A 50,519-nucleotide genomic window follows, 5' to 3' on the forward strand; every position below is an offset into this window, starting at 1 on the left:
GGAAACAGGTTCTCATCAGTGCCTTGCGGATAGGTGTGAGCAGTCCCCGTGTAGTTCGGCTGGGTGTAGAACTCCACCTCGGAGTCGAGCATCGCGACGCCTTCCTGATCGGGCCCGGACCGGTCGGGCCAACATCAGGCGCTCTACCCGCCACCGCATCACCGTCAACGACATTGACCCGAACGAGCGACGGGTACGAACGTTCAGGTCGGCCGGCGTCAACGGCTCGATCCGGTCCCACATCGCATCAGTGATCACTGACCGGGCAGGCCTGTCCGATCAGCTGACAACCCAGCAACTCAGGAGCGTCCGGTGCCGGGTCCCGGGACAATGATCGGCATGACGTCTCTCCACTCCAACCCGCTTTTCACTCGGCTCGACGGTGCCGAACGGATTCTCGTCGCGGGCGCGGGCGGCGGCTTCGACATCTACTCCGGCCTGCCGTTGGCTCTTTCGCTCCTGCATCAAGGCAAGCAGGTGTATCTCGCGAACCTCTCCTTCAGCGCGCTCGAGGGTCTTCCGATCGATGACTGGGTCGCCCCCGACCTGGCCGCTGTCACTCCCGACTCCGCTCCCCACCAGAGCTACTTCCCCGAGCGCACCCTCGCTCAGTGGCTGCACCAGCACGGCTACCCGTTCACCGTCTACGCTTTTCCACAGACAGGGGTACGTCCGCTGCGCGCCGCCTACCGAGCACTGGTCGACCTGCACCGTGTCGACGCCGTCGTGCTGGTCGACGGCGGTACGGACATCCTGATGCGCGGTGACGAAGCCGGGCTCGGCACTCCGGAGGAGGACCTGGCCAGCGTGGCGGCGCTGGCCGCGCTGGACGGTGTACCGACCCGCCTCGTCGTCTCGGTCGGCTTCGGGGTGGACGCGTATCACGGCGTGAACCATGTACAGGTGTTGGAGAACATCGCAGCGCTGGAGCGCGACGGCGCGTACCTCGGTGCTTTCTCGATACCGCGTGCCACCCGTGAGGGCGCCCTCTACCTCGACGCGGTGACGCACGCTCAGCATCACACCCCGGAGCACCCCAGCATCGTGAACGGTTCAATCGCGGCAGCCGTGCGCGGCTCGTTCGGCGATGTCCGGTTCACTGACCGCACCCGAGGCAGCGAGCTGTTCGTGAACCCGTTGATGTCCCTGTACTTCGCCTTCGACCTCCCGGGCCTGGCAGCGCGCTGCCTGTACCTGGACCGGATCGAGGACACGCATCTGATGCGCCAAGTCCATGCGCGGATCGCCGAGTTCCGCGATTCCGTAGTGACTCGCCCGCCCCGCCGCTTCCCGCACTGATCACCAGTCCGACGGTGCGCCGCCCGGTGCCGATACGCACCGGAGCAGGGTCCTGCCGGTGTGCTCACCCCGTCCCTGCGGCCGACGACGCGGACGCCGCCGGCCATGTGCAGCGGCTCTGCTGCCTGCCGCACCCGGCAGGTGGTCCTCAACGGCGCGCGCAGGTGGCAGGACCGTGCGGCCAGCTACAGCCGAGCGTGCACGCCGACCAGTGATCGACCGGACAGTTCCTAGCCGGGCGGCGCCGTGAGGGCCACGTTGTCGCCGCCCGTCACGGCGAAGGTGGCGGACGCGCCCGCCGCCACCGTGGCGGTGTGGACGACGGCGCCGGCCGGTGTCTTCTCCGTCAGGGTGAGGGTCTTGTTCGTCAGGTTCGTGACCGCGAACTGGGCGGCCCCGGCCTGCACCCCGTCGTCCTGCTCGGTGATGCCCGGCAGGAACAGGAAGGTCTGCAGCGTCACCAGGTTGCCCGCGGCGTCCTTCTGCACGATCAGCACGTCACCGGTGGCCGCTGCCGCCGGTGCCGCCGTACCCGCCACACCGGCCGCCCCTGCCAGCAGTGCCACGGCGGCCGCGGCCACGAGGCGGCGTCTTCCGGTTCTCTCTCTCATGCTTCTTCCCCTCCATGGGACCGGGCCCGCCCGAACGGGGCGGGAGTGCCGCCAGAGCCTCGCGGTGCGGCCCCCGCCGCCGGAAGAGGCACAAGGGGGCGCACGAGCGCACGCCCGCCCCGACCCGCTTACCGCAGGCTCGCGCCTGCCCGGGGACCGGCGCGGGGCGCGGGCGGTCATCAGCAGCCGTGCCAGGTGCTCGCGGGTGGCGGCCGGCAGGCACGGGACCGGGGGAGGCGTCCACGTCCGTGCCCCTCGTACTCCCAGCACAGCCGGCCGTGTGGCCCTACGTTCCGGCGCGCGGACGAATACCTGCGCAGGATCCAGCTGGAGAGCATGGCCATCGCCTTCGCCGCAGTCCTCGTGGGGCTGCAGGTGGCCACTCTGCTCGACGCCGCAGGCATCATCCGGCTCCATCAGCTCGCGCAAGTCATCCTCCTTGGCGGCGTGGCCGTCTGGATGACGATCGCCGACCTGCGTACCCGACTGAACCGGTGACGGCACATCATGAAGAACCGACTTCGCGAACTGCGGGCAGCCCGCCGGTGGAGCCAGGCCGACCTGGCCGACCGGTGCCAAGTCTCCCGGCAGGCCATCAACGCCATCGAGACCGAGCGGCACGATCCCAGCCTGCCTCTGGCGTTCACGATCGCCGACGTCTTCGGCCTGACCATCGAGGAGATCTTCCGTCCCGACCGGACGGAGACACCGGGCGACCCGGCCTGACGGTGGGTGATTCCGCCGACGGGGGTCGTATGTCCGCAGGGCGGCGGGCAACGGGCTGGTGTGTCAGACGCACCCGCTCCACCCCCCGCGAGAGGGCCACCAGGTGGAGTCCATACGCGCCTGAGTACGCGTACTCAGACGACCGGCGCTCCTTCACTCTGCCGGCGCGTGCTCACCGGGCCCATGATCGGGAGCTCCTGCACCGAAAGGGGTTCCGATGGGCCTGGTCCCGCTCCAGCTTCGCACCGCGACGCCGGACGACCTTGAGTGGATCTTCGAGTTGCGTCACCGGGTGTACGCGGAGGAGCTCGGGCAGCACGCGGTGGACCCGGCGGGGCGCCTTCGTGACGGGCTCGACGGGGACAACGTCCATCTCGTCGCGGCCAGGGGGGCCGACCGCGTCGGCTTCGTGAGCGTCACCCCGCCGTGGCTGGGACGGTACGCGCTGGACAAGTACCTGACCCGTGACGAGCTGCCCCTCCTGGACGAGCACGACCTGTTCGAGGTGCGGGTCCTCACCGTCGAACCGCGCTGGCGGGCCACGCTGGCGGCCCCGCTCCTGATGCACGCGGCGCTCCGCTGGATCGCCTCCCGGGGCGGCCGCGAGGTCGTGGTGATGGGCCGCAGCGACCTGCTGGGCATGTACCGGGCCGTCGGCCTGCGCCCGGCCGGCCGTACCGTCCGCAGCGGGGCCGTGTCGTTCGAGGTCCTGACCGGTCGCGTGACGGAGCTGGCGCGGCATGCCATGAGCCGGTACGGCGCCACGCTGGAGCGCCTGCGGTCCGTGGTGGACTGGCGGCTCGACATGACGTTCGCGCCCCGGGCGGACGGCTGCGAGCACGGCGGTGCCTCGTTCGCCGCCGTCGGCACGGATTTCCGCACCCTGCACCGGCGCCGCCGGGTGGTGGCCGCCGATGTGCTGGACGCCTGGTTCCCACCGGCCCCCGGGGTGCGGGCGGCGCTCGCGGAGGACCCGGCCTGGATGGCCCGGACCTCGCCGCCCGCCGGTGCCGAGGGCCTGCTGTCGGAGATCGCCTCGGCGCGGGCACTGCCCGTGGAGACGCTCGCGGCCGGCGCCGGTTCGTCCGACTTGATCTTCAGAGCGTTCGGACGCCGGCTGACTCCGCGGAGCAGGGTGCTGCTCACCGATCCCTGCTACGGCGAGTACGCCCACGTGACAGAGACGGTGATCGGCTGCCGGGTGGACCGGTTCCGGCTGCGCCGTGAGGAGGGCTGGCGCATCGATCCGGACCGGCTGTCCGCCGCCGTCGGGTCCGGCCGGTACGACCTCGTGGTCCTGGTCAATCCGAACAACCCCACGGGAGTCCATCTCCGCGCCGCGGAGCTGCGTGCGGTGATCGAGGCCGCGCCCAGCCGCACCCGATGGTGGATCGACGAGGCGTACCTGGGATACGCGGGTCCGGGCGAGTCGCTCGCCGGCCTGGCCGCCACCAGTGAGCGCGTGGTCGTCTGCACCTCACTGTCCAAGATGTACGCGCTGTCGGGCATGCGTGCCGCCTATCTGGTGGCCGGTGCGGACGTGGCGGCCGGGATACGCCGGTGGACGCCGCCCTGGCCGGTCGGTCTCCCCGCCCAGTTGGCAGCCGTGGCCGCCCTGCGCGACCCGGCGTACTACGAGGACTGCTGGGCACGGACCCATGTGCTGCGCGGTGAGCTCGCCGCCGCCCTGGCCCAGCTCGATCCGGAGGTGGAGGTCGAGGAGGCCGTGGCCAACTTCCTCACCCTCGTGCTACCGCCGGGCGGCCCCAGTGCCGCGCGCCTGGTGGCCGAGTGCCGCCGCCACGACGTCCACCTGCGGGACCTGTCGCCGCTGTCGCCGCTGTACGAGGGGCGTGCCGTGCGCATCGCGGTGAAGGACGCCGCCGAGAACGCGCGGATCGTCGCCGCGTGCCGGGCCGCCCTGTCGGTCCTGCGGCCGGGCGCGACGGTCCTGCGGCCGGGCCCCGCCGTGCGCGGGATCGTGCCGGGGAGCGTGGGCGCCCCATGACGACGGTGCCCGCTCTGGTCCCCTTCCTCGGGGGCACGCTGCTGCTGAGCGGTGTCGCGGTGCTGGCGTCCCGGCGTCGCGAACTGCTGACGCGGTGGTGTGCGTGGGCGATCGGCGTGCCCCTGGTGACCGCGGCGTTCTGGTGGGGACGCCCGGGCACCGCTGCGGTCGCCCTCGTCGTCGGGGTGGTGACGGTGCTGGAGTACGGCGTGCTGGCACGGCTGGAGCGGTCCGACCGTGTGGCGCTGGCCGCCGGGGTGGTGGGCGTGGTGCTGGCGGCCTGGCTGGCACCGGGGCAGGCGCTGCGGGTGCTCGGCGTCGCGGCGCTCGCGCTGGCCGTGGGGCCGCTGCTGTCCGGCGACACGGAACACGGCGGGCGACGCCTGGGCGCCGGGCTGCTCGGGCTCGCCTGGCTGAGTGTGCCGGCCGCACTCGTGCGCCTGGGGGCGGCCGGGCTGGCGCTGTTCGCGGCGGTGTCGGTCGCCGACGTCGTGGCGTACTTCGCCGGCCGCAGGATCGGCGGACCCCGGCTGTCCGTCCTGTCACCGGCCAAGCGGTGGAGCGGGACCCTGGCCGGAGCCGCCGCCGGACTGGCCGTACTCACCGTGCTGTCCGCCCTGACCTGGCCGATGGCGGCCGCGGTGGCGGTCGGTGGCCCGCTCGGCGACCTCCTCGAATCCATGATCAAGAGAGGTGCGCGGGTGAAGGACTCGGGCCGGTGGCTCGCCGGGTCCGGAGGTCTGCTGGACCGTGTCGACTCGCTGCTCATGGCACTGGCCGTCGTGCTGGTCCTGGGCTGAGCCGCCGGCCGCCGCACGCGGTGGTGGGCCGCGCCCTGCCGAACCGGCTGCGGTGATCCGGCCGAGCGACGGCACGCGCCCTGTGGACGCCTGCAACCGGCCTTCTCGTGCCGCGGGTCGCGCGTCGCGCAACGGTGAGCCCCCCGTGCCGCAGGAGCACTCCCGAAGGTGGTGTAGGCGTCCCCTGGGGGTGACGACGCTCGCGGGCGGTGCCAGGTCGAGGTCCCGGCTGGTGAACTCGAGGCAGTGAGGTGGGTGTTCAGCCGTGCCTCATGACCTGCAACGGTGACCGACCGCAACGGTGTGGTCACGAACGGCGAAGGGACGACGATGGGCACTGCTCGAACGGCAGCCACCGGTGACGAGGACTCCGCTCCTTCGATCCGCACGGTCGCCGGCACCGGCGCTGCGGCGTTCTCCGGGGACAACGGGCCGGCGGTCTCCGGTCAGTTGAACCGTCCGTACGGGATGGCGGTGGACAGCACCGGCACGCTCTACGTCTGCGACTACACCAACCACCGGGTACGCAGAATCACGACCGACGGGAGGATCAGCACGGTCGCCGGTACGGGCACCGCCGGGTTCAGCGGGGACAACGGCCCGGCCGTCTCTGCCCAGTTGAGCTGGCCGCGTGAGGTCGCGGTGGACGGCGCGGACGCCGTCTACATCGCCGACGCGGGCAACCACCGGGTACGGAGGATCACCAAGGACGGGAAGATCAGCACCGTCGCCGGCACGGGCACCGCGGGATTCGGCGGGGATGGCGGGCCCGCCACCGCCGCCCGGTTGAACGGTCCGTTCGGAGTGGCGGTGGACAGCGCCGGCACCCTGTACATCTCCGACTACAGCAACCACCGGGTCCGCAAGGTCACCGGCGACGGGACCATCAGCACGATCACCGGGAACGGGACCGCAGCATTCAAGGGAGACGGTGGTCCAGCGGCGTCGGCCCAGCTGAACGGCCCGCACGCCGTGGCCACCGGCAGCGCGGGCGACCTCTACATCGTCGACTACGGCAACCACCGGGTCCGCAGGGTGGCCGCCGACGGGACGATCAGCACGGTCGCCGGGACCGGCGCCGCGGGCTACGGCGGCGACGGCGGTCCGGCGGCCTCGGCCATGCTGAAGTCTCCGGTGGGGGCGGTGGTGGACAGCGCCGGCACCCTCTACATCGCCGACTACGGCAACCACCGCGTCCGGAAGGTGGCGGCCGACGGGACGATCAGCACGGTCGCCGGCACCGGCGCCGCGGGCTACGGCGGCGACGACGGCCCGGCCGCTTCGGCCCAGCTGAACAGCCCCATCGCGCTGGCCGTGGACTGCGTCGACACCCTCTACATCGCCGACTTCGTCAACAACCGGGTCCGCAGGGTCGCCTCGGCGAAGCTGGCCGGGCTACCCGAGTCGGGTGCGGTGGTCTCGTGGGCCAACGTCCGCAGCAGGCTGCGGATGGGGGTCGCGCGTGAGTCCGCCAGGGATGGCGTGGAGATCCACCAGCTGCTCGCCGTCCCGAGGGACCACCAGCGCTGGCGGCTGGTCCCTGCGGGCCAGGACAACGGCGACGTGCTGTACCGGATCGAGAACGTGCGCAGCGGAAAGGTCCTGGAGGTCGTCGGAGCGCAGGAGAGGCCGGGGGCGGTCGTCGCGCAACGTGTCTACGAGGGCCCTGACGCACGTCATCAGCAGTGGAGGCTGATCCCCGTGGGCTCGGCGAACGGCAGTCCGCCGGTGTACGAGATCGCGAACGGGCACAGCGGCCTGCTCCTGCGCGTCGACACCAACGCCCCCGCGGCGATCACGCAGGACGGGGCGGACGGCGACCATCACGGCCGGCAGTGGCAGCTGCTTCCCGGGTGACGCGCGCCGAGGGGCCGGGGCACTCGCCTCCGTCCCCTCGGCAGCTGTGCCCGGCGGACGTGCCCTATGCGGGCCCGGGGTCCTCGGCAGTCGATGTGCGTGTCGCGGGTGTCCTGGGAGGCTCGGGTTCCTCCGCAGTCGGCTTGGTCGCCGAGGGGGGCTCCGGTGCCTTGGGGGGCTTGGTGAAGTCGCTTTTCTTCGGCTTGTGCTCCAGGTCCTCGTCCTTCTGGAGGTCACTGCGCTGCGTCACCGTCGCGCTCGACTCCCGCATCCCGGAGGAGGCCGCCTGCGACACCGAGCCGGGATCCTGGGCGTACTGGGCCTGTGCGTCGGCCGATGCCTGGGTGGTCCGGACGAAGGAGCCGAGGAAGCCCAGGATGGCCCGCGCTTCGGGCGACTGCTCCTGCACGATCTTCGCGCGGGAGGTGGCGCCGTGGATGGAGTGGTTGAACAGGCTCGTGCTTGTGTCCTCGTACGTGTCGTCGTCGGCGTCCTCGAAGTCGACGCCGGCACCCGGCTGCGGCTTGTCGCCGTCGGTGGTCACGGAGAAGAGTCCCGCGCTCCTGCCTGCGGAGCCGAAGATGTTGTCGAACACCATGGTCGTCATCCCTGGTCGTCGTCATGGCGGCGCCGGCAGCCGGTCACGGCTGCTTGTACAGCGCCCGTGGGCTGTAGGTCAGGCTCTCGCCGTCGAACATCGTGTGGTGGACCTCGAGGGCGGAGACGACCTCGGCCAGTCCCTTCATCCGGAAGTCGCCGCCGCCCGGCAGGTCGATGTCACCGATGTCCCGGGCGACCACCCGGTCGTCGGCGAGGGTCCCCGGTTGCGGCGGAGACAGGACGGCCACCGGTACGTCGTACCGCACCGCGATCAGACCGGAGAACGTCACCGGGATCTCGTAGAGGTACTGCTTGCGGGTACGCCGCTGCGTCACGACGGTCTCCACGCGGGAGCCCGGCGGGACCTGGCCCGAGATCTGCGACTTCGAGGCCCAGCTCGTGGTCAGCGAGCCGCCGACCGAACCCGAGATGCCCAGCAGCAACGAGGCGTTGAGCGACGCGGCACCGGTGGCGCTGCCCGTCGTCGTGAACCCCACGGAGTTGGTCACCGTGTTCGTCGAGGAACTGCCCGCCGAGTTCGTCGTCGCCGTCTCGGTGGCGTTGGCGTTGTCCACCCCGACGCTGTCCTTGCTGTTCTTGTTCGTCACGGTGGTCACGTTCTTGTTGGCCATGTCGTTCCGCGCCTGCGTCCCGAGCTGCGACTGCAGGTCCAGCCGGAGCTGGTTCTGCAACTGCAACTGCAGCTGCGCGCTGACGCTGCCGCCGAAGGTGAGCTTGGCCTCGCCGTGGAGCGACCACGTGATCCCGTTCGACACGGTGAAATCGACCGAGTCGGTGAAGGTCATGGTGGACGTCTGGCTGCGGTTGACGTAGGAACGCGAGGAGAACGTGTCGGGCGGCGGCTGGCCGACATCGCCCCGTTCCTCGATCAGCGGTTCCCCGAGGTTCATGTACGCGAGCCAGCCCAACTCGAACGCGGAGCCGGGAAAGGTGCCGAAGCTCGACTTGTTCACGGAGAACCCGACGGGCTTGTGTCGCACTCCGCTGTTGTCGACGTAGACCAGTCCGGGGTGGTTCAGAATGGACTGCCAGGTCTGCTCGATGTCGAGTTCCCGCAGATTCTTCTTCGTCAACGGCCGGCGCTTGGACCGTTCCAGGATGTACGCGGTGGAAGGCATTCCCCGTCCTCGACTGATGCTCGTCAAACAGTGCCAGGTGAAACGGAAACCACAATGCGGCGCTATCCGGAAATTCGAAGCTAACACGCGTTCCGTAATCGGGGAAGAGCGTCTCCGTGTATCACGCTCAATCGGGTGAAGAAGGGTTCTCATTCGCTCAACTCCCTGAATGGGACGCTACTTTGAGGAACTGCTGCTCACTCGGTCTCACTCGGTCCGCAATTCCGGATACTTGTGTCGGGGAAAGGGGGGATCGGGCCTTTCGGTGATCCTGTGAGCCAGTGATCCCGCAATTGCGCGCGCCAGGTGCGGCGCCGAACGTCCGAGGCATTCTTCTCCGCGCATTCATGACAGGTGAGGTTTCGCGATGTACACCCAAGAACGCACGACGATGACGAATCTGGTGGTCGGCGGCCCGGTCGCGGTGAACAGCTACGACAACGCGATCGTCGCCGCGCTGGTCGAGAATCGGCCGGTCATGCTCGTGCACGCCTTCAACGGCGGCTATCTGAGGCCGGTCGAACTGGCGGAGGCGAACCACGACAAGGGAGTGAAGCTGGCCACCGCGCTCGACTCGGCCACGAAGGAGGCCAAGGGCCACCTCTGGTACGTGACCCCTGCAGGCTTCTTCGGGCAGCGACCGCTGTACGTCATCGAGAGCGCCGCCGGCCAGGTGTCGCCGAAGCCCGTCACCGCGGGCGCGGCCGACGCCGGCCGCGGTGACGACGGTGCGCCGAAGCCGCAGCGCAGGCGCATCACCGTCCACCAGGAGGCCCCCAAGAGCACGGCAGACACCGTCCAGGTCGGCCTGCCCGACAAGGTCGGCGACAAGTGGCGCGGAAAGAACGGGGCGCCCGAGGACACCCAGCTCTGGGTCGTGACCGTGACCCCGTGGGGCGGGATCACGTTCGTGCCGATCACCCATCCCGACGCCATCCTCGGCTTCAAGGACCACGCGGTGACGGCCGACAGTGAAGTACGCGTCACCTACAACTGGGGCGGTGACTTCACCGGAACGGTCATCAACACGTTCTATCCGCGGCTGCCCAACGAGTGGGACGTCCCCTACCACCACGTCTTCACCTGAGCGCCCCCGGCGCAGTGACCCACCCGTCCCGAGCCACCGCCCGCACCGCCTGGAAGAGGCAGCCCGATGCACGTGCCCACGGAAGAACTGAAGCTGGAGATCGTCAACGCCGCCACCGGGAAACCCCTCGTCGCCAGGAGCGCCCCGGGCGCGGACGGGCCAGTCGTCGTCCGGGAAGCGCCGGGCGGCGGCCCGGGCCCGCAGCAGTGGCAGCTCGCCCCGGTGCAGGCCGCGCAGGGACAGCAGGCCTATGTGATCCGCGCCGCGGGCAGCGGCAAGGTGCTCGACAACCCCGCCGCCGCCGACCGCGGTGTCCGCCAGGGGAATGCCACAACCGGCAAGAGGGGCCAGCAGTGGTGCATCATCCCCGTCCAGGGCGAGGCGGGCCTGTACTTCATCGAGACCGTGACCGACGCCGCCGTCCTCGACCTCGCCGACCCCGGCCAGGACGACACCCTGGTCGTCCTGCGCGAGTACGACGAGAACGCGGAGAGCCAGCGGTGGCGCTTCGTGACCGCCGCACCCGAGCGCACCAGCGACCCCGCGCTGCGCTGGTCACCCCTCAGTCACTGGAACGGCCGCCGGTCCTGGAGACTGGCCCGCTCGACCGCGCTGCGCCCGGCAGCCGGGGCGACGCCCTCCTTCAGCGACCTGCTGCTCGTGCTCACGCGGTTCGGCGGCGACCAGGACGCCGGCGGCTGGAACGGCGACGGTCCCAGCCCTTCTCCCAGCGGGCAGCCGGGCTGGTGGGCCGGGCTCGGTGCGCGCCTGCTCGCCGACACCACGGGTTCGGGACGGGCGGACGTCGTAGGCCTCAAACCCGGGAAGGGGGCCGTGACGTCGTCCGGCGTGGGCGACGGCACGTTCGCCGACGAGGAGCGCGTCCTGCACCCGTCCGCGCCCTCCTCGGCCCCCGCGGACTTGTGGACGCTCACGGACATGACGGGCGACGGCAGGCCGGATGTCGTCGTGCTCGCCGCCGACGGTGTCCGGGTGTCCGTCCAGGACGGGCGCGGGGCGTTCGCGCCCGCAGGGGGCAAGCTGGTGCTCCGGGCGTTCGGGCACAGCGCGCAAGCCGGCGGGTGGGTCGCCGGCAAGCACCCCCGGTTCCTCGTCGACACCACCGGTGACGGGCGCCTCGACATCGTCGGCTGTCACGACGACGGCGTCCGGCTGTCGTTGCAGGACCAGGAAGGCACGTTCGCGCCGACCGCCGACGAGCCGGTCCTCCGGGCGTTCGGCCACGGCGAGAAGGCGGGCGGGTGGCGCACCGGCAAGCATCCCCGGTTCCTCGTGGACACCACCGGTGACGGACGGGTCGACATCGTCGGCTGTCACGACGACGGCGTCTGGGTGTCACTCCAGGACGAGGACGGCACCTTCCCCGAACCCCTGTACGTCCTCGACGACTTCGGAGCCGACCAGGGATGGAGTTCTGTCGCGGAGCACCCCCGGTTCCTGGTGGCTACCACCGCTGGCGGGGCGGCGGACGTCGTCGGGTTCGGCCGGCAGGGAGTGGTCGTCTCCCGCGGGCGCGGCGACGGAACGTTCGAGCCCTCCAAGCTCCTCCTGAACGACTTCGGACGCGCCCAGGGATGGACGGGCGGCAAGCACCTTCGGTTCCTGGCCGACGTCACCGGCGACGGCATCCCGGACATCGTCGGCTTCGGTGACGACGGGGTCTGGGTGGCGCACAACCGCGGTGACGGCACGTTCCGGCAGGCCCAGCTGGTGTGCCGCGGCTTCGGACACGACGACGACGCCGGCGCCTGGAGGGTCGACCGACACCCCCGCTTCCTCGCCGACGTCACGGGCGACGGACGACCGGACATCGTCGGCTTCGGCGGCCCGGGGGTGTACGTGGCGCGTAACCTCCACCGCCGGTTCCGGACCCGATAGCGCGGTGACCGGCGCGCCATCCCGGTCAGGTGTCGCTGTCGCCGGCCGGGCGGTCCGTGAGCTTCCGCAGCAGGGCCAGGAGGGCCGCCCGCTCCGGGTCCGTCAGCGTGTCGAAGCACTGCGCGAGCGTGGAGTCCGCCACCTCGTTCCCCGCGCGGAGCACCTGTCTGCCCGCGGTCGTGAGGTGGTGTTCGATGCGTCGGCCATGGCCCTTGCGCCGGTCCACCAGGCCCTGTGCGACCAGCCGTCCCGCGAGGGTGCCGAACGCCTGCTCGCTCTGGAAGGTCGTCGCGGCCAGTTCCCGTGCGCTGGCCCCCGGCGCGGCGTCGATCGCGCGCAGGGCGTCCCACTGGGCCAGGGTGCTGCCGACGGCCGCGAGGCGAGTGTCGAGGGAGCGGTGCTGCCGGTACTGGGCGGCCTTCACGGCCTTGCCGAGGGTCTGCAGGTCAACAGCCATGCCGGCAGGCTACCACAGTGACTAACCTTGTTTAATTAAGCATCCTTAGTTACGGTCGCGGCATGACTTCCGACCTCACGCTCACCGTGTCCGGACCGGCTGCCGGCCGTCCCGTCCTCGTCCTGCACGGTGGCGGCGGGCCTGCCACCGTCGCCACCGTCGCCGATCACGTCGCCGCGACCGGTCACACCCTGCTGCCCACCCACCCGGGCTGGAACGGCACCCCGCGCCCCGATGACGTCACCCGCGTGGCCGACCTCGCCGCCGGATACCTCCGTCTCCTTCGCGCACGGCGACTGTCCGACGTGCTGGTCGTGGGGTCCTCGCTCGGCGGCTGGATCGGTGCGGAGATGGCGGCCGCCGACACCGAGGGGCTGATCGGCGGCCTCGCGCTGATGAACGCGGTCGGCATCGAGGTCGAGGAGGAACCGGCGCGTGACTTCTTCGCACTCGACGCCCGGGGTGTCGCCGCGTACGCCTACTATGACTCGGAGCGCTTCTACGTCGCTCCGGAGACGCTGCCCGCCGAGCGGCGTGCGGCGATGGCGGCCAACATGGCGGCCCTCCGCCTCTTCTCCGGCGGCCCCGCGATGGCGGACCCCACCCTGCGGGCGCGGCTCGCCCAGGTCGGCGTACCGACACTCGTGCTCTGGGGAGAGGCCGACCGCATCGTCACCCCGGCCTACGGGCGGGCGTACGCCGCCGCCTTCGGCAACGCCCGCTTCGTGACGGTGCCGCGGGCCGGACACCTGCCCCACCTGGAACAGCCGGAGCACACGTTCGCCCTGCTGGACTCCTTCGCCGACGAAACCCACGCCGCACGGCGAGGCTGAAGGAGCACGGCGCCGACCAGGAGCGTCGCCCTCGCGGGGCGATCGCCTCGAGCGACGGCCGCGAGTTCGCGGGCGGCGCGCGAAGTCCCTCCGACGGGCGATCGCGGCGCCTCTCGGGCGGGGAATCATCCGTATGAAGGCGCCACACGGCATTCGAACGACAACGGTGGGAACTCGCACTCCATGACGAAGTCCAACGACGAAACGCGCACGCCCCACGCATCCGGATCCCAGCCGAGCGTCCGCCCCGGTTCCGACGAACCGCAGACGATCACGGCGCCGACACCCCCCGTCGCCTGGAACAGCGGCCCTCCGGACGACACCGACCTGGCCGACGAGGAGGACCAGCCGGAACGGTCCCATACGGACGAAGCACCGGGGACGACGCCTCAGGGCGAGTGAGCCGCACCCGCTCACGCCGACGCGCCGGCAGGCCCCCCGGAGAACCGGCGGGACGGCGCCCCACCGCCGGGCCCCGAGGCCCCCGCTCGAGAGCGGGGGCCTCTCTTCTGGGGTTCAGCTGCGGACGGTCACGGTGACGGGCTGGGTGGTGCTCAGGGCGGGGGTGGTGAGCGTGGCGGTGTGGGTGGCGGAGTCGTAGGAGGCGGTGACCACCGTGCCGTTGACGGTGACCGAGCCGGGGGCCGCGTTCTGGCCGTGCAGGCGGACGGTCCAGGTCCGGGTGGCGAGGGCGCCGGTGTAGGTGCCGGAACGCGCGGCGATGGTGAGGGTGCGGGAGGCGTCGGCCCAGGCGATCCTCGTGGTGGCGGACTGACCGCTCTGGTAGGCGGTGTCGGTGCCGTCGTCCTCGTAGAGGGTGAGACTGCCGCTGGTGCCGGGGGCGACGTCGAGCGCCACCTTGGTGAGCGGGTTCTGGACGTCGTTGGTGACGTTGCCGGCCCGGGTGGCGAGGATGCCGCCGGACCTGAGGAACACGGGCATGGTGTCCAGGGTGGTGGCGACGTCCGCGGAGGTGCCGCCCTGGTAGGTGGCGCCGGTGAAGTAGTCGGTCCAGGTGTTGCCGGGCGGGAACGTCACGTGCGTGGTGGTGCTGGTGCCCGGACCGGTGACGGGGGCGACCAGGACGTCGGGACCGTACAGGTACTCGCTGCCCGCCGAGCCGTAGGCGTCCTGCCACTCCGGGTACTGCAGATACAGCGGCCGTACGACGGGGACGCCGGTGGTCTGGGCCTGCCGGGCGAGGGTGTAGGTGTAGGGGACGAGGTTCTCGCGCAGGTTGAGGAACTTCTCGGCCGAGGCCTTGGCGGCGCTGCCGTACTGCCAGGGCAGCCGGTCGCTGTGGTTGCCGTGCAGGCGGTCGATGGGCTGGAAGGTGCCCAGCTGCACCCAGCGGGCGTAGAGGTCGTCGGCTGCCTTCGTGGAGCCGGCTTCCGCACCCGTGGCCTGGGTGCCGTCGTTGTTGAAGCCGCCGATGTCGTGGCTGACGGCGGACAGCCCCGTCGAGGCGGACTCGCCCGGGGTGTAGCCGACCTCCATGGCCAGCGTCGCCCAGGTGGACGTGGTGTCGCCGGTGAAGTGGACGGTGGTGCGCTTGTCGGCCCACGGCCCGGTGGGCAGCCCGGCCTGGCCGCTGTAGCCGCCCGCCTGCAGGGAGCCGTAGGCGCGGGAGAAGGCGAAGCCGCGGCCGACGGTCTTGTCGGCGTCGGAGGCGTACTGCTGGTTGATCCACGCGTCGGGAGTCACGCCCGGCAGCGAGGACCGTGAGTTGTCGCAGCACCAGTCCAGCCACCAGAAGTCGGCGCCCTGCTGCTCCATGCTCTGGTGCAGGTCCAGATAGGCCTTCAGCTGCGCCGGGTCGCCCCAGTCGAAGGTGTAGTGGCCGCCGTCGGCGGTGAGCTTGTTGTTCGCGGTGGCCTGGGCGGCGGCGTACTGCGGGTCGGCGCTGTCGATGCTCGGGTGGATGTTGAAGGTGTTGTGCAGGCCCTGCGCCGCCGACCAGTCCAGGAACCCCTCGAAGTCGGGGAACTTGGTGGTGTCCGGCTCCCAGCCGTTCCAGGTATTCCTGGCCTTGAAGTCGGTGTCGGTGACCAGGACGTCCAGCGGTACGCCGTCGGAGCGGAAGCGCGGCAGGATCGTGTTCTGGTAACTCGCCGCGGTGCGGTCGTAGTACTCCGAGTACCACACGCCGTACGCCCAGCGCGGCAGCAGCTGTGAGGCCCCGGTCAGCTGCGCCAGGTCGCCCAGCGCGCCGCCGTAGTCGTGGCCGTACCCGAAGACGTAGCCGTCCTGGTAGGGCGCGCCGCCGTGCCCGGGCCGCTGGCTGACGGTCTTGCTGCCGGGGGTCCACACTGCCGAGAGCGTGTCGTCCAGCAGGCTCCAGCCGTCCTGGTACAGCAGGCCGGGCGTGGTCACCGCCGAGCCGTTGACGCCGTCCAGGCCGCGGCGGTATCCGCCCAGCGGCGCGTGCGGCGACAGCACGGGCGAGCCGGTGGTGGTGACGGCCGTGGTGTCGAGGTTGACGTGGCAGCTCGTGGCGTCGGGGCAGGTGACGGCCACATCGCTGGAGCCGGCCGGCAGGGTGACGGGGACGACGGCTGTCCGCCAGTTGTCCCAGCCGCTCGTCACCGGCAGCGTGGCGGTGGTGGTGGAGCCGCCCGCGAAGATGCCGATCGTGCGCGGGACGGCCTTGCCGTCGCCGCCCGTCGCGTTGGCATAGCGCAGTTGCAGGGTGTACGACCCGGCCTTCGGGACTCCGGTGACGTGCAGCGTGTCGCTCGCCCCGGCCCGCTCCAGGCCGGCGACGAACCCCTGGCCCGCGTAGCCGTTGTGGTCCACGGCGAGGGCGGCGCCTCCGGCCGGCGTGCCGGTCTCGGCGTCGCACACGGTGCCGTACGCGCAGTCCTGCGCGGCCGTGGCGGCGGTGGGGAAGGCCGCGCCGGGAGGGACGAGGGCGAGGCTGTCCGCGTTGACGTTGCCCGAGTCGGCGCCGGTGCGGGCGAGCGTGAGGGTGTGGGAGCCGGCCGTCAGGCTCACCGCGGCGGTGGCGACCGTCCAGGTGTTCCAGTCGGCGGTGGTCGGCAGGCTGATCCGCTGGGGGGCACCGCCGTCCGCGGACAGGCTCAGCGTACGGGTGGTGGCCTGGCCGTCGCCGCCGGTGCTGTTGGCATAGCGCAGGTCGAACTGGTAGGTGCCGTCGGCCGGTACCGTCACCGCCGTGCTGAGCGTGCTTCCGGTGGCGGTGAAGCCGGCGGCGAAACCGGTGCCGGTGTAGCCGCTGTGATCACTGGCCGTGGCCACACCGGCCAGCGTCTGCTGCTCCGCCTCGCAGCGTGCCGAGAAGGCGCACGTGGCCGTGGGCTGCCAGGGGGCTGCGGTGACGCTCTGCCCGCCCGCCGTGAGCGCCACGGACAGGTTCTGTCCGGTGAACGGTCCCGATCCCACCTTGTAGGACAGGGTCACCTTGGACGTGGTGATGCGCAGCCAGCCGCCGGCGGTGGAGGTCGTGAAGGAGGTCGAGGGGAAGCCGTCGCGTCCGCTGACGTTGAACGTCCCGGCGTCCAGGAAGCGGGAGTCCCCGGCGTACTCGGTGCGGATCAGCGTGGGTGAGAGGACCTCGAACCGGGCCTGTCCGGAAACCACCGCCTGGCTCGCGGCCGGGACCGGCGCGGCCGGTGCCGCGTGCGCGGCGACGGGTGCGGCCAGGGCGCTCGCCAGCAGGACCGCTGCGGCGCACAGCGCGTGCCGGGCCGGGGTCGTGCGGGCGGGCGACAACGATGTCCTGGCACGTGACAACGATGTTCTGGCACGTGATAACGATGTCCTGCGGTGTCTCATACCCGTCTCCTCGAGGTGGGGGCTGGGGTGGGACGAGGCGGGCGGGCGCGCGTGGCCGTGCGGTTGGGGTGTGCGCGGCCCACCGGGGGGCTCGGGTGCCTGCGTGCTTGGTGCTGCACGGTAGGTTCCCACCGGCCGCGGCGTGGCGAGCCGGTGGGAAACAGCCATTCGCGAAACGGGACCGGCCCGCGGGATCAGGAGGCCGGCGGGCGATGACTTTCCGGCGGGTGCGCGGTCTACCCGTCGACGAAGGGAGCGCACCATGCGCGAGATCACCGTTTGCACGTTCCTGACGCTGGACGGCGTCATGCAGGCCCCGGGCGGCCCGGACGAGGATGCCGAGAGCGGCTTCCAGCACGGCGGCTGGCAGAAGAGGGCGTCCGACGACGAGGTCGGCACGGCCATCGCCGGATGGTACGAGCACTCCGACGCGATGCTGCTCGGCCGCAAGACGTACGAGATCTTCGCGTCCTACTGGCCGACCGCCGATCCCGGCAACCCGTTCACCAGCCGGATGAACACCATGCACAAGTACGTGGCGTCCCGGACCCTGTCGTCCGTCGAGTGGCAGAACTCCACGCTGCTGGAGGGCGACGTCGTCGACGCCGTACGTCGGCTGAAGGAATCCGACGGCGGCAGGATCAACGTCGTCGGCAGCGGCGACCTCGCCCAGACCCTCATGAAGCACGGCCTCGTCGACGAGTACCGGCTCACCGTCCATCCGGTGATCATCGGCACCGGCAAGCGGCTGTTCGCCGACGGCGCGATCCCCACCGCTCTGGAGCCGGTCAGCGTCTCGACGACGAAGGGCGGCACCATGGTCGGCGTCTACCGGCCCAGCGGCACGCCCACCTACGACAGCTACTGACGCCGACGGGCATGGACAGCCGGCCTGCGTCGGCCGGGTGGCGAATCGGCGGGTGCCAACGGGCCCGGGTTGAGCTAACGCTCCGTTCACGCCCGCCCGTGCGACGCGTCCGGCGTCCCGGAGGTGCCGGAGGTGCCGGAGGCGTGCGTGAACTGCCTTATGTGGGAGGCGAGTTCTCCAGGCTTGTCCAAGGGGATGAGGGTGTAGCTGTCGTCCACCTCGACGAGCCGGGCCTGGGGAAGGAGTTCGACGAGGCGTCGTCCGTGCTCGGGCGGCATCACCCGGTCCTCGCTCGCCCAGACCACGAGGGTGGGGTGGGTGAAGTCCCGCAGGTGCTCGGCGGCCGAGAGCAGGAAGCGGGTGTCGGCCGCCGCCGCCCGCAGCATCCGTACGGTGTCGCGGCGGACCCGGGCCTGCCGCATGACCGGTCTCGTCCACCGGGCGGTGACGGCGTCACCCCGTTTGGTCAACCAGCCGAACGCGATCGGTAGCCGGCGCAGGGCACGCACCCGCATCTGCTGCATGAACAGCCCGAACAACGACGGCGGAAGCCTCCCGGCGAGGACGAGCGCCTTCCCGGTCAGCCCGGGCGGGAAGTTGTCGAACGCGTCGCAGGAAACGAGCACCGCACGCCCGATCCGGGTGGTGCCGTCACACATGAGGAGCTGCAGGAGCGCCCCACCGGTGTCGTTGCCCACCACTGTGGCGCCCTGGAGGTCGAGGCGGTCGAGGAACTCCGCCACCAGACGCGCGACCGCGGCCATCGACAGGTCGGCGTCGGGGCGAACGGGGAGTCGATGTGCCCCGAGCGGCAACGTCGGTACGAGGCACCGGTGATCCGTGGCCAGGTCGGCGACCGTCGCATCCCACAGCGTGGCGTCCGCCATGAGCCCGTGCAGCAGCACCAGGACCGGGCCGTCGCCACCCGTGTCCTCGTACTCGATCGTTCCTGCGGTCAGTTCGATTCGCTTCATGGATGTTCCCTCGACACATAGGCGGATCGCGCCGTCGCACCACGGGGGATCACGGCATCGGCGTCAACGGTCTCCGTCCGCCCCGTGGGTGCTTGTATCTGAGAGCGGTCGCGGCCCTGGAACGTGACATCCGCCGGGGGCGGTCTCCGGTGGCGTGGCGGAGGAAGTCGCCCCGCCCTCGGCGGCGGTCACCGTCCAGCCGTGTCAAGGCCGCTGCCGGTCGACAGGCCTGGCTCGGTCAGCTTGCTCCTCGATGTGGCCGAGCTGGGCGGCGAGGATCTCTTCGAACGCGGCGCGGCGCTCCACCCCGAGGGGGCGGACGTCGCGGGCGAAGTGGGCCAGGGCTGGGAAGCGTTCGGGGTCGGCGCCCAGAACCGCCACGCGGAACAGCTCCATGCCCTGTTCGTACTCTCCGGGGGTGACGGCGCTGATCCCGGCCTCGGAGGCGATCAACGCGGCGATGAGGACCGCGATCCGGTGGTAGCGCACCGGGATCTCCTCGTCGGGCAGCCCCGACGCGCGCAGGGCCTGCAACACCTCTTCCATGACCAGCCGGGAACCGGTGCCGCTCGACGCGTGGCGTCCCCAGACCGCGGCGAGCTCGGGCTGTTGACCGAACGCCTCCCGGACACGCAGGGCCAAAGAGGTGATGCGCTGCTTCCAGTCGCCCGCGGGCCGGTAGCCGTGCATCGCGGCCAGGAGAACACGGTCGGCGACCGCGCGCAGCAGCTCGGTCTTGCTGCGGAAGTGCCGGTAGAGGCTGGAGGAATCAGTCCCCAGGACCGCGGCCAGCCTGCGCACGCTGAACGAGTCGGCGTCGCTCGTGCGCAGCAGTTCCGCCGCCGCGTCCAGGATCTCTTCGGTTGACCAACGCCGTCGACCTGCCATCGTGCTCCTTCCGCCAACTCTCAGCCTAACGTATGCACTTGGCGTTGCACGCACCGCGTGCATAATGAGGACATGAGCGCACCGGACAGGTCGGCACAGCACGCTTGCCCTGTCGTCCGGGCCGCGACGGACGCGGAGCTCACCAGGGGCACACGAGAGGAGCTGTACGTGAAAGGTTCACTGGACCACGCGATACTGAACGCCGCCCTCGAGAACGTCCACCGCGCCGGAATGCCGGGCCTGTTCGCCGAGGTGCGGGACGCGGACCAGGTCTGGCGCGGCGCCGCGGGGGTCGCCGACGTCGTCACCGGTCGCCCGGTCACCGCCGGGATGCGGCACCGGGTCGGCAGCATCACCAAGACCTTCACCGCCGCAGCGGTCCTGCAACAGGTCGAGAGTGGTCGGATCGGTCTCGACACACCGATCGGCCGGTACCTTCCCGAGCTGGTTCCCGGGGCACGCGGTGACGTGATCACGGTCCGCATGCTGATCAATCACACCAGTGGTCTCGCCGAGTACTTCCCGTACGCCTATCCGTCCCTCAAGGCGTTCCCCGCCCTCGCGGAGACGGGACCCGAGAGCCTGGACGACCACCGGCTCACGCGGTTCGACCCCGCCGAACTGATCGGAATGGGAGTCACCGCACCTGCCGTCGGCACTCCGGGCGGTGTTCCGGGGGTGTACTCCAACACCAACTACCTGCTCCTCGCCGCACTCCTGGAACGGGTGACCGGCACCACGGCCGAGCGCTGCATCACCCGGAACGTCATCGAGCGCGCCGGGCTCCGTGACACCGCGTTCCCCGACGGACCCTACGTCGACGGGCCGCACTCGCGGCTCTACGAGGCGTGGTTCGGGATGATCGACCCGCCGCGCGACTACAGCGTCTACGACATGTCCTGGGTGGGACCGTCGGCCTCGCTGACATCGACCGTCGCGGACCTCAACCGGTTCTTCGGCAAGCTGCTGGCGGGGGACATCGTCACTCCCTCCTCGCTGGCGCAGATGCAACACACCGTCCCGGTCGTCTCCCAGGAGGGAAAGACGATCGCCTACGGCCTCGGCCTGCACCCGATGGACAGTCCCGGTGAGGCCACCACCTTCTGGGGCCATGGCGGATCGGTGTGGGGTGGGGGAGCGCTGGCCATGACCCGTATGGACGGCAAGCGGCAGATGGCCGTCGCGGTGAACTTCCAGAGGTGGAACAGACTCGACCCCTCCGGCACACCGCAGCCCCACCCCATCGACGACGCACTCGCGGCTCTGTACCGCGTGGCGATGTACGGCTGACCGGGACACCGGCTGAACCTGCCGGCGGCTGACGGCGTGGACAGTCACGGGCAGGCGGGCTGTGGGGACGGTCGTGTCGCCGGCCTCCGGGACGCGGTCAGCGGTTGATCGCAGGCGAGAAACCCGGCGACGTCGGCGACCATCCCCGGGATACTGGTCGCCCATGGATGAGGTCACAGTCGTCGTCGCCCATTCCGAGCGCGCGACCCTGCGCGTCGGCGACGTGTTCTTGAAGGTGGACGGCGATCAGGCGCGCATCGATGCGGAGGTCGAGGCGATGGCCCTGGCGCCGGTCCCGACTCCGGAGGTCCTGTGGCACAAACCGTCCGTGCTCGCGCTGGCCGCACTCCCGGGGACGACGCTTGGGCGCCTCGGCGGACCGTCGACCGGGTCGCCGGCGGCGTGGGCCGCGGCGGGCGCCGCCATCCGGAAGCTGCACGACGCGCCATTGCCTGCCCGGTCGGGCCGGGCCGGGCGGAGCATCGTCGCGCTGGCGGCGGAACTCGACGACGAGTGCGAGTCGCTCGTGACGAACGGCGTCCTGCCCGCCGGCCTGGTCACCCGCAACCGCCAGGTCGCCGAGGCCGCGCTCCGGCCGTGGACTCCGGCGTTCACCCACGGCGACCTGCAGATCGATCACGTCTTCGTCGACGGCGACGAGGTCACGGGCATCATCGACTGGTCCGAGGCGGGCCAGGGTGACGCCCTGTACGACCTCGCCACCTTCACGCTCGGACACGAGGAACGCCTCGACGACGTCATCTCCGGCTACGGCACCGACATCGACCTCGACGTGATCCACGCGTGGTGGTCGCTGCGAAGCCTGCTGATAGTGCGCTGGCTGACCGAGCACGGCTTCGACCCGTTCGCGCCGGGCTGTGAGGTCGACGTGCTGAAATCCCGGATGTGAGGCTGCGCCGGCCCGGCCTGACCGGCACCTTCTTCCCGTAGGCGGCCGCACTCGGTTCCGGAGCCACCGCCACTGCTCGCTGCGGCGCCCGACGATGCCGCCTGCGAGGACACCCACCACGGTGGCGGCAACACCACCGTGGTGGATTCCAAGAGCGCTTAGGGGGCAGCGACGTCACGTCTCCTCACGGCTGTGTGCCACCGTGGCTGGGAGCGATGGATGACACATCCGTACCCGACAGCCCTGTCCGCAGCGCTTACCAGCCCAGTGCCGGGCCGCGCAGGTTGATGGGCCCGGTCGAACAGGTGGAGCCTGTCGTCACCGGGCCCGCCCGGGCGGGGGCTGCGGGTCAGCAGTAGAGGTTGGCGCCCGCGGTAGTGCCCAGGATCTGCACGAACCGCTGGTAGGCGTCCACGCGGCTCTGCACCTGTGCGGGGTTCTTGCCGTCGCACTCCAGGGAGCCGTTGATGCTGCGGATCGTCTGGCCGAATCCGGCGCTGTTGACCATTGCGTTGTGCGGAGTCATCGCGCCCGGTCCGGTCTGGGTGTTCCAGTACCAGAGCCCTGTCTTCCAGGCGACCGAGGCGTCGGTCTGCACCAGGTTCGGGTTGTGGAGCAGGTCGATGCCGAGCGCGTCGCCCGCGGCCTTGTAGTTGAAGTTCCAGCTGAGTTGGATGGGCCCGCGGCCGTAGTAGGCGGACTGGCCGGCCGGACAGCCGTACGGCTGGCTCCAGTCGCAGTAGTGCGGGTAGTTGGCGGTGTTCTGCTCCACCACGTAGACCAGGCCGCCGGTCTCGTGACTGACGTTGGCGAGGAAGGCGGCGGCCTCCTGCTTCTTGACGGTGTCGCTGCCGGTGTTCGCGAAGCCCGGGTAGGCGCTGAGCGCGGCCGTGAGACCGCTGTAGGTGTAGAAGGAGTTCCTGTTGGGGAACATCTGGTTGAATTGCGCCTCGCTCACGACGAAACTGCCGGAGGGGTTGGTCGGGCCGCTGCCGTCGCAGGTGTACGGGTCCCAGTACCAGGTGCTGATGGTGGGGTCGTACCCCGGGTTGTCGTGTTCGGCGACGTAGGTCTTGCCGTCGGTGTAGCGGACGATGTCGCCGGTGACGTAGGCCTTGCCGGCTGTCCAACTCGGGTAGCTGGAGCAGGACGTGGCGGAGGCGTCGGTGGCCGGCAGCAGTGCCGGAGCGGTGGCTCCGATCGCGATCGCGGCCATGAGCGCGGACAGGCGGCGCTTCGACATGAGCAACTCCTATGCCGGGCCAGGCTGCACCGGGATGAGGCAGTGCCGTGCATGCGCTGTTCCAGGGGCGGCCATGCCGTCCGGGCGCCTGGGGTGGGGGGTGTGAAGGCCATACTCGACGACTTGGTGTGTCCGGGTCAAGGTATAGACCAATACTGCGAACGGGTGGTCGCCCCCGCGCCCGCTCGGCCTACCAGGTCACGGGCGGGGCGCCTGAGGGTGCCAGGTCAACTCCTGCGCAAGCGGGGCCGAGTTGGACGAGATGGAACGGCTCGGGCAGGGAGTCGCCACCTCCGGCCGAGAACCCGGACAGCCGGTCGGTCAGCGGCGGTGGCGCCGTCCGGCGCGGGCACGGTGTCGACGTCCTCGTCGCGCAGGCCGCGCATCAGCACGTCACGCACGGCGTGATGGTCCTCGACGGCCAGAACGGTCCGGCGCATGACGTGCCCTCTGTTTCCGTGCTGCGTCCGCCGAGCCGGTGTTCGTCGTGCCGGAGGCCGGTCGCTCGGGCAGCCGGCGGGCCACGGCGCCCAGGCACAGGCCCAGCCAGCCCAGGGCGAACAGCCAGCCGCCGATGACGTCCGTGAGCCAGTGCACCCCGAGGTAGACGCGGGTCAGTCCGACCGCCGCGCCCCAGCCTCCGATGACCAGCGTCAGGGGGATCCGACCACGTGGACGGCGCACGCGGACGGCGATGATCAGCAGTCCTGCGGTGAGGGCCGCCGTGGTGGTGTGACCGGAGGGGAACGACCATCCCGAGGCATGCGTCGCCCAGTCCGTCAGGGGCGGTCGCGGCCGGGTGACGAGTGCGACCACCGCGTAGCGCAACGCCTGGCCCGCCCCGAGGCAGCCCAGACAGAGCACGACGGCCAGCGCGCGCTGCCGGCGGGTGCGCCCCGCGATGACCGCGGCCAGGACCGCCAGCGCGTAAGGGACCACTCCGGTCCCGGTGTCGGTCAGCCCGCGGGCGAATGCCACCGCCACGTCGGGCCGGTGGCCGACGGACCACGAGAGGAAGCCGGCGTCCGCGAACAGCGGTTCACCGTCGTGGCCCACCACGGCCATGGTCAGCACGCCGAGGGCCGTCCACGCGCCGAGGCCGCAACTGCCCGCGAGTTCGGCGACCTCACCGCGCTTCACGACACCACCAGCAACGGACGCAGACGGGTGGCTGTGAGCCGCAGGGCCGCGGCCTGCGCCCGCCTGCGTAGTACCGCCATGACCAGCAGCGCGGTCAGAGCGCCCACCACGATCCCCGCCAGCACGTCGTGGGGGTAGTGCGCGCCCACCCAGATCCGCGAGGCCGCCATCGCGCAGGCGGCGACCGCGGCGACCGCACCGAGCCGGCGGGAGACGAACAGCAGGGCGACGGCCGCCGCGGCGGCGACGGCCGTGTGGTTGCTGGGGAAGGACCAGTCGCCGGGCGCCGGACATGCCTCCAGCGTGCTCACCCGCAGGCTCCGGCAGGGGCGGTCCTCGCGCACCAGCAGCTTCAGCACCGCGTCCACCCCGTAGGCCACGACCACGACGAACGGCACGGCGAGCGCGGTCACCGACGCGGCGGCGCCCACTCGCCGGGCACGCCACCAGCCGACGGCCATGAGGACGGCGAACAGAGCGAGTCCGTACGCCGACCACGCCGACACCGTGTCGTCCAGCCACGCGGGAGCGTGCCGGGCGAGGTTCACCACGTCGATGTAGGCCGAACCGTCGACCGACGAGCCGTCGAGGGCGAGCATCATCCGCGTGCCTCCTTGGCCTCGGCCTCGGCCTTCGCCTTCGCGGCCCGGCGCGGGCGATACGCCTCGGAGGCGATCGGGGCCAGGGACAGGGCCAGGATCACCGCGACGATCGGCAGCAGATACCGGTCCACGTCGGGTACGGAGGAGCCCAGCGCATAGCCCGCCAGGGTGAGACCGAGGCTCCAGACCAGCCCGCCGGTCACCTGCCAGACGGTGAAGGTCCGCACGGGCACACCCAGAGCACCGGCCACCGGGTTGAGGACCGTACGCACCACGGGCACGAAGCGGGCCAGAACGATCGCCTTCGCGTGTCCGTAGCGCTCCAGCAGTTCCGCTGCGCGGTTCGCCCCCTCGTGCAGGCGGGCCGAGCGGCTGCGGGCGAGCAAGGTACCGCCCGCTCTCCGGCCCAGAAGATATCCGCACTGTGCGCCCGCCAGCGCGCCCACCGCCGCGGCGATCAGGAGGGGGGCGAGTGACAGCTTCAGGCCGCGGTCGGTGCTGCCGGCGCACAGCAGTCCGGCCGTGAACAGGAGCGAGTCGCCCGGCAGGAAGAAGCCGACCAGCAGGCCGGTCCCGGCGAACAGCACCACGCCCACGCCCAGCACGCCGAAAGCGGCCAGCAGCGACCGGGCGTCCAGCACATTGACGGCGAGCTGCGACGATAGCTGCATGGCTGTGGTCATCGTGGGGGAGCCCTTCATCGTTTTCCGGACTGTCGGATGTGGCGGAACGGCGGAACGGCGACGTGGCGGCATCCGGCAACTGACTACAATCCTGTAGACGGTCTAGTGAACTGTAGACGATGGCGGAATGAGGAACGGGCTCATGACCGACGCGAGGGACGAGAGGCGGCCGGCCGGCGAGCTGGAGGCCGCCGTCATGGCGGCCCTGTGGGCCGCCGGGGCTCCACTCACACCGGGGCGGGTGCAGAGCGAACTCGGTTCCGGCCTGGCCCGCACCACGGTGGCGACCACCCTGGCCCGGCTGCACGAGAAAGGCGTCGTCAGCCGTGAACGGGACGGCCGCGGCTACGCCTACTTCCCCGTGCAGGACGCTCCCGGCCTGACCGCCCGGCGCATGCACGCCGAACTCGACCGGGACACCGACCGGGAGACGGTCCTGGCCCGCTTCGTCGCCCAGCTCAGCCCCGGTGACGAGCAGCGCCTGCGCCAGCTCCTGGAGGGGGACGAGCGATGACCGCTCTGCTGCTCCTCCCCCTGGTCCTGCCCTTCCTCGCGCCGACGCCGGCCCGTCGAACCCTCGAGCGCCTGGCCCCCGCCACCGCACTATGGGTCCTCACGGGGTCGGCCCTGGCACTGGCGGGGACCTGTGTCGCCGCCCTCGGTGCCCTGGTCCTGACCGGCCTGCTCAAACTCCCCGTGTTCGCCGCCTTCGGGGAACTCGTCCACCCCCTGCGGACTCCCTCGGACTATTTCGTCCTGCCCGCGGCCACGGCGGCTACCGGAGTGCTCACCCTCAGTGCCTGGACTCTCGTGTGCTCGGTCCACCGGCAGACCCGTGCCTTCCGGAACGCCCGCACGCAGGCCGGCCGCCGCCCCGCCGCCGGTGACCTGTGCGTGATCGATTCGACCGATCCGGACGCGTACGCCCTGCCCGGACGGCCCCACCGCATCGTCGTCACCACCGCCATGCTGCGCGTACTCGGCCCCGCCGAGCGCGAGGCACTCTTCGCCCACGAACGCGCCCACAACCGGGCCGGCCACCACTACTTCCTGGTCGCGGCGGAACTCGCCGCCCACTGCCACCCCGCCCTGCGCGCCATCCGCGACACCATCCGTCTCGCCGCCGAGCGGGCCGCCGACGAGGCCGCCGCCGAGGTCACCGGCGACCGGCACCTGATCGCGACAGCCATCGCGCGCGCCGCCCTCGCCCGAAGCGCCTCCGCGTCGACGCGTCCGGACTTCGCCCCGTCGGCGACGACCGGCCCGGTACCGCAACGCGTCGCGGCCCTGCTCGCACCCTCCGGCAACCGCTCAGGCACCCTCCGCCGTACCGCGTTCCTCCTCGTAGCCTGCGCGCTCCTGTCCGTCGGCGCCGGAACGGCCGGGGTCGCCGACGTCCACCACGAGGTCGAGGTGGCCCAGGGCGAGCAAGGTCCATGAGGTGCTCGCTCATCTGCTGAAGCCCGTGACCGGTCGGGCATCCGCACGCCGCCGCCGGGTAGCGAACCGATGAAGCAGCTCAGGAGGCCTTCGCCGTCCGTCGTCGGTTCGGCGGGACCGTGAACCTCGATCCGGCCTGCCGGACTGGTCGGGCTTCGGTCTTCCCCTGCTCTGCGCCAAGTGCGCCTCAGCCACCTCCAATGAGGTGGCCAATCTCATCCTATGGCGGAGCAAAGAATTGCCTGCGGCACTGCCGGTTTCGCCCGCCTCGGATTTAAGTTCCTCTCGCGCCCTGTCATGTCAAGTTCATCGGCATCTCGGGTCAGTTGAATGTCATGCTCATGACTGCGCGGTTCGCCGCCGCTACGCGCGTCACGGGCCTGCCAATCCAGTGCGCATCCCCACGTCAACGGAGGCAGAATCCCCATGCGTGAGTCACGTCTGAGCAAGCGGAGACGGAGTCTGCGAAGACTCCTCGCCGTCTCCCTTCCGGCCCTCGCCCTCACCGTCGCCGGACTCGTCGCGGCACCGACGGCCGGCGCCCAGCCCGCTGCCGCCCACCCGCACACGAGCAAGGTCGCGCAGAACGACAAGGCGCTGACCGACCCCGCGCGTCAGACCTTCCACTCCACCGGCAAGGCGGGCCAGAAGGTACCCACTACGCACCTGTGCGCCACCGCGGAGCCGGGCCACGCGTCCTGCTTCGCCCAGCGCCGCACCGACATCAAGCAGCGCCTCGCCTCGACGCTCGCCGCCGCGGCCCCCTCCGGCCTCTCCCCGGCCAACCTGCACAGCGCCTACAAGTTGCCCACCAGCGGCGGCAGCGGCCTGACGGTCGCCGTGGTCGACGCCTACAACGACCCCAACGCCGAGTCGGACCTCGCCACTTACCGCTCCACCTACGGCCTGTCCGCCTGCACCAAGGCCAGCGGCTGCTTCAAGCAGGTGAGCCAGACCGGTTCGACCACCTCACTGCCGACCAACGACAGCGGCTGGGCCGGCGAGGAGGCCCTCGACCTCGACATGGTCAGCGCCGTCTGCCCGAACTGCAACATCATCCTCGTCGAGGCCAGCTCCGCCAACGACACCGACCTCGGCATCGCCGAGAACGAGGCGGTCTCGCTCGGCGCCAAGGTCGTCTCCAACAGCTGGGGCGGCGACGAGTCCTCCTCCCAGACCGGCGAGGACACCTCCTACTTCAAGCACCCGGGTGTCGCGATCACCGTCTCCTCCGGTGACTCCGCCTACGGTGCCGAGTACCCGGCGACCTCCCAGTACGTGACGGCAGTGGGTGGCACCGCCCTGTCCACGTCCTCCACCTCCCGCGGCTGGACCGAGTCCGTGTGGAAGACCAGCTCCACCGAGGGCACCGGCTCCGGGTGCTCGGCCTACGACCCCAAGCCGAGCTGGCAGACCGACACCGGGTGCAGCAAGCGGATGGAAGCCGACGTCTCCGCGGTCGCCGACCCCGCGACCGGTGTGGCCGTGTACGACACCTACGGCGGCTCCGGCTGGGCGGTCTACGGCGGCACCAGCGCCTCCGCCCCGATCGTCGCCGGCGTCTACGCCCTCGCGGGCGCCCCGGGCTCCAGCGACTACCCGGCGAAGTACCCGTACACCCACACCGCCAACCTGTACGACGTGACCAGCGGCAACAACGGCTCCTGCTCTCCGTCGTACTTCTGCACCGCGACCACCGGCTACGACGGCCCGACCGGCTGGGGTACCCCCAACGGCATCACCGCCTTCACCTCCGGCAGCACCTCAGGCAACACGGTCACCGTCACCAACCCGGGCAGCCAGTCGACGACGACCGGCGGCTCGGTCAACCTGCAGATCAACGCGAGCGACAGTGCGGGCGCGGCCCTCTCCTACAGCGCGAGCGGTCTGCCGACCGGCCTGTCCATCAGCAGCTCGACCGGCAAGATCACCGGAACGGCGTCCACCGCGGGCACCTACCAGGTCACCGTCACCGCGAGTGACTCCACCGGCGCCTCCGGCTCGACGTCCTTCACCTGGACCGTCGGCTCCGGCAGCGGTACCTGCACCTCGGCCCAGCTGCTCGGCAACGCCGGCTTCGAGTCGGGCAACACCACCTGGACCGCCTCCAGCGGGGTCATCACGACCGACAGCGGCGAGGCCGCGCACAGCGGCTCGTACAAGGCGTGGCTGAACGGCTACGGCTCCTCGCACACCGACACGCTGTCCCAGTCGGTGACCGTCCCGGCCGGCTGCAAGGCGACCCTCACCTTCTACCTGCACGTCGACACCGCTGAGACCGGCAGCACGGCGTACGACAAGCTGACGGTGACCGCGGGTTCGACCACTCTGGCGACGTACTCCAATGCCAACGCCGCCTCCGGGTACGCGCAGAAGAGTTTCGACCTGTCCTCGTTCGCGGGCAGGACGGTCTCCGTGAAGTTCAGTGGAGTGGAGGACTCCTCCCTCCAGACCAGCTTCGTCGTGGATGACACCGCCCTGACGACCAGCTGATCCTCCCGAGGGGAGCACCCGATCCCGCACGCGGAGACCCTCCGCGTGCGGGATGCCCGTTGTCCACTCGGCAGCACGCCGCCGGCGGTCCATGGCACGGCCCTTTTCCACGTCACCCGGGGAAGGGCCGTCGCGACGCAGGCACCACACCCCGGTACGAGTCCTTCTCCGCTCGGACGCCTTCCTTCTCCCAGGCCTCGCGGTCCCGCAGGTATCGCGGGCGGTGGGCCCGACGGCCGCCTGCTGGCGGCCGGCAGCGACGACCGCACCGCACGGATATGGCTGCTCTTCCCACACCGGCGGCCCCGGAGCGAGACTGCTGTCGCCGAGACGGCACGAGCTGGTCACCGCAGCAGACGGCACTGCCCCGAGCCGTACAGGACGTGCTGGTGGTCGATGTGCTGACCCAGGGCAACCTGCCCAGCTACCACTGCGAGATCGCCACCCGATTCGGGCGGGACGGCGCCTGGGGCATCTGGGTACATCGGTGGACGGCCGAGGAGGACCGGCACGCCTCGGTCCTACCCCGAGGGGGTACACGACGCCGGGGCGCCTCCCCTCGGCCGAGCCCGTGCGCGACCCGCGCCACTGCTCTCCTTCCCGGGCCCGGCGCCATCTCGGAATACCCCCAGGGGGTATGACGTTCTAACGGGTGCCCGCGGGAAACGGAGCAGCACCGGACGAGACAGGGGAGGACGGTCATGGACCACAGCGCGCACCACGCGGCCGCCGGTCACGACCACGCCGCGCACCAGGCGCACGCAGGTAAGGCGGGGCACGCCGGGCACGGCAGCGGCCGGGTGACGTGGGAGGCGGCGGCCAGGGCGACGTTGCACTGCCTGACCGGTTGTGCCGTCGGTGAGATCCTCGGCATGGCCGTGGGCACCGCCCTGACGTGGAGCAACGTGGCCACGATGGTGCTGGCGACCGTCCTGGCGTTCGCATTCGGCTACGCGCTGACCCTGTTCTCGACCCGCAAGGCGGGCCTGGACCTCAAGGCCGCGGTCAAGGTGGCGCTGGCCGCCGACACCGCCTCCATCGTCGTCATGGAACTCGTCGACAACGGCATCATCGCCCTGGTGCCCGGTGCGATGGACGCGCACCTGGACGAGACCCTGTTCTGGACGTCGCTGCTGGGCGGCCTGGTGATCGCCTTCCTGCTGACCACCCCGGTGAACCGGTGGATGATCGGCCGCGGCAAGGGCCATGCCGTCGTCCACGCCTACCACTGACCCGTGACTGGCGGCTGTCCCACCACCCCGTCAGCGGCTTGGACCGCCGGCCATGGCCGAGCGCAGGCCGTACACCGCTGCCCCCGAGGTAAGGACGGCGGCGCCGGTGATGACGGCGGTCGCCGGGAGGGCGAGAGCGAGGGCCGCGCAGCCGACCAGACCCACGACGGGCACCAGACGGTTCGGGCGCCCCTCGCCGGGGGTGAGGGTCCAGGCGGAGGCGTTGGCGATCGCGTAGTAGGCCAAGACACCGAAGGAGGAGAATCCGATGGCGCCGCGTACGTCGGTGGTCGCGGCCAGCGCGGCGACCACGGCGCCGACGGCCAGTTCGGCGCGGTGCGGAACGCCGAAGCGGGGATGGACGGCGGCCAGGGCGTGCGGCAGGTGCCGGTCCCGGGCCATCGCCAGCGTGGTGCGGGACACTCCCAGGATGAGCGAGAGCAGCGAGCCGAGCGCGGCGAGGGCGGCACCGGCACGGACGACCGGGACCAACCGGCCGGCGCCCGCGGCCCGTGCGGCATCCGACAGCGGTGCGGCGGCGTCCGCCAGCTTGCCGGGGCCCAGCACCGACAGGACCGCGACCGCGACCACTGCGTAGACGAGCAGAGTGATGCCCAGCGCGATCGGGATGGCGCGGGGGATGGTGCGCGCCGGGTCGCGGACCTCCTCACCCAGGGTCGCGATACGGGCGTACCCGGCGAAGGCGAAGAACAGCAGGCCCGCCGCCTGCAACACCCCGGTCACCGTGGCGCCAGAGCCGATCTCCAGCCGCGCCGCATCGGCATCGGCGGACGTCAGGGCGGTGACCGCCACGGCAGCGAGCACGGCAAGGACGACAGCCACGATCGCACGGGTCAGGAGCGCGGGCTTCTGTACGCCGGTGTAGTCGAGGGCGGTCAGTGCCACCACGGCGGCCACCGCCACCGCGTGGGCCTGGCCGGGCCAGACGTACGAGCCCACGGTGAGCGCCATGGCCGCGCAGGAGGCCGTCTTGCCGACCACGAACGCCCAGCCCGCCAGGTAGCCCCAGAACGCGCCCAGCCGCTCGCGGCCGTAGACATAGGTTCCGCCGGAGCGCGGATAGAGGGCCGCCAGCCGAGCGGAGGACGTCGCGTTGCAGTAGGCCACCACTGCGGCCAGCGCCAAGGCGACCAGCAGCCCGGAACCGGCGGCACCGGCCGCCGGCCCGAGCGCGGCGAAGATCCCGGCCCCGATCATCGAACCCAGACCGATCACCACCGCATCGAACACTCCGAGCCGGCGCTTCAACACATCCGAACCCGCAGAAGTCCCCGTCGTGTCCATCACTCACTCCGCCCCACGCCATCACCTTGTGGTCGATCCCGGTGCACAGTAGCCGCACGTGATGTCCGGCCACCTGGACGGCCGGTGACCACGCCGGGCCCGTTGGGCAGGACGTCTTCGGTCTGCAAGCCGATGTCCTTCGGCTCTGACGCCGCCCACCGCCGGAAGCGGGCGACTGCCTACGGGCTGGCGGTTGGTCCGAGTCACTACGCTGAGCGCCTTCACACCTCGGGAGGTTCGGTTGGTACGGCACAGCACGCTCGGGCCGGATCTCCGGCGGTTGTGGGGCGCCTACGCGGTCAGCGCAGTGGGCAGTGCCGTCGGCATGGGGGCATTGCCGTTGATTGCCCTCCTGGTGCTGGACTCCTCCGCGTTCGAGGTCTCTTTGCTCGCCGCGTTGTCCGCAGTGGCCAGTGGAGTGATCGCTCTGCCGCTCGGTGTGCGTATCGAGCACCAGTACAAGCGGCCGGTCATGGTCACCGCCGACCTGGCCCGCTGCGTTCTGCTGGCGAGCGTTCCGGTCGCCATGGCTTTCGGCAGGCTCACCTCCACCCAGCTGTGCGTCGTCGGCGTTCTCCAGACGGCCGCGTCTGTCGCTTTCGATGCGGCGAGTGGCGCGCATCTGAAGGCACTTGTCCTGCCCGAGCACCGCCTTCATGCCAACAGCCTGTTGGAGACGACCAACTGGATCAGCGTCAGCGTCGGCCCGCCCGTGGGCGGGCTTCTGATCGGGGCGCTGGGCTCGGCCGCCACGATGGTGGTCGACGCGCTGTCCTTCCTCGGATCGGCCCTGGGCATCCGTCGCATCCGGCAGCCCGAACCCGCGCCACCGGCCCGCGCCGCCACCTCGCACCTGGGCCGCGACATCGCTGCCGGTTGGCGGTACCTCCTGCGGCACCCAGGACTGCGGCCGCTGTTCTTCAACGCGCTGCTCTTCGGCGGATCCATCATGATGACGTCACCGCTGATGGCCGTCCTCATGCTGAATGACCTCGGCCTGGCACCGTGGCAGTACGGACTCGCCCTGGGACTGCCGTGCCTGGGCGGCGTGCTGGGCTCACGCTTGGCCCCGCTGCTCACCCGGCGATTCGGGCAGCGCCGCATGCTCTTGCTGTCCGGTGTTGCGCGCACGCTCTGGACGGTCCTGCTGCCGCTGACGCCCTCAGGTGCCCTCGGCGTGTTCGTCATCGTGGCCGCCGACTTCGGTCTGCTCTTCTCCGCCGGGGTCTTCAACCCGTCGTTCACCACGTACCGCATGGCGGCCACACCGGACGCTTTCATGTCCCGCGTCGCCACATCCTGGTCCGTCGGCTCGAAGACGTGTCAGGCCGCCTTCATGATCGCTGGTGGTCTCATCGCCACTCCAGTGGGGGTCCGCGGTGCCCTGCTCATCGCCGGCCTGCTGTGTATGGCGAGCGCGCTGCTCCTGCCATGGCGGAAGGAACGCATCTCCACGGGGAACGTTCCGGCGCCCACGAAGGAAGCGCCTCCGTCCCCGGTCACGGATAGTCCCTCCCCCTGACGGTATCGCCGAACTGAGATCAGCCGCGCTGCTCTCACGCATCTTGAGGAGCGGCGCGCTCGTCAAATGACACGGCGTGAGCTGGAGCTGGTCCTGACGGAAACGGCGCCGGACATCGAGAGCGAGCCTGGACGCCGCCGGTACAGCGCTCGCTGGCCTGTCTGGACGGAGTACCTGCATGCCGCCCCGCGCCGCGTTTTCGGCCGTTCCGTCGGCGCGGGGATGCACTGGACGGTTCGATGCAGCAACGGTTGCATGCCGCCGTGGAGAACATCTGGACACCAGCCCATCAAGCGGTGGAGAACGAGGACGCAGAGACCCTGGCTCAGTTGCTGGCCAAGGGAGCCGCCTCCGAAGAGGTTTGCGGCAGCATGACGCTCCTGATGCACGCCATCGACGCATATCAGCGGGTGAGCCGGCCGGTTCTGATGTAGTGGGTGAGGTCGGTGGCTCTGCTGTCGCTGGTGAGCTGTTCGAGCACGTCGGTGTCGTGTGGCATGGTCTGGGTGCCCGCGTGTTTGACCGTCCCGGGGCGGATGCCGAGCCGGAAGCTGCCGGGGACCGTCTTGCCGTTGCCGTTGCCGTTGCCGTTGCCGTTGCCGTTGCCGTCGCTGTCGCCTTCGCCGTCGTTGTCGCTGTCGTCGTGGAGCAGGATGTCCAGTGGGCCGGGTCGGTCGGCGGGATAGACGGCGCGGTGTGAGAGGACCGCGACCGGGTACCGTCCGGTGGCTGCGGCCAGGTGCAGCATTCTGCGGTGCAGGTGGATACGGGCGCGGGAGATCACGGTGGCGTGGATGTCGGGCCGCCAGGTGGGACGGGCGAGAGCGGGCCACGGCTGTCCCGGTTTCCAGCCGGCGTCGTGTGCCGTCTGGCGTAGCTTGCCGATGCCGCCTTCGGCGGTCATCTCGATGGCGTCGGCGACGATGGCCAGCTGCGGGTCACGCTGCTTGCGGCTGTCCATCGCTTCCAGGAGCCGGGCCGGGGGCAGCGTCTCGGCGACGCCCAGGTCCGTCATGGTGGCGACGTAGGCGTCACGCAGCCGCCTGGACCAGGCGTCGAGGAACCGGCCGCTGTCGTAGCGCACCCATGCTTGCAGCGGGGCGACGGCGTAGCCGAGTTCGACGGCGTAGGCGAGCGTGGGGGTGGCGTACCAGGCCGGCTCCTGGGGGCGTTGCCCGGTCGGCGTAAACGGGCTGGGCAGCAAGTCCCCGTCGAGCTCGCGCCACTGCTTGCCCACCTTCAGCCGGGAGGGATCGACGTGGGAGAGGTCGACCAGCCAGGAACCGGGCAGCGCTGCATCGAAGACCGGATCGGTGAGGTGTACCGGCGGCGAGGCCAGGCCGACGACGGCGCCGTGGGCGGCCGCGCCGAAGGGGAGGTTCACCTCGAGGCCGACCAGGTAGCGCTGTTCGCGTTCGGCGCCGGTGAGAGGCCGTGCCCAGTCGTAAGGCTCCTCGAACAGCTTCTCACCGGGGCCGCGCGCGGGGGAGGGAGGCGGGTGAGCCAGAACGGGGTGGCCGTAGGGCGCCTCGCACGGCGCCGGGTCCACCGGCTTCCTGCCCAGCGACCCGGGCCGGCGCACGCGACGGCGCCGGCCCTCGGCGTCCGGCTTACTGCGGCGGGTCGGCGGATTCAGCGCGGTCATCAACCGCAGACCGGTGACGGCCGTGGAGCCGACCGGCGTCATCACCCGCAGCGCATACACGCCCAGCACCCGGGCCAGCTCGGCCGGCTCCAGCGATGCAGCAGGGCCCCACGCGCGCTCGTCGAGAGCGTGCCAGGAGGGGATACACAGTCGCACGTACTGCCCTCGGCCATCCGGGTCGGGACGGCGGATGCGCCCCCACGGCCCCAGCCCCCGTTCGGTGAGCCGGCATCCGGCACGCTCAAGCTCCCTGAGGACCTCATGCCCGGGCATCAGCCGCCCGGCCATCGACTCGGACTGGGAAAGCCGACCGGGCAGACCGTACCGCTCGCATGCGGCCTGGGTGAGTACCAGCAGCGGACCGGCGTCCCTGCCCGCTCCGTGCAGTCGTTCCGCACCGACCTGCACTCCGGTCAGGGCCCACCCGACGAGGGCAGGCAAGGACGTGGCGGGCACGTCCAGGACCAGACCGCCGATGCCGTGACCGGTCACCCGCGCGTCGGCGTCGGCGTCCAGGACGAGCAGCGGACCGTGTGCGTATGCGCCGCCGGACCCAGGCTCGTCCACCGGTGCCGGGCGAGCGGAGCCGGACGCCTCCGCCCTCGTGTCCTCCTCGGCGGAGGGGTAGAGCTTGGCGAGCTGCTCCAGAAGGCGCGCGTACGCCTCCCGCTCCGGCGGCCTCGGCTCGGTCTTGCCCGACTCCCATGCACCGACGGTTGCGCGCCGCACATCCAGCGCGGCGGCCACCTCGTCCATGGTGATCGCGTGAGCATGGCGCAGCCGCCTGCGCTCAGCCGGCGGCGGCAACGGCGACCGGGACGCGACCAGCTCGTCGACCGCATCAAACAACTCGGACATTAGATACCTCTACGGTCATCCTGCCCGAGAAAGGCACCTCACGCGCGCCGAACGCGTACGCCCCGCGTACTCGCGGGCGGTCGGCGTCAGGACGGTATGTCGAGCGGGGGCGGCCCCCGAGGATGCGTCGGAGTTTCTTGACGCGTCGGAGTTTCCTGACGCATGATGGCGTCATGCCTACCGATGTGTTCGGCGTGCTGGCCAACCCAGTGCGTCGCAGACTGCTCGAAAGCCTGCGAGAAGGCCCTCGCTCCACGGGGGAGCTGGCCGGGATGTTCGAGCTTGGGAGGCCCGCGGTCTCCGAGCATCTGGCGGTGCTCCGTACCGCCGGACTGGTGCGCGAGGAGCCACGCGGGCGGCACCGCTTCTACCACCTTCAGGCGGCACGGTTGGCCGAGGTGGGCGAGTGGCTGCATCCGTTCGAGCACTACTGGAAGCAGCGCCTGGATGCGCTGTCCGATCTTCTGGACGAGGACGACGAGACGTGACCGAGAACAACACGATCACCTGCGAGAAGTTCCTGCCCCACCCACCGGCGGCGGTGTGGAAGGCCCTGACCGACCCTGACCGCCACGCCCGCTGGTGGGCCGCCGGTGACATCAAGCCCGTCGTAGGGCACCGCTTCGCCCTCGACATGGGCAACTTCGGCAGCCAGCCCTGCGAGGTGACCGACGTGGACGACCAGCGGCTGCTGGCCTATCGATTCGCCGAGGGCTCGCTCGACACCACCATCACCTGGACGCTGCACCCCGAAGGCGAGGGCACCCGCCTGGTCCTCACCCATGCGGGCTTCGACCTCGACTCCCCGATGGGCCGACAGGCGTACGACGGCATGGGCAGAGGCTGGCCCCACGTCCTGAACCGTCTCGACTCCGTCTTGGGTGGGGCCGCCTAGGGTTTGCGTGCGGACCAGAGAAAGATGCCTGCAATGAGGAGGCCGGCCCGGTAGACGGTAGCGGTCTTCTCATAGCGTGTGGCCAGGCAAGGCCAGGGCCGCCATGCCATGTCTCGAGGAGCGCCCGGCCGAAGCAAGCGGGCCGCAGCAAAGGCAGGGAGTTGCCCGGCAGCCCTTCCCGCGGGCGTCCCTGCCGCGTGGGCGATCGACCGCAACTGCGTCACCTTCCGCTCGCCGCGTCACTGACCAGTTCTCACACTCGGGCGGTGAGTGAAGGCGTCTCGGTAGGCGGCCGGAGTCATGCCGATCTGGCGGCTCAGGTGTTGGCGGAGCGACTCGCCAGAGCCGAGGCCGCTGCGGCGGGCCACATGGTCGACGGTGAGATCGGTGGTCTCCAGCAGTTCGCGGGCGCGCAGCAGCCGCTGCTGGAGCAGCCATTGGAAGGGGGTCACACCAGTCTCGGTCGTGAAGCGGCGGGTCAGGGTCCGCACACTGACCTTGGCCTGCTCAGCGAGGTCGTGCAGGGAGATCGGCTGGTCCAAGTGCCGCATCGCCCAGATGCGGGCGGCGTCCAGAGAGGAGTCGGTCGTGGCGGGTAGCGGGGTCTGCACGAACTGCGCCTGCCCGCCGTGGCGCACCGGGTGACGACGGCGGCGCGTGCCGCCGCGTTGGCCACGGCCGCACCGTAGTCGGAGCCGATCAGGTGCAGGCACAGGTCGATCCCGGCGGCCGAGCCCGCACCGGTGACGATCGGTCCGTCCTCGGCGAACAGCCGGTCGGCGTCCACGCGTACCGAAGGGAAAGCGCGCTGCAGTTCCTCGGCGAGGGCCCAGTGGGTGGTGGCGGTGCGGCCGTCGAGGAGTCCGGCCTGTGCGAGGACGAAGGCACCGCTGCAGATCGAGGCGATGCGTTTGCCCGCGGCGGCCGCCTCCCGCAGCGCGTCCAGTGCGGCCGGCTCGGCGTCGTGCCGGCTGGTGGTGGAGGGGACGATCACTGTGTCCGCCGCCGCGACCGCCTGAAGGCCGTGCCGGATCACCACGTCGATGCCACCGGAGGCGGCGACTGTACCGGGCATGGCGGTGCACACCGTCACCTCATAACCGGGGTGTCCGTTGAGTTCGGCGGCTCCGAGCAGCGTCGACGGCATGGACAGGTCGAAGGGCTTGACGGCGGGGACGGCCAGGACGGCGACACGGTGCATGGCTAGATCCTTGGACCTCGTGGCTATCAGGCCACTGACCCTACCTCGCGGCCGCACGGCACAGTTGGGCAAGCGGTCGGGCCCCCGCGCACCTCGTTTCCCTCGCCGGGGAAGCGTTCCGCATCTCTGAAGGACAACGGAGACAACGTCATGGCTGAATCAGTCGTCATCGGGGCAGGCGCGACAGGAGCCGCGACCGCCAGGCAACTGGCCCACAGCGGCAAGCGGGTCCGCCTCATCACCCGCAGCGGTAGTGGCCCCGACCATCCCGGCGTCGAACGGATCGCCCTGGACGCGGGCCGCACCGATGAGCTGACCGAGGCACTGGCCGGAGCGGCCACGGTCTTCAACGCCGCCATGGCCGCCTACCAGACATGGCCGGAGGCCATGCCCCCGCTGTTCGCTTCTATCCTCGCCGCGACCGAGCGGGCCGGAGCCGACTACGTGATGCTCGGCAACCACTACGGCTATCAGCAGACCACCGGGCCAGTCACCGAGCGCACCCCGATGGTCCCGAACACCCGTAAGGGCCGGGTGAGGGCCCAGCTGTGGCGGCAGGCCAAGGATGCCCACGACGAAGGGCGGCTGCGGGTCACCGAAGTGCGAGCCGGCCAGTTCCTGGGCCCAGGCGCCGTCTCGGCGTTCACGCTGCTGGTCGCGCCTCGGGTTCGCGAAGGTGAACTGGCCCTCGTCCATGGCAACCCCGATGCGGCGCATTCGTTCTCGTACACCGAGGACGTCGCAGCGGCACTGGTGGCGGTCAGCGGTGACGAGCGGGCCTGGGGACGGGCCTGGCACGCCCCGGTCATCACCACGACCCTGCGGCAGGCCGCGACCGCCCTCGCCGAACTCCACGGAACGCCCGAACCGCGGTTGGAGCCGCTCACCGAACGGGATATGACATTGCTGGCCTTCACCGATCCGCTGTGGCGGGAGTTCGCCGAGCTGAGTTACATGACCGAGCGTCCGTTCCTCGTGGACGACAGCGATATCCGCGACACCTTCGGACTCAGGCCGTCACCCCTGCGCGAAGCGCTGGCCGCCTGACGCCGCGGTGGACGGGCCGGGGCTTCCGGCCCGCCTCCACTTGGACATGAGGTGCGCGACGTGCCCGACGACCGCCGCAACCTCCCGCGCTGCGTAGGCGCGTGTCCGACAGAGGCCCGCGATGCGGCCACCTTGATCCGAGGTCGGTGAGGCCCTCTTCTTCGTCGCTGCTCGCCGAACGACCGCGCGTCCGCCAGGCGTTGCATCCGCGTGATGCGCGGCGAGCCGCAGCGGCTATCGCCGACGGTCGCGTCGACATCCCGTCGGCATGGCGCACCGACACTCCTGACGGCAGACGGGCTGAGTTCTGGAGCAGACTGCGGCTCCGTCCGACCTGCGCGGTCGCCCTGGCCTGGCTCCTGCTGCTCGTGAGGTCGGCGGTCTACGCCGTGCTCTCCTGCCCCCATGCAGCGGCAACGCGGCGAGGACAACGCCTGCGGGCCGGTTGCACTGGGCCGACTCGCATCCGGGGCAGCGGCGCGCCGACGCGGAGGCCGAGGTGGGGGGAGTGGCGTGGCTCCCACGGGTACCGCGGCCGGCCGCGGGCCGCTCACCACATCCCGGGGATCTCGCCGAGGTCCCCGGGAAGCACGACCGGTTGATGACCGTGAGGTCAGGGCGCGTCGATGAGGGTCCGCTCGTCGCTGGGCGCGAGCGCGGCGATGCCGCTCGCGTAGGCGGACTGTACGCGGGATCGCTCGGTGGCGTTCGGTGTGGCGTTGGTGCAGGCCGTGCCGGCGCTCGACCCCGACATCAGCTGTGAGCAGGGGCCGGGCTTGGTGTCCGGCAGACCGAGGCTGTGGCCCAGCTCGTGGGCGGCGATGCGGGTCTTGTTGTAGCCCTGGTCCACGGCCTGGCTGCCGAGCTCGACACGGACCTGACGGCCCGGGCGAACAGGACCGAGCTGGGATTGCGGCCAGCCCGTGGTGGCGACGATCACGATCTCGGCCGCGCCGCCGGGCGCAGCCTCCACCAGATGGACGTTGCTCACGTTCGCGTTCCATGAGGCGGCTGCCGCCGCGATCGCTGCTTCCCAGCCTCCGGCGCGGCTGTCGTCGTAGCGAAGGGTTACTGCCGCTGCCTGCGCGGCGGACGTTTCACCCGAGGGAGCGGGGGCGGCGGTCGCGGCGCCCGCCATGACGAGGACGAGCGCTGCGGCGGAAGTGCCTGCCTTGAGCCAAGTGCCGAGGGGCATCGCTGCTCCTTCATCCGTGGGGGGATTCCGGCCCCGGCGGGGCCGGGTACGCGAAGGAGCGGCACGGAGTGTCCGGCAGGGGCCGGGCGCACCGTCGACCGCCCCTCCGGGGCGTTGTGATGGTATGCCCTACACTCCCCGCCCGCCATGTACCTGTCATGGTGAATATCAGGCACAGTGCGATAACGAAAGCAGAGTTGACGGCTAGCCTCCGCGTACGCCCGCTGCGCCTGGCGATCGGGTTCGAACCGCTGGCCCGGACAACTGACCGGTCACGCCGAGTACCGCTGCCACAGCTTCACGGCCGTCTCGGGGTTGGACGCGGAGTTGGACTTGTTCGCCACCAGGCATCGGTACTGTTTCCCCCGGTAGGAGACCCGGTCGTTCTCCGCGTACTGCCGGTTGACTTTCCACTCCGAGAATCCCGCTGCCATGTCACGCTACCTTTCATCGGACCGACCTGCTGTCGGCCTGCCCGCATCCTCGCACGTCAGAACCCTGGCCAGCACCGAGCGGGCGTCTCTCCACCCGGCGCCGCGGCACCAGACCGGCCCGAGCACGGAGAACGAGGTGAAGCTGCTCAGGCCGGCGAAGACAATGGAGCGAGGGACGACCGCCAGGGACAGCTTCACGAGCGCGGCGACGTCATCGGCGCCCCCCAGGGCTTCCGTCCTGGACGCACCGGCCTGGGGCCGGGCCGGCATCCGGAGCGAAGGCACGCACAAGGCGTCGCCGGCAACCGCCGGTGCGGGCACGGACGGATGGTGGGTCGGGCGTCAGCTCGGTGCTGTGGGGCCGCGGTAGGGGAGGGTCTGGCGGTAGACGACGCTCGTGGTTGTGCTGCCGAAGCCGGCGAGTTCGTCCATGAGTGTCTCAAGGTGTTCCATCGAGGTCGCGGCCACCTTCAGCGTGTAGCAGTCGTTGCCGGTGGTGCGCAGGCACTCCAGGATCTCGCGGCGTTCGGCGAGGAGGCGGCGCAGCGGTTCGTGGCGGTTGCCCGGGTACTTGAGGCGGACGACGGCGAGGACGGGGTAGCCGACCTTGGCCAGGTCGATCTCGGCACGGTAGCCCGTGATGACGCCCGAGTCCTCCAGATTGCGGACGCGTTCGGTGGTGGCCGAGGGGCTGAGGTTCACGCGGCGGCCCAGTTCACTGAGGGAGATGCGCGCCTCCCGCTGGAGCTGTTCGATGATCGCCCAGTCGACGTGATCAAGTTTCCCGGCCATGCAGCGAAAGTACCAGCAAAATCACGGAGAAACAGCACCTACACAGGGAGGTTCCGCTTCCCTGCGCCATGATCACCGGAATAGCCTCGGACCATGCAACTTGGCGTCAACGTACCGAATTTCGGTCCGGGGACCGATCCCGGCATCCTGCGTGAATGGGTACGGCTCGCGGAGGGCCTCAGCTTCGGCACCCTCATGGTGTCGGACCATGTGGCGGTCACCCCGGACGTGGCCGAGCGGTACCCGGAGCCGTTCTACGAGCCGTTCACCACCCTGTCGTGGCTGGCCGGTCTCACCACCACGGTGCGGCTGGGCACGACCGTGCTCGTCCTGCCGTACCGGCACCCCCTGCTGGTGGCCCGCATGGCTGCCAACCTCCACCGGCTGAGCGGAGGCCGCTTCGTCCTCGGGGTGGGCGTCGGCTGGGCCCGGCAGGAATTCGAGGCTCTGGGCGTGCCGTTCACCGCGCGTGGGCGGCTGACGGACGAATGTCTTGGCATCCTCCGGGAAGCCAGAGAGGCGGGGCGCCAGGAGGGCGACGTTCCCGTCTGGGTCGGCGGCCACAGCGAGGCGGCCCTGAGTCGCGCCGTCAGGTTCGGTGACGCCTGGCACCCGCTGCGGCTCCCCCTCTCCCACATGCGCGCGGTTGTGCGACGGCACGCGCTGCCGGGGTTCGCGCCCCGCATCGCCCTGCGGGTCAGCAGCGCACCGGTCCACGCCTCCGACCGGCCCGCCGGCGTCGGCACCGTCGAACAGATCCTCGACGATCTCGAGCAGTTGCGCCTGCTGGGCGCGGACACCGTCGTACTCGACCCCTACCACGGAGACCCGGAAGAGACGCGCCGGCCCGAAGCGGCATGGCGGGCACTCACCACCGTGGCCACCCACTGGAGCACTCGATCATGATCACCTCGGCCGACGAGGCCCTTCTGCGGCGTGCCATCGGCATCGCCGCCCACGCGGTCACCCTGGGCGACGCGCCGTACGGTTCTCTTCTGGCCGGACCGGACGGCACCGTGCTCGCGGAGGCCCACAACACGGTCCGGCGGGACAACGACATCACCGCCCATCCGGAACTCAAGCTCGCCCGCTGGGCGGCCCGCGAACTCGACCCGGACACGGCTGCCCGTACCACCCTTTACACCAGCTGCCAGCCGTGCGGCATGTGCGACGGCGGCATCGTCCGCTCCGGCATCGGCCGGGTCGTCTACGCGCTGTCGACCGAGCAACTCGTCGCGCTCAACCCGCCGTCGGTCGCCTGGCCGACGGTGCCGCACGACGGTCCGGCCCTGCACGACGAGGCGCGCGATCCCGTAGCGGCCTACTATCGGCCCACCCGATGACCACGACAGGCAGTCCGTCCGGCCTGCTGCCCTCCCGAGAGAGGGAGGCGAGCGTCGGAGTGTGACACCGGTGTCACCGAATGTGCTCCAGGTCTCATCCGCGTCGGTCAGGGGGACAGCGCACACGGGGCCGTTCTGCCGCGCCGCGAAAAACTTGGGGGTCGCTGTCGATCCGGACGCATCCCGTTCGACGTCATGGTGTGGGGCATCTTGCCGCACGTCGATGCGACAGGACCGGACGAGGAAGACATGGACCAATTGCTGAGAGTCATGAACTTCAACATCTCTGACGACGGATTCGGTGCGGGCGAGCACCAGAGTCTTGAGCGGCCGTTCGGCTACGACCATCCCGAGAAGCTGTTCGCGTGGGCCGGAGCCACGGCGAGCTGGCCCATGCGTACGGATTCCGGGGGAAGCCGGGGCCTGGACGACTACTTCACGCGTGACTTCGCCCGCAACATCGGTGCCGAGATCATGGGCCGCAACAAGTTCGGGCCTCAGCGCGGGCCTTGGCAGGACCATGACTGGCGCGGCTGGTGGGGGGAGGAGCCCCCGTTCCGCACGCCGGTGTTCGTCATGACCCACCACGAGCGTCCGTCGTTCACCCTCTCCGACACCACGTTCCACTTCGTCGGCGGGGACCCGGCCGCGGTCCTCGAACGGGCCCGAGAAGCCGCCCGGGGCCAGGACGTCCGGCTCGGCGGCGGCGTCACCACCATCCGGCAGTTCCTTGACGCCGGCCTCGTCGACACCCTGCACATCGCGGTCTCACCGATCAGGCTGGAGTCCGGGCTACGCCTGTGGGAGTCCCCCGACGAACTGCTCGACCGCTACCACCTGGAGGTGGTTCCCAGCCCGAGCGGCGTGAGGCACCACCTCTTCTGGCGAAGGTGACACAAGGATTCTGTCCGCGTTCCACACATCGGATGCTCTCGGAGCGGGACGAGAACGTCACGGCGTGGCGACGGCCTGCCATCCGGAGCGACCTCGTCGGTGGCCCGGTCGAGCGCCCTCATGCCTGCGGGGGAGCCGTCCACGCCCACGGTCACTGGATGGTCCGCCGGCTACGCTCCCTCCGTCACCGGTGAAACGACGGTCTGCGGAGCCCGCAAGCTGCGCGGTGCAGGTCCGAGCGGGTTCGTTCGTGGCATGGTGCGGCGCCGGGCCCGGTGGCCTGGGCGCAGGCGAGCCGGTCGTCGGTGCAGGCGGGTGGCGGGGCCGCTAGGTGATCGCCGACCTGGCAGGTCACGACGAGCTCCTCCGGCCGGCGGGCGGCAGGCTCGGTGAGGGCGAGTTGGCCGATGCGCCCGCGAGCGCTCGGGTTTCCGGCTGGGGCCGGAGTGAGGGCAGGGTCAGCTGCCACCAGTCGGTCAGGCGGTCGGTGACGGCGGCCGTGCCTTCGAGTGCCTCGGTGAGGACGCAGAACCCGAAGAACGCAGGCACCAGGGTGCGGGCCGTGCGGGCGGGGCGGACCTGCGCGTTCAGGTGGCCGGCGAGCCGGGCCTGCGCGAGCAGCCGCGTGGCGGCGGCGGTCCACAGTGCGAAGGGGCTGGGGAGGGGAGCGTTGATGGTGGCGCGCTCGGCCCACAGGCGGGCGCCGGCACGCGTCACCGGGTCCTCGGCGAGGGCATGGGCGATGTCGTAGCTGAGACCGACGAGCCGTTCGACCGGGGGGACCGCCTGGTCAGCGTAGCGGGCGGCGAGCTGCGGCCAGGTGGCGAACCGGTCCTGGACGACGGCGACGGCGATGCCCTCCTTGCCGGTGTAGTGGAAATAGACGGCGCCGCTGGTCCGGCCCGACCGGGCGCTTATGTCATTGACGCTGGTCGCCGCATAACCCTGTTCGGCGAAGAGCCGGGCAGCCGCTTCCAATAGTGACCTGCGGGTTGCCTTCGCTCGTTCCTGCAACGCTTCCGTCCGCCCTCGCTCGGTGGTTCCGCCGGGCACGAACCTAGTGCGCCAGCGTACGCCTGGAGCAAAAGGGGTCGCGCTCGGGTGATGATTACGCATTTCTTTCGATGGAGAACGCGGGCGAGTGGTAAGGGGCGTGGTCCGCCCATGCCGGAGGTAACGCGCGTGGATGAGTCAACTGGCGTGGCTGGACAGCACCGTTGATGGCTTTGTCGCTGCCGTCGCCACACGTCCCTTACGCCCGTATTCAGGCGTAGTCGAGTCGCTTGATGGAGTGATTGCCTGATTTGACGGGGCGGAAATAACATAGCGGTGACTATCTTTCCGCTTTCTGCGGATGGTCGGACATGCCGCACGCCATGCACACGGACGCCCAGGAGGCCCTGTGACCGCCACGCCCCGCGATCTGCTCGACTGGTCGCCCGAAGCCGTCGTCTTCGACTGTGACGGCACCCTGATGGACAGTGAACGCCACTGGCAGGAGGCCCGCAGCCGGGCCTTCCGGGAGTACGGACTCCAGCCACCGTCCGGGTTCGCGGAGCAGGCCACGGGCCTGCACTACCAGGACTGTGGCCGGCTGATGGCACGATCGGTGCACAAGCCGGAACTGGCCGAATGTCTGACGGCCGCGCTCCTCGACCACTTCCTGGCGCTGGTCACCGACGACCCGGTGACCATGCCGGGCGCGGTCCGGCTCGTCCGGCTGCTGGCCGGCCGGCTGCCGCTGGCGGTGGCCAGCAACTGCCCGCGGGTCGTGGTGGAAGGCAGCCTGGAACGGGCAGGGCTGCTCGCGTACTTCCCCTATCTTGTCGTTCCCGACGCCGGGGACCGGGTCCGTCCCAAGCCGCACCCGGACGTCTACACCGTGGCGGCCCGGCTCTGCGGCGTCCCCCCGCACCGAGCGCTGGCCGTCGAGGACTCCCTGCCCGGGGTGGAAGCGGCTCGCCGCGCCGGACTACGGGTCCTGGGCGTCGGCCCCCGACCGCAGGCCGACGGTGCAACCCGCGCCGACCTGTGGTTACCGACGCTGGACACCGACGAACTGCTGACCTGGGCCCATTCCCTGGGCGCCCCCGGACCGCTGCGGGGAGGCCCGAAGCCCACGCCGCCAGGGGGCCCGGCACCCGCATGAACCAGGGGCCCCTGCTCTTGCGGGCAGGACGGATCACCTCGGTGACCAGGCCCAAGGTGCCAGGGCGGCCACCAACGCGTATCCCCGGCGCCGGAAGAGCAGACGCGAGCAGAGCACGCCGATGGCGATGCCGGGCCGCCGAATACGTCCGCGACTTCGGCACGACACATGCCGACCGCCTCGGCAGCACGCTTCCTGCCTGCATCGACGGCCGTCGATACCGGCCGGCTGCCCGGCCTCACCGGCTTCGCACTCCACCTCGGGTCGAGCGCACCCTGTCCATCCACAGCATCCATACCCGGCGCCGCGAGACCTTCTACTGGACCGCCGTGCCGGCCACGTTCGCGCCGGGCACGGCCGCGGGCGACCTCACCGCCACGATCGGCTTCGGCCATCTGGGCTCCGCGGTCCTGTACGCCGCCGCGATCGCCGTCCCGGCCGTCGCTCACCGATGGGGGAGCCTGAACGCGTGGGGCGTGCCGGGGGTCGTACGCCACCTCGCCACCGGCGAAACGGGCCAGACGTCGCGCCAACGGCAGTCCCAGGCTCGGTGGAGTTGGCGTCACCGCCGATCTCGATCTTGAGCAGGCGCAGGCTCGCTCCGTATCCGGGCTTGACGAGGTAGTCCAGGATCTCGTTCCGCTGGGCCGCGGGGTAGTCGGTCACCAGGCGGGAGTTGCCGCCGCCGCTGATCGCGCCGATCCCGTCGAACGTCCGGCCGCTCCGTGTGCCGTCCACCGTGATGGACGTCGCGGCGGCCTGGCAGGTCCTGCCCACATGAGTGCCGGCGCCAGTGCCGCGACAGGACCGAGGCGAGCGCGCAGGCGTATCCGTGTGCACCGAGGCTTGCGCGCCGCTGCCTACCTCCCGTCATGCCCCGGGCAGTGACCAGATCTGTGCCGCTGATCCGTTGCAGTCCCAGAGGGCGAGCTGGGTGCCGTCGGTGCTGGTGGCGCCGGGATCGTCGAGGCAGCGACCGGAGGCGGGGTTGCGGTACCCCCCGTTGTAGGCCTGCCAGATCTGGTTCGCGCCGCCGTTGCAGTCCCAGATCACGGTCTTGGTGCCGTTGGCCGTGCCGCCGCCCGTCGCGTCCAGGCACTTGCCGAGCGCCCTCAGGGTGCCGTCCGAGTGCGCCGACCAGACCTGGGCGCCGGTCCCGTTGCAGGTCCAGATCTGGGCGGCCGTCCCGTTGGCGGAGCTGCCACCGTTGACGTCCAGGCACTTGCCGGCGATGCCCGAGCGTACGGGGCCGCCCACCGGGAGGGGCGGCCCGATCCACCCGGCCGCGTCGGCGGCCTGCACGCCCGCGTCGAAGGCGTCGGCCATCTTGCTGAAGCCGTTGTCGTTGGGGTGCAGTGCGTCGGAGAGGTCGGCGGCGGTCAGGGCGCTCATGTCGACGAGCCGTACGTGCTTGCCCGCCGCCGTCTTGGACTGGACGATCTGAGCCAACCGCTGGTTGAACGCGGGCCGGTTCGGCTCCTCGGTCGAGCTGGTGGAGACGATCACGGTGCCGACCAGTACGGTCGCATCCGGCGCGTCCAGCAGGATCTGGTCGATCAGCGCGCTCATCCGGTCCGGTGCGGTCGGAACCTGGTAGTTGCCGTTCAGGTCGTTGGTGCCGATCTCCAGCGTGATCACGTTGGGGCGGTACTGGGCCAGCACGGAGTCCGCGATGGAGGCGATCTGGTCGATGCGCCAGCCGGAGTGACCCTCGTTGTCCGGATCGGACATGGGGCCGTTGCGGCCGGACCCGACGAAGTCCAGCGCGTGCCCCTGGGCGGCCAGTTTGTTCCACAGGAAACCCCGGTAGCTGTTGCCGGAAGGGCTCCCGACGCCCCAGGTGATCGAGTTCCCCAGCGGCATCAGGCGCAGGGGGGCCGGCGCGGCTGCGGAGGAGGCGGCATGCGGGGCGTCGCGGGTCGTCAAGCGGGCGGCGGCCGCGGCTGTCGTCGGAAGAACGACGACCGTGCTCAGCATGGCCGTCATCGACGCGATCAGGGCGGTTCGGAGTCTTCTCTTCATGGGTTCCTCACTGCGGGGGACAGCGGTGCGGGTGAACGGCCCAGTGGCCACGTGATGACATCGTTGTCTGCATACGATGGAATACGGCGGAGGGTACGTGTCGGGGACGCGCGGAGCCCACGTCGCGGATCGCTGCGGGCAGGGGCCGCTTGACGCGGAGCCAGACTGAGAGCGCTTTCGCAGGAAGCTAGCCAGTGGGCCATCCGCCGTCAACAACCCGGACGGAAATCGCTCCAGCCACACGACTCTCCGTCAACTCCGCCATGCTGGCCGCCCCCGACTGCACCGCCGCGGGGTCGAGCCCGCCGCGGCCGCGGTCGGTGACCGGGCCTGTCTGGTCGACCCGATGCCCGACACTCCCAAGGATCGCCCGGGTGGACAGTGCTGAGCCCGGGTTGCCGCAGGACTTCGACAGGGAGGTGGTCTCCGGTCACGCACCCGCGATCCCCGCACCCCCGGCAGCAGCATGCGGGCGTTCGTACGTATGCCTTGCCCGGTCCTGCGGGCGCCGCTGTCGGCCGCCGCGACCGCCGCTTTTTGGGCTACGGCTTCATCCGGCAGGACGACAGGGGCCCGGACGGGAGCTGGGCGCGAAGGCGGTCGGCTGCCGCCAGGCACGATCCGGCTGCATAGCGGTGCCGGACGTCATGCCCCGGGCCGTCCGTGTCGGGCGGAGTCCGCGAGCCGCTCGGCGAATCGGGCGACGAGTCCGCGGAGTTCGTCCGGTCGCTCGATGACGAACGGACGGTCGAGCGAGGCGAGTACGGCAGGGAGCCAGTCGAGCCGTTCCACCCGCATGTCGACGCGGGACCAGCGCTCGGCCTCCGGATCCGGGCCGCCCTCGGACGGCAGTTCTTCCACGATCGCGATACCTGCGGGGAGCCGGGCCCGGACGTGCTCGGCCGTCCCTTCGACCCGCACCGTGACCTCGTACCGGTAGGCAGCGGTGGCGAGGCCCGACAGGACGCGCTCCGCCGGATCCTGTCCCTCGGGCGGGTCGAACGTGCCGGGCAGGGTCCTCGCACCGGTGATGCGATCCAGCCGGAACGTACGTTCCGCGCCCGCCGCGCGATCCTCGCCGGTCACGTACCACTTGCCCGAGTGAGCGACGAGTCCGTACGGGTGCACCGTGCGCTCGGTGCGACGGCCGTCGGCGGCGACGTACCGGATCGAGACCGGCCGGTGATGGCGCACCGCGTCGGCGATCGGGAGCAGGATGGCGCTCTCCGGGGCCGGTGACGTACTGGAGGGAGCCGTGAAGGTGAGGGAGTCGAGTACGGCGTCGAGCCTGTGGCGGAGCCGTTCCGGCAGAACGCGTCGGATCTTGGCCGCTGCCGTCTCGCTCGCCGTGCCCGCGGCGGTCATCAGACCGGCCCGCTGACCGGCGACCAGGCCGAGCAGTACGGCGAGGGCTTCGTCGTCGCTCAGCATGAGCGGCGGCATGCGATAGCCGGAGGCGAGCCGGTAGCCGCCGTGCCGGCCGCGCACCGACTCGACGGGTACGTCGAGGTCGAGGAGGTGATCGGCGTACCGCCGCACCGTGCGCTCGTCGACACCCAGCCGGGCGGCGAGTTCGGCCGCGGTGCGCAGGCCGCCCGACTGCAGGAGTTCCAGCAGGGTGAGCACGCGCGCGGTGGGTCGGGACATGTCGAGAAGTCTCTCGCGGATACCGGACCGATGGTGTCCGGTATTCGCTTTACCGTGTGATCACAGGCACCGAGTACTGGAGAGACCCGTGAACTTCGTTTCGATCCGCATCATCACGGGCGACGTCGCCCGCCTCGTCGACTTCTACGAGCGCGCCACCGGAGTGGGGGCCGACTGGTCCACCGAGGATTTCGCCGAACTCAGGACCGCCTCGGCGACCCTCGCCGTCGCGGGCGTTGGCACCGTGCCGCTGTTCGCGCCGGGCGCCGCCCGGCCGGCCGACAACCACAGTGTCATCATCGAGTTCCTCGTCGACGACGTGGACCGCGTGCACCAGAACCTGACCGGGGCCGTGGAGGGCTTCGTCCAGGCGCCCACCACGATGCCCTGGGGGAACCGCTCGCTCCTCCTGCGGGACCCCGACGGTAACCTCGTCAACTTCTTCACCCCGGTCACCGCCGCCGCGGTCGCCAGGTTCTCCTGAACGCTCCGGGCACGCACCGCCCATCCCCTCGGACGCCGTCTGCGCATGGGCGTTCGTGCTGCCCCTCAGAAGGCGATGCGGACCTTCAGCGCCTCACGGTGGTGCATGGCGCGGTAGCCGTCCGGCACGCCGTCGAGCCCGACGGTGCGGTCGAAGACCAGGCCCGGGTCGATCGCGCCGGACAGCACGTCCGGCAGCAGTTCGGGGATGTA

General features: G+C 70.8%; 48 protein-coding genes and 4 pseudogenes (1 of these 52 only partly in view). 28 read left to right on the forward strand and 24 right to left on the reverse strand.

Translation table 11 applies throughout. The annotated features are described in order from the left end of the window. A protein-coding gene (locus ACZ6CZ_RS29920; protein ID WP_469027394.1) for a beta/gamma crystallin domain-containing protein crosses the window boundary here: on the reverse strand, positions 1-92 show its start. 517 nt of this gene lie to the left of the window's left edge; only the first 92 of its 609 coding nucleotides appear in the window; its start codon is at positions 90-92; the stop codon falls past the left edge of the window. Positions 93-339: 247 nt separating this feature from the next. Here ACZ6CZ_RS29920 and ACZ6CZ_RS29925 point away from each other — a divergent pair, with 247 nt between their 5' ends. Beyond that, a complete protein-coding gene (locus tag ACZ6CZ_RS29925) occupies positions 340-1,299 on the forward strand; it encodes a DUF1152 domain-containing protein (RefSeq protein ID WP_469027396.1) in 960 nt (319 codons plus the stop codon). Between the two features lie 230 nt (positions 1,300-1,529). On the opposite strand, the gene ACZ6CZ_RS29930 is transcribed toward ACZ6CZ_RS29925, so the two are convergent. Beyond that, positions 1,530-1,910, reverse strand: coding sequence for a hypothetical protein (locus ACZ6CZ_RS29930; RefSeq protein ID WP_469027398.1), 381 nt, complete (start codon positions 1,908-1,910; stop codon positions 1,530-1,532). A gap of 336 nt (positions 1,911-2,246) precedes the next feature. Here ACZ6CZ_RS29930 and ACZ6CZ_RS29935 point away from each other — a divergent pair, with 336 nt between their 5' ends. The 5 genes from ACZ6CZ_RS29935 (at position 2,247) to ACZ6CZ_RS29955 (ending at position 7,301) form a co-directional block, all read left to right on the forward strand. Further along, positions 2,247-2,408, forward strand: a complete 162-nt coding sequence (locus ACZ6CZ_RS29935; protein WP_469027401.1) for a hypothetical protein — start codon at positions 2,247-2,249, stop codon at positions 2,406-2,408. Between the two features lie 9 nt (positions 2,409-2,417). Then, on the forward strand, positions 2,418-2,636 hold the full coding sequence (locus tag ACZ6CZ_RS29940) for a helix-turn-helix transcriptional regulator (protein ID WP_469027402.1): 219 nt from the start codon (positions 2,418-2,420) through the stop codon (positions 2,634-2,636). A 217-nt stretch (positions 2,637-2,853) separates the two neighbouring features. Continuing rightward, on the forward strand, positions 2,854-4,644 hold the full coding sequence (locus ACZ6CZ_RS29945) for an aminotransferase class I/II-fold pyridoxal phosphate-dependent enzyme (RefSeq protein WP_469027404.1): 1,791 nt from the start codon (positions 2,854-2,856) through the stop codon (positions 4,642-4,644). Continuing rightward, a complete protein-coding gene (locus ACZ6CZ_RS29950) occupies positions 4,641-5,444 on the forward strand; it encodes a phosphatidate cytidylyltransferase (protein ID WP_469027407.1) in 804 nt (267 codons plus the stop codon). Before ACZ6CZ_RS29945 ends, ACZ6CZ_RS29950 begins: the two co-directional genes overlap by 4 nt. 330 nt (positions 5,445-5,774) lie before the next feature. After that, positions 5,775-7,301, forward strand: coding sequence for an NHL domain-containing protein (locus ACZ6CZ_RS29955; RefSeq protein ID WP_469027408.1), 1,527 nt, complete (start codon positions 5,775-5,777; stop codon positions 7,299-7,301). A 64-nt stretch (positions 7,302-7,365) separates the two neighbouring features. Here the strand turns inward: ACZ6CZ_RS29955 and ACZ6CZ_RS29960 are convergent, their stop codons facing one another. Further along, complete coding sequence (locus tag ACZ6CZ_RS29960; protein ID WP_469027410.1) at positions 7,366-7,899, reverse strand: hypothetical protein; 534 nt, start codon at positions 7,897-7,899, stop codon at positions 7,366-7,368. A 43-nt stretch (positions 7,900-7,942) separates the two neighbouring features. Further along, the gene (locus ACZ6CZ_RS29965) at positions 7,943-9,040 is read right to left on the reverse strand and encodes a hypothetical protein (RefSeq protein WP_469027412.1); all 1,098 of its coding nucleotides are present in this window, start codon (positions 9,038-9,040) and stop codon (positions 7,943-7,945) included. 367 nt (positions 9,041-9,407) lie between these two features. On the opposite strand from ACZ6CZ_RS29965, the gene ACZ6CZ_RS29970 reads away from it, so the two are divergent. Further along, complete coding sequence (locus ACZ6CZ_RS29970; protein WP_469027415.1) at positions 9,408-10,127, forward strand: hypothetical protein; 720 nt, start codon at positions 9,408-9,410, stop codon at positions 10,125-10,127. A gap of 66 nt (positions 10,128-10,193) precedes the next feature. After that, the gene (locus ACZ6CZ_RS29975) at positions 10,194-12,026 is read left to right on the forward strand and encodes an FG-GAP-like repeat-containing protein (protein WP_469027417.1); all 1,833 of its coding nucleotides are present in this window, start codon (positions 10,194-10,196) and stop codon (positions 12,024-12,026) included. A 25-nt stretch (positions 12,027-12,051) separates the two neighbouring features. On the opposite strand, the gene ACZ6CZ_RS29980 is transcribed toward ACZ6CZ_RS29975, so the two are convergent. Further along, a complete protein-coding gene (locus tag ACZ6CZ_RS29980) occupies positions 12,052-12,483 on the reverse strand; it encodes a MarR family winged helix-turn-helix transcriptional regulator (protein ID WP_469027420.1) in 432 nt (143 codons plus the stop codon). Between the two features lie 62 nt (positions 12,484-12,545). Here ACZ6CZ_RS29980 and ACZ6CZ_RS29985 point away from each other — a divergent pair, with 62 nt between their 5' ends. Together ACZ6CZ_RS29985 and ACZ6CZ_RS29990 are read left to right on the forward strand one after the other, a co-directional pair. Beyond that, positions 12,546-13,316 carry an alpha/beta fold hydrolase gene (locus ACZ6CZ_RS29985; protein WP_469027423.1) on the forward strand — a complete coding sequence of 257 codons (771 nt, stop codon included), beginning with the start codon at positions 12,546-12,548 and terminating at the stop codon, positions 13,314-13,316. Positions 13,317-13,499: 183 nt separating this feature from the next. Continuing rightward, positions 13,500-13,718 carry a hypothetical protein gene (locus ACZ6CZ_RS29990; protein WP_469027425.1) on the forward strand — a complete coding sequence of 73 codons (219 nt, stop codon included), beginning with the start codon at positions 13,500-13,502 and terminating at the stop codon, positions 13,716-13,718. A gap of 114 nt (positions 13,719-13,832) precedes the next feature. Here the strand turns inward: ACZ6CZ_RS29990 and ACZ6CZ_RS29995 are convergent, their stop codons facing one another. Continuing rightward, the gene (locus tag ACZ6CZ_RS29995) at positions 13,833-16,994 is read right to left on the reverse strand and encodes a TIM-barrel domain-containing protein (RefSeq protein WP_469027522.1); all 3,162 of its coding nucleotides are present in this window, start codon (positions 16,992-16,994) and stop codon (positions 13,833-13,835) included. A gap of 379 nt (positions 16,995-17,373) precedes the next feature. On the opposite strand from ACZ6CZ_RS29995, the gene ACZ6CZ_RS30000 reads away from it, so the two are divergent. Then, positions 17,374-17,979, forward strand: a complete 606-nt coding sequence (locus ACZ6CZ_RS30000) for a dihydrofolate reductase family protein (RefSeq protein ID WP_469027428.1) — start codon at positions 17,374-17,376, stop codon at positions 17,977-17,979. A gap of 86 nt (positions 17,980-18,065) precedes the next feature. On the opposite strand, the gene ACZ6CZ_RS30005 is transcribed toward ACZ6CZ_RS30000, so the two are convergent. Beyond that, the gene (locus ACZ6CZ_RS30005) at positions 18,066-18,953 is read right to left on the reverse strand and encodes an alpha/beta fold hydrolase (RefSeq protein WP_469027431.1); all 888 of its coding nucleotides are present in this window, start codon (positions 18,951-18,953) and stop codon (positions 18,066-18,068) included. A gap of 204 nt (positions 18,954-19,157) precedes the next feature. Further along, positions 19,158-19,841: a TetR/AcrR family transcriptional regulator gene (locus ACZ6CZ_RS30010; protein WP_469027433.1), complete on the reverse strand. Its 684-nt coding sequence runs from the start codon at positions 19,839-19,841 to the stop codon at positions 19,158-19,160. 168 nt (positions 19,842-20,009) lie between these two features. On the opposite strand from ACZ6CZ_RS30010, the gene ACZ6CZ_RS30015 reads away from it, so the two are divergent. Together ACZ6CZ_RS30015 and ACZ6CZ_RS30020 are read left to right on the forward strand one after the other, a co-directional pair. Beyond that, complete coding sequence (locus ACZ6CZ_RS30015) at positions 20,010-21,131, forward strand: serine hydrolase domain-containing protein (RefSeq protein ID WP_469027436.1); 1,122 nt, start codon at positions 20,010-20,012, stop codon at positions 21,129-21,131. A 163-nt stretch (positions 21,132-21,294) separates the two neighbouring features. Continuing rightward, positions 21,295-22,041 (forward strand): phosphotransferase family protein, encoded by a 747-nt coding sequence (locus ACZ6CZ_RS30020; RefSeq protein WP_469027438.1) that lies wholly within the window; start codon positions 21,295-21,297, stop codon positions 22,039-22,041. A 349-nt stretch (positions 22,042-22,390) separates the two neighbouring features. On the opposite strand, the gene ACZ6CZ_RS30025 is transcribed toward ACZ6CZ_RS30020, so the two are convergent. The 5 genes and pseudogenes from ACZ6CZ_RS30025 to ACZ6CZ_RS30045 all read right to left on the reverse strand — a co-directional run bounded on the left by ACZ6CZ_RS30025 (position 22,391) and on the right by ACZ6CZ_RS30045 (position 25,697). Beyond that, on the reverse strand, positions 22,391-23,284 hold the full coding sequence (locus ACZ6CZ_RS30025; RefSeq protein ID WP_469027441.1) for a glycoside hydrolase family 19 protein: 894 nt from the start codon (positions 23,282-23,284) through the stop codon (positions 22,391-22,393). Between the two features lie 250 nt (positions 23,285-23,534). Then, a pseudogene (locus ACZ6CZ_RS30030) lies at positions 23,535-23,724 on the reverse strand (DNA-binding response regulator); the annotation flags it as partial. Next, positions 23,678-24,424 (reverse strand): phosphatase PAP2 family protein, encoded by a 747-nt coding sequence (locus tag ACZ6CZ_RS30035; protein WP_469027444.1) that lies wholly within the window; start codon positions 24,422-24,424, stop codon positions 23,678-23,680. The gene ACZ6CZ_RS30035 and the pseudogene ACZ6CZ_RS30030, both read right to left, overlap by 47 nt. Continuing rightward, a complete protein-coding gene (locus tag ACZ6CZ_RS30040) occupies positions 24,421-25,026 on the reverse strand; it encodes a phosphatase PAP2 family protein (RefSeq protein ID WP_469027447.1) in 606 nt (201 codons plus the stop codon). The genes ACZ6CZ_RS30035 and ACZ6CZ_RS30040 overlap by 4 nt, the downstream gene beginning before the upstream one ends. After that, positions 25,023-25,697, reverse strand: coding sequence for a DedA family protein (locus ACZ6CZ_RS30045; RefSeq protein ID WP_469027449.1), 675 nt, complete (start codon positions 25,695-25,697; stop codon positions 25,023-25,025). The genes ACZ6CZ_RS30040 and ACZ6CZ_RS30045 overlap by 4 nt, the downstream gene beginning before the upstream one ends. Before the next feature lie 154 nt (positions 25,698-25,851). Between ACZ6CZ_RS30045 and ACZ6CZ_RS30050 the strand changes: the two genes are divergently transcribed. The 5 genes from ACZ6CZ_RS30050 to ACZ6CZ_RS30070 all read left to right on the forward strand — a co-directional run bounded on the left by ACZ6CZ_RS30050 (position 25,852) and on the right by ACZ6CZ_RS30070 (position 30,874). Continuing rightward, positions 25,852-26,223, forward strand: coding sequence for a BlaI/MecI/CopY family transcriptional regulator (locus ACZ6CZ_RS30050; RefSeq protein WP_469027453.1), 372 nt, complete (start codon positions 25,852-25,854; stop codon positions 26,221-26,223). After that, positions 26,220-27,149: a M48 family metalloprotease gene (locus ACZ6CZ_RS30055; protein WP_469027456.1), complete on the forward strand. Its 930-nt coding sequence runs from the start codon at positions 26,220-26,222 to the stop codon at positions 27,147-27,149. Before ACZ6CZ_RS30050 ends, ACZ6CZ_RS30055 begins: the two co-directional genes overlap by 4 nt. 426 nt (positions 27,150-27,575) lie before the next feature. Further along, positions 27,576-29,642, forward strand: coding sequence for a putative Ig domain-containing protein (locus ACZ6CZ_RS30060; protein WP_469027459.1), 2,067 nt, complete (start codon positions 27,576-27,578; stop codon positions 29,640-29,642). A 278-nt stretch (positions 29,643-29,920) separates the two neighbouring features. After that, the gene (locus ACZ6CZ_RS30065) at positions 29,921-30,283 is read left to right on the forward strand and encodes an acyl-ACP desaturase (protein ID WP_469027461.1); all 363 of its coding nucleotides are present in this window, start codon (positions 29,921-29,923) and stop codon (positions 30,281-30,283) included. A 60-nt stretch (positions 30,284-30,343) separates the two neighbouring features. Then, positions 30,344-30,874, forward strand: a complete 531-nt coding sequence (locus tag ACZ6CZ_RS30070) for a DUF4396 domain-containing protein (RefSeq protein ID WP_469027463.1) — start codon at positions 30,344-30,346, stop codon at positions 30,872-30,874. Between the two features lie 30 nt (positions 30,875-30,904). On the opposite strand, the gene ACZ6CZ_RS30075 is transcribed toward ACZ6CZ_RS30070, so the two are convergent. Next, entirely contained in the window at positions 30,905-32,179 is a 1,275-nt protein-coding gene (locus tag ACZ6CZ_RS30075; protein WP_469027466.1) for an APC family permease, read from the reverse strand. 241 nt (positions 32,180-32,420) lie between these two features. Here ACZ6CZ_RS30075 and ACZ6CZ_RS30080 point away from each other — a divergent pair, with 241 nt between their 5' ends. Together ACZ6CZ_RS30080 and ACZ6CZ_RS30085 are read left to right on the forward strand one after the other, a co-directional pair. Then, on the forward strand, positions 32,421-33,701 hold the full coding sequence (locus tag ACZ6CZ_RS30080; RefSeq protein WP_469027468.1) for an MFS transporter: 1,281 nt from the start codon (positions 32,421-32,423) through the stop codon (positions 33,699-33,701). Positions 33,702-33,964: 263 nt separating this feature from the next. After that, on the forward strand, positions 33,965-34,135 hold the full coding sequence (locus tag ACZ6CZ_RS30085) for a hypothetical protein (RefSeq protein WP_469027470.1): 171 nt from the start codon (positions 33,965-33,967) through the stop codon (positions 34,133-34,135). Here the strand turns inward: ACZ6CZ_RS30085 and tap are convergent. Further along, entirely contained in the window at positions 34,105-36,204 is a 2,100-nt protein-coding gene (tap, locus tag ACZ6CZ_RS30090) for a telomere-associated protein Tap (protein ID WP_469027473.1), read from the reverse strand. The two genes, ACZ6CZ_RS30085 and tap, sit on opposite strands and share 31 nt — an antisense overlap. Before the next feature lie 173 nt (positions 36,205-36,377). Between tap and ACZ6CZ_RS30095 the strand changes: the two genes are divergently transcribed. Further along, a complete protein-coding gene (locus tag ACZ6CZ_RS30095; protein ID WP_469027475.1) occupies positions 36,378-36,692 on the forward strand; it encodes an ArsR/SmtB family transcription factor in 315 nt (104 codons plus the stop codon). Then, complete coding sequence (locus tag ACZ6CZ_RS30100; RefSeq protein WP_469027478.1) at positions 36,689-37,099, forward strand: SRPBCC family protein; 411 nt, start codon at positions 36,689-36,691, stop codon at positions 37,097-37,099. Before ACZ6CZ_RS30095 ends, ACZ6CZ_RS30100 begins: the two co-directional genes overlap by 4 nt. Positions 37,100-37,338: 239 nt before the next feature. On the opposite strand, the pseudogene ACZ6CZ_RS30105 reads toward ACZ6CZ_RS30100, so the two are convergent. Further along, positions 37,339-38,300: pseudogene (locus tag ACZ6CZ_RS30105) on the reverse strand (GlxA family transcriptional regulator). A gap of 150 nt (positions 38,301-38,450) precedes the next feature. Between ACZ6CZ_RS30105 and ACZ6CZ_RS30110 the strand changes: the two are divergent. Further along, positions 38,451-39,347, forward strand: a complete 897-nt coding sequence (locus ACZ6CZ_RS30110) for an NAD-dependent epimerase/dehydratase family protein (protein WP_469027480.1) — start codon at positions 38,451-38,453, stop codon at positions 39,345-39,347. A 613-nt stretch (positions 39,348-39,960) separates the two neighbouring features. Here the strand turns inward: ACZ6CZ_RS30110 and ACZ6CZ_RS30115 are convergent. The 3 genes from ACZ6CZ_RS30115 to ACZ6CZ_RS30125 form a co-directional block, all read right to left on the reverse strand. Further along, positions 39,961-40,542: a snapalysin family zinc-dependent metalloprotease gene (locus tag ACZ6CZ_RS30115; protein ID WP_469027483.1), complete on the reverse strand. Its 582-nt coding sequence runs from the start codon at positions 40,540-40,542 to the stop codon at positions 39,961-39,963. Positions 40,543-40,814: 272 nt separating this feature from the next. Beyond that, positions 40,815-40,976: a carbohydrate-binding protein gene (locus tag ACZ6CZ_RS30120; RefSeq protein WP_469027485.1), complete on the reverse strand. Its 162-nt coding sequence runs from the start codon at positions 40,974-40,976 to the stop codon at positions 40,815-40,817. A gap of 342 nt (positions 40,977-41,318) precedes the next feature. Continuing rightward, positions 41,319-41,768, reverse strand: coding sequence for an Lrp/AsnC family transcriptional regulator (locus ACZ6CZ_RS30125; protein ID WP_469027488.1), 450 nt, complete (start codon positions 41,766-41,768; stop codon positions 41,319-41,321). Between the two features lie 93 nt (positions 41,769-41,861). On the opposite strand from ACZ6CZ_RS30125, the gene ACZ6CZ_RS30130 reads away from it, so the two are divergent. The 3 genes from ACZ6CZ_RS30130 to ACZ6CZ_RS30140 all read left to right on the forward strand — a co-directional run bounded on the left by ACZ6CZ_RS30130 (position 41,862) and on the right by ACZ6CZ_RS30140 (position 44,005). Beyond that, positions 41,862-42,674, forward strand: a complete 813-nt coding sequence (locus tag ACZ6CZ_RS30130; RefSeq protein ID WP_469027491.1) for an LLM class flavin-dependent oxidoreductase — start codon at positions 41,862-41,864, stop codon at positions 42,672-42,674. Next, positions 42,671-43,111: a nucleoside deaminase gene (locus ACZ6CZ_RS30135; protein ID WP_469027493.1), complete on the forward strand. Its 441-nt coding sequence runs from the start codon at positions 42,671-42,673 to the stop codon at positions 43,109-43,111. Before ACZ6CZ_RS30130 ends, ACZ6CZ_RS30135 begins: the two co-directional genes overlap by 4 nt. A 249-nt stretch (positions 43,112-43,360) precedes the next feature. Further along, positions 43,361-44,005, forward strand: a complete 645-nt coding sequence (locus tag ACZ6CZ_RS30140) for a dihydrofolate reductase family protein (RefSeq protein ID WP_469027496.1) — start codon at positions 43,361-43,363, stop codon at positions 44,003-44,005. A 351-nt stretch (positions 44,006-44,356) separates the two neighbouring features. On the opposite strand, the gene ACZ6CZ_RS30145 is transcribed toward ACZ6CZ_RS30140, so the two are convergent. Then, the gene (locus ACZ6CZ_RS30145) at positions 44,357-45,019 is read right to left on the reverse strand and encodes a ScbR family autoregulator-binding transcription factor (protein ID WP_469027500.1); all 663 of its coding nucleotides are present in this window, start codon (positions 45,017-45,019) and stop codon (positions 44,357-44,359) included. Between the two features lie 388 nt (positions 45,020-45,407). Between ACZ6CZ_RS30145 and ACZ6CZ_RS30150 the strand changes: the two genes are divergently transcribed. Then, positions 45,408-46,154 carry an HAD family hydrolase gene (locus tag ACZ6CZ_RS30150; protein WP_469027503.1) on the forward strand — a complete coding sequence of 249 codons (747 nt, stop codon included), beginning with the start codon at positions 45,408-45,410 and terminating at the stop codon, positions 46,152-46,154. 549 nt (positions 46,155-46,703) lie between these two features. Here ACZ6CZ_RS30150 and ACZ6CZ_RS30155 read toward each other — a convergent pair. From ACZ6CZ_RS30155 to ACZ6CZ_RS30165, 3 genes and pseudogenes are all read right to left on the reverse strand, one after another. Beyond that, a pseudogene (locus ACZ6CZ_RS30155) lies at positions 46,704-46,931 on the reverse strand (hypothetical protein); the annotation flags it as partial. Positions 46,932-47,024: 93 nt separating this feature from the next. Continuing rightward, positions 47,025-48,176, reverse strand: coding sequence for a ricin-type beta-trefoil lectin domain protein (locus tag ACZ6CZ_RS30160; RefSeq protein WP_469027506.1), 1,152 nt, complete (start codon positions 48,174-48,176; stop codon positions 47,025-47,027). Between the two features lie 645 nt (positions 48,177-48,821). Beyond that, complete coding sequence (locus ACZ6CZ_RS30165; RefSeq protein WP_469027508.1) at positions 48,822-49,823, reverse strand: helix-turn-helix transcriptional regulator; 1,002 nt, start codon at positions 49,821-49,823, stop codon at positions 48,822-48,824. 88 nt (positions 49,824-49,911) lie between these two features. Here ACZ6CZ_RS30165 and ACZ6CZ_RS30170 point away from each other — a divergent pair, with 88 nt between their 5' ends. Next, a complete protein-coding gene (locus ACZ6CZ_RS30170) occupies positions 49,912-50,307 on the forward strand; it encodes a VOC family protein (RefSeq protein WP_469027510.1) in 396 nt (131 codons plus the stop codon). Positions 50,308-50,372: 65 nt separating this feature from the next. Here ACZ6CZ_RS30170 and ACZ6CZ_RS30175 read toward each other — a convergent pair. Then, positions 50,373-50,519, reverse strand: a pseudogene (locus ACZ6CZ_RS30175) (IMP dehydrogenase); the annotation flags it as partial.

Source organism: Streptomyces sp. NPDC041135, from assembly GCF_055592085.1.

Bases quoted from the DNA above. Each gene is read 5' to 3' on its own strand.
- ACZ6CZ_RS30020 (WP_469027438.1), top strand. From the start codon at position 21,295: ATGGATGAGGTCACAGTCGTCGTCGCCCATTCCGAGCGCGCGACCCTG.
- ACZ6CZ_RS30070 (WP_469027463.1), top strand. From the start codon at position 30,344: ATGGACCACAGCGCGCACCACGCGGCCGCCGGTCACGACCACGCCGCG.
- ACZ6CZ_RS30095 (WP_469027475.1), top strand. From the start codon at position 36,378: ATGCCTACCGATGTGTTCGGCGTGCTGGCCAACCCAGTGCGTCGCAGA.
- ACZ6CZ_RS30045 (WP_469027449.1), bottom strand. From the start codon at position 25,697: ATGCAGCTATCGTCGCAGCTCGCCGTCAATGTGCTGGACGCCCGGTCG.
- ACZ6CZ_RS30010 (WP_469027433.1), bottom strand. From the start codon at position 19,841: ATGGCAGGTCGACGGCGTTGGTCAACCGAAGAGATCCTGGACGCGGCG.
- ACZ6CZ_RS30130 (WP_469027491.1), top strand. From the start codon at position 41,862: ATGCAACTTGGCGTCAACGTACCGAATTTCGGTCCGGGGACCGATCCC.
- ACZ6CZ_RS30005 (WP_469027431.1), bottom strand. From the start codon at position 18,953: ATGAAGCGAATCGAACTGACCGCAGGAACGATCGAGTACGAGGACACG.
- ACZ6CZ_RS30050 (WP_469027453.1), top strand. From the start codon at position 25,852: ATGACCGACGCGAGGGACGAGAGGCGGCCGGCCGGCGAGCTGGAGGCC.
- ACZ6CZ_RS29985 (WP_469027423.1), top strand. From the start codon at position 12,546: ATGACTTCCGACCTCACGCTCACCGTGTCCGGACCGGCTGCCGGCCGT.
- ACZ6CZ_RS30000 (WP_469027428.1), top strand. From the start codon at position 17,374: ATGCGCGAGATCACCGTTTGCACGTTCCTGACGCTGGACGGCGTCATG.
- ACZ6CZ_RS29975 (WP_469027417.1), top strand. From the start codon at position 10,194: ATGCACGTGCCCACGGAAGAACTGAAGCTGGAGATCGTCAACGCCGCC.
- ACZ6CZ_RS29990 (WP_469027425.1), top strand. From the start codon at position 13,500: ATGACGAAGTCCAACGACGAAACGCGCACGCCCCACGCATCCGGATCC.
- ACZ6CZ_RS30040 (WP_469027447.1), bottom strand. From the start codon at position 25,026: ATGATGCTCGCCCTCGACGGCTCGTCGGTCGACGGTTCGGCCTACATC.
- ACZ6CZ_RS30110 (WP_469027480.1), top strand. From the start codon at position 38,451: ATGGCTGAATCAGTCGTCATCGGGGCAGGCGCGACAGGAGCCGCGACC.
- ACZ6CZ_RS30060 (WP_469027459.1), top strand. From the start codon at position 27,576: ATGCGTGAGTCACGTCTGAGCAAGCGGAGACGGAGTCTGCGAAGACTC.
- ACZ6CZ_RS30135 (WP_469027493.1), top strand. From the start codon at position 42,671: ATGATCACCTCGGCCGACGAGGCCCTTCTGCGGCGTGCCATCGGCATC.
- ACZ6CZ_RS29945 (WP_469027404.1), top strand. From the start codon at position 2,854: ATGGGCCTGGTCCCGCTCCAGCTTCGCACCGCGACGCCGGACGACCTT.
- ACZ6CZ_RS30065 (WP_469027461.1), top strand. From the start codon at position 29,921: ATGGCTGCTCTTCCCACACCGGCGGCCCCGGAGCGAGACTGCTGTCGC.
- ACZ6CZ_RS29940 (WP_469027402.1), top strand. From the start codon at position 2,418: ATGAAGAACCGACTTCGCGAACTGCGGGCAGCCCGCCGGTGGAGCCAG.
- ACZ6CZ_RS29935 (WP_469027401.1), top strand. From the start codon at position 2,247: ATGGCCATCGCCTTCGCCGCAGTCCTCGTGGGGCTGCAGGTGGCCACT.
- ACZ6CZ_RS29980 (WP_469027420.1), bottom strand. From the start codon at position 12,483: ATGGCTGTTGACCTGCAGACCCTCGGCAAGGCCGTGAAGGCCGCCCAG.
- ACZ6CZ_RS30115 (WP_469027483.1), bottom strand. From the start codon at position 40,542: ATGCCCCTCGGCACTTGGCTCAAGGCAGGCACTTCCGCCGCAGCGCTC.
- ACZ6CZ_RS29930 (WP_469027398.1), bottom strand. From the start codon at position 1,910: ATGAGAGAGAGAACCGGAAGACGCCGCCTCGTGGCCGCGGCCGCCGTG.
- ACZ6CZ_RS29955 (WP_469027408.1), top strand. From the start codon at position 5,775: ATGGGCACTGCTCGAACGGCAGCCACCGGTGACGAGGACTCCGCTCCT.
- ACZ6CZ_RS30125 (WP_469027488.1), bottom strand. From the start codon at position 41,768: ATGGCCGGGAAACTTGATCACGTCGACTGGGCGATCATCGAACAGCTC.
- ACZ6CZ_RS29965 (WP_469027412.1), bottom strand. From the start codon at position 9,040: ATGCCTTCCACCGCGTACATCCTGGAACGGTCCAAGCGCCGGCCGTTG.
- tap (WP_469027473.1), bottom strand. From the start codon at position 36,204: ATGTCCGAGTTGTTTGATGCGGTCGACGAGCTGGTCGCGTCCCGGTCG.
- ACZ6CZ_RS30140 (WP_469027496.1), top strand. From the start codon at position 43,361: ATGGACCAATTGCTGAGAGTCATGAACTTCAACATCTCTGACGACGGA.
- ACZ6CZ_RS30075 (WP_469027466.1), bottom strand. From the start codon at position 32,179: ATGGACACGACGGGGACTTCTGCGGGTTCGGATGTGTTGAAGCGCCGG.
- ACZ6CZ_RS29950 (WP_469027407.1), top strand. From the start codon at position 4,641: ATGACGACGGTGCCCGCTCTGGTCCCCTTCCTCGGGGGCACGCTGCTG.
- ACZ6CZ_RS29960 (WP_469027410.1), bottom strand. From the start codon at position 7,899: ATGGTGTTCGACAACATCTTCGGCTCCGCAGGCAGGAGCGCGGGACTC.
- ACZ6CZ_RS29925 (WP_469027396.1), top strand. From the start codon at position 340: ATGACGTCTCTCCACTCCAACCCGCTTTTCACTCGGCTCGACGGTGCC.
- ACZ6CZ_RS29970 (WP_469027415.1), top strand. From the start codon at position 9,408: ATGTACACCCAAGAACGCACGACGATGACGAATCTGGTGGTCGGCGGC.
- ACZ6CZ_RS30055 (WP_469027456.1), top strand. From the start codon at position 26,220: ATGACCGCTCTGCTGCTCCTCCCCCTGGTCCTGCCCTTCCTCGCGCCG.
- ACZ6CZ_RS30025 (WP_469027441.1), bottom strand. From the start codon at position 23,284: ATGTCGAAGCGCCGCCTGTCCGCGCTCATGGCCGCGATCGCGATCGGA.
- ACZ6CZ_RS30165 (WP_469027508.1), bottom strand. From the start codon at position 49,823: ATGTCCCGACCCACCGCGCGCGTGCTCACCCTGCTGGAACTCCTGCAG.
- ACZ6CZ_RS30160 (WP_469027506.1), bottom strand. From the start codon at position 48,176: ATGAAGAGAAGACTCCGAACCGCCCTGATCGCGTCGATGACGGCCATG.
- ACZ6CZ_RS30120 (WP_469027485.1), bottom strand. From the start codon at position 40,976: ATGGCAGCGGGATTCTCGGAGTGGAAAGTCAACCGGCAGTACGCGGAG.